Here is a 55,275-nt window from a genome sequence, read left to right on the forward strand (position 1 = left end):
TCGTAAATTCCAGTATGGTCAACATACCGTCACGCTGGAAACCGGCATGATGGCACGCCAGGCGACTGCTGCCGTTATGGTAAGCATGGATGACACCGCGGTATTCGTGACCGTTGTGGGCCAGAAAAAAGCTAAACCAGGTCAGGACTTCTTCCCGCTGACCGTTAACTACCAGGAGCGTACCTACGCTGCCGGCAAAATCCCGGGTGGCTTCTTCCGTCGTGAAGGCCGTCCAAGCGAAGGCGAAACCCTGATCGCGCGTCTGATTGACCGCCCGGTTCGTCCGCTGTTCCCGGAAGGCTTCGTTAACGAAGTGCAGGTTATTGCGACCGTTGTTTCCGTTAACCCACAGGTTAACCCGGACATCGTTGCGATGATCGGTGCCTCCGCTGCCCTGTCACTGTCTGGTATTCCATTCAATGGCCCAATCGGTGCCGCGCGCGTCGGTTACATCAACGACCAGTACGTGCTGAACCCAACTCAGGAAGAGCTGAAAGAAAGTAAGCTGGACCTGGTTGTTGCCGGTACTGAAGCGGCTGTGCTGATGGTTGAATCCGAAGCTGAACTGCTGAGCGAAGACCAGATGCTGGGCGCTGTGGTGTTCGGTCATGAGCAGCAGCAGATTGTTATCCAGAACATCAACGACCTGGTGAAAGAAGCCGGTAAGCCACGTTGGGACTGGCAGCCAGAAGCAGCAAACGACGCGCTGAACGCACGCGTTGCGGCACTGGCAGAATCTCGTCTGAGCGACGCTTACCGCATCACCGACAAACAGGAGCGTTACGCTCAGGTTGACGCGATCAAATCTGAAGTAACCGCGACCCTGGTTGCCGAAGACGAAACGCTGGACGCTAACGAAATTGGCGAAATTCTGCACGCTATCGAGAAAAACGTTGTTCGTAGCCGCGTACTGGCAGGCGAGCCGCGTATCGATGGCCGTGAAAAAGACATGATTCGTGGTCTGGACGTACGCACTGGCGTACTGCCGCGTACTCATGGTTCTGCGCTGTTCACCCGTGGTGAAACGCAGGCGCTGGTTACCGCAACCCTGGGTACCGCACGTGACGCACAGATCATCGATGAACTGATGGGCGAGCGTACTGACAACTTCCTGTTCCACTACAACTTCCCTCCGTACTCTGTGGGCGAAACCGGTATGGTTGGCTCACCGAAGCGTCGTGAAATTGGTCACGGTCGTCTGGCGAAGCGCGGCGTGCTGGCAGTGATGCCGGAAGCTGACAAATTCCCGTACACCGTTCGCGTGGTTTCTGAAATCACCGAATCCAACGGTTCTTCTTCCATGGCTTCCGTATGTGGTGCCTCTCTGGCGCTGATGGATGCGGGCGTGCCGATCAAAGCCGCCGTTGCGGGTATCGCAATGGGTCTGGTGAAAGAAGGCGACAACTTCGTTGTTCTGTCTGACATTCTGGGTGACGAAGACCACCTGGGTGATATGGACTTCAAAGTAGCGGGTTCCCGCGACGGTATCTCTGCCCTGCAGATGGATATCAAAATTGAAGGTATCACCAAAGAGATCATGCAGGTTGCTCTGAACCAGGCTAAAGGTGCGCGTCTGCACATCCTGGGCGTGATGGAACAGGCTATCAACGCGCCACGCGGTGATATCTCTGAATTCGCTCCGCGTATTCACACCATCAAGATCAATCCAGACAAGATCAAAGATGTTATCGGTAAGGGCGGTTCTGTTATCCGCGCGCTGACCGAAGAGACCGGCACCACCATCGAAATCGAAGATGACGGTACTGTGAAGATCGCAGCAACCGACGGCGAGAAAGCGAAATTCGCTATCCGTCGCATCGAAGAAATCACTGCTGAAATCGAAGTGGGCCGCGTCTACGCGGGTAAAGTGACCCGTATCGTTGACTTTGGTGCGTTCGTTGCCATCGGTGGCGGTAAAGAAGGTCTGGTTCACATCTCTCAGATCGCTGACAAGCGCGTTGAGAAAGTGACCGATTACCTGCAGATGGGTCAGGAAGTGCCGGTTAAGGTTCTGGAAGTTGACCGTCAGGGCCGTATCCGTCTGAGCATTAAAGAAGCAACCGAGCAGTCTCAACCTGCTGCGGCACCGGAAGCTCCGGCTGCTGAACAGCAAGGCGAGTAAGTTGCCATTTGCCCTCCGCTTTGCGGAGGGCCTGTTATCAGGCAGGACGCCTTGTTAAGCCGCCGGGGGACAGGACGTTCATCCAATAGTTGTCTTCGGGAGTGGGAAATGAAGCCTTTTTTGCGCTGGTGTTTCGTTGCGACAGCTTTAACGCTGGCAGGATGCAGCAACTCTGCCTGGCGTAAGAGCGAAGTCCTCGCAGTGCCATTGCAACCGACTTTGCAGCAGGAAGTGATTCTGGCACGCATGGAACAAATACTTGCCAGTCGGGCTTTAACCGATGACGAACGCGCACAGCTTTTATATGAGCGCGGAGTGTTGTATGATAGTCTCGGTCTGAGGGCATTAGCGCGAAATGATTTTTCACAAGCGCTGGCTATCCGACCTGATATGCCTGAAGTATTCAATTACTTAGGCATTTATTTAACGCAGGCAGGCAATTTTGATGCTGCCTATGAAGCGTTTGATTCTGTACTTGAGCTTGATCCAACTTACAACTACGCGCACTTGAATCGCGGTATCGCATTGTATTACGGCGGTCGTGACAAGTTAGCGCAAGATGATCTGCTGGCGTTTTATCAAGACGATCCTAATGATCCTTTCCGTAGCCTGTGGCTTTACATCGTTGAGCGGAAGCTCGATGAGAAGCAGGCAAAAGAAGCACTACAACAGCGCTTCGAGAAATCGGATAAGGAACAGTGGGGATGGAACATTGTCGAGTTCTACCTGGGCAACATTAGCGAAGCAACGCTGATGGAACGCCTCAAGGCGGACGCAACGGATAACACCTCGCTCGCTGAGCATCTCAGTGAAACCAACTTCTATTTAGGTAAGTACTACCTAAGTCTGGGGGATATGGACAGCGCTACGGCACTGTTCAAATTAGCGGTTGCTAACAACGTACATAACTTCGTTGAGCACCGTTATGCATTGTTGGAATTATCGCTCTTGGGCCAGGAGCAAGACGACCTGGCAGAATCGGACCAGCAATAGCTGACGACATAAACATCAGCCCGTAATCTTTTGATTGCCATCACCTTCACTGGTGAGGGCGTTGTTGTTCGTCAATACACCTACTTTGAGCCGGTTCACACTTTTCAATGAAAATTGCTAATCATTTTCACGATGAGCTAAGTAGACTGGCCGCCATTGACATTGAGGCACTCGTACTACATGGCTGAATTCGAAACCACTTTTGCAGATCTGGGCCTGAAGGCTCCTATCCTTGAAGCCCTTAACGATCTGGGTTACGAAAAACCATCTCCGATCCAGGCAGAATGTATCCCGCATCTGCTTTCTGGTCGTGACGTGCTGGGCATGGCCCAGACTGGTAGCGGTAAAACTGCAGCGTTCTCGCTGCCGCTGCTGAACAACATCGATCCGGACCTGCGTGCACCGCAGATCCTCGTCCTGGCTCCAACTCGTGAACTGGCTGTTCAGGTTGCTGAAGCAATGACGGAATTCTCTAAACATATGCGCGGCGTAAACGTGGTAGCCCTGTACGGCGGCCAGCGTTATGACGTGCAGTTACGCGCCCTGCGCCAGGGCCCACAGATTGTCGTCGGTACGCCGGGCCGTCTGCTGGATCACCTGAAGCGCGGTACTCTGGACCTCTCTAAACTGAGCGGCCTGGTACTGGATGAAGCAGATGAAATGCTGCGTATGGGCTTCATCGAAGACGTAGAAACCATCATGGCGCAGATCCCGGAAGGTCACCAGACCGCTCTGTTCTCTGCAACCATGCCAGAAGCGATCCGTCGCATTACCCGCCGCTTCATGAAAGAGCCGCAGGAAGTGCGTATTCAGTCCAGCGTGACCACTCGCCCGGACATCAGCCAGAGCTACTGGTCCGTGTACGGCATGCGCAAAAACGAAGCGCTGGTCCGTTTCCTGGAAGCGGAAGATTTTGATGCGGCGATTATCTTCGTGCGTACCAAAAATGCGACCCTGGAAGTGGCTGAAGCGCTGGAGCGTAACGGCTACAACAGCGCCGCGCTGAACGGCGACATGAACCAGGCCCTGCGTGAGCAGACGCTGGAGCGTCTGAAAGACGGTCGTCTGGATATCCTGATTGCAACCGACGTGGCAGCACGTGGTCTGGACGTTGAGCGTATCAGCCTGGTTGTCAACTACGACATCCCGATGGACTCCGAGTCTTACGTTCACCGTATCGGTCGTACCGGTCGTGCGGGTCGTGCTGGCCGTGCGCTGCTGTTCGTTGAGAACCGCGAGCGTCGTCTGCTGCGCAACATTGAACGCACCATGAAGCTGACCATTCCAGAAGCCGACCTGCCAAACGCAGATCTGCTGGGCAAACGCCGTCTGGAAAAATTCGCCGCGAAAGTACAGCAGCAGCTGGAAAGCAGCGATCTGGATCAGTACCGCGCACTGCTGTCGCAGATCCAGCCTGTCGCTGAAGGCGAAGAGCTGGACATGGAAACTCTGGCTGCAGCACTGCTGAAAATGGCTCAGGGCGAACGTAGCCTGATCGTGCCACCAGATGCACCGATGCGTCCTAAGCGTGAGTTCCGTGACCGTGACGATCGTTTCGAACGTCGTGGCGACCGTAACGACCGTGGTCCACGCGGCGACCGTCCAGAGCGTGGTGGTGAAGACCGTCCACGTCGTGAACGTCGTGACGCTGGCGACATGGAACTGTACCGCATTGAAGTGGGCCGTGATGATGGTGTTGAAGTTCGTCACATCGTTGGCGCGATTGCTAACGAAGGCGACATCAGCAGCCGTTACATTGGTAACATCAAGCTGTTTGCATCCCACTCTACCATCGAACTGCCAAAAGGCATGCCGGGCGAAGTACTGCAGCACTTTACTCGCACCCGCATCCTGAACAAGCCGATGAACATGCAGCTGCTGGGCGATGCACAGCCACGTCCTGACCGCGGTGGAGAACGTCGTGGCGGTGGTCGCGGTTTCGGCGGCGAGCGTCGTGAAGGCGGTCGCAGTGAAGGTCGCGGTGGTGAAGGTCGTCGTTTCTCCGGCGAGCGCCGCGAAAGCCGTGGCCCACGTCGTGAAGAAGGCACCAGCCGTCGTCGTTTCGGTGACGCGTAAGCCTTTCGCTTCTGACGTAAAGTAAAATATACAGCCCCGATACACGCTATCGGGGCTTTTTTTATTCCCTTTGTACTCTTGTACTGGTACAGTGCATCGCACTAAAATGCAGAACCGCATGATTAACTGGAGAAAAGGCTGTATGGCGACACTAACCACCACCCAAACGTCACCTTCGCTGCTTGGCGGCGTGGTGATCATCGGCGGAACCATTATAGGTGCCGGGATGTTTTCCCTGCCCGTGGTCATGTCCGGTGCGTGGTTCTTCTGGTCGCTGGCCGCGCTGGTGTTCACCTGGTTCTGCATGCTGCATTCCGGCCTGATGATCCTTGAAGCGAACCTGAACTACCGCATTGGCTCCAGCTTCGACACCATCACCAAAGATCTGCTGGGCAAAGGCTGGAACCTGGTGAACGGCCTTTCCATCGCATTTGTGCTCTACATCCTGACCTACGCGTACATCTCAGCAAGCGGCTCGATTCTGCATCACACCTTTTCGGAGATGTCGCTGAACGTTCCGGCGCGTCTGGCGGGACTCTGCTTTGCGCTGGGCGTGGCGTTTATCGTCTGGATGAGCACCAAAGCGGTGAGCCGAATGACGGCGATTGTGCTGGGCGCTAAGGTCATCACCTTCTTCCTGACCTTCGGCAGCCTGCTGGGGCACGTTACGCCCGCCACGCTGTTTAACGTTGCGGAAGTTAATACCTCCTACACGCCGTATCTGCTAATGACTCTGCCGTTCTGTCTGGCGTCGTTCGGCTACCACGGCAACGTGCCGAGCCTGATGAAGTACTACGGCAAGGATCCGCGCACCATCGTGAAGTGCCTGGTCTACGGCACGCTGCTGGCGCTTGGGCTGTACGTCATCTGGCTGCTGGGGACAATGGGCAACATCCCGCGCCCGGAGTTTATCGGCATTGCGCAAAAGGGCGGTAACATTGACGTGCTGGTGCAGGCTCTGAGCGGCGTACTGAACAGCCGCAGTCTGGATCTGCTGCTGGTGGTCTTCTCCAACTTTGCGGTGGCGAGTTCATTCCTCGGTGTGACGCTGGGCCTGTTTGACTACCTGGCAGATCTGTTTGGCTTTGACGATTCTGCGATGGGGCGTTTCAAGACGGCGCTGCTGACCTTCCTGCCGCCGATTGTCGGCGGTCTGCTGTGGCCGAACGGTTTCCTGTACGCCATCGGCTATGCAGGGCTGGCGGCCACCATCTGGGCGGCGATTGTGCCAGCGCTGCTGGCACGTAAATCACGTAAACGCTTCGGCAGCCCGAAATTCCGCGTCTGGGGCGGTAAACCGATGATTGCGCTGATCCTGGTATTTGGGGTGGGTAACGCGCTGGTTCACGTGCTGTCGAGCTTTAACCTGTTGCCTGTGTACCAGTAAACACATTGCCCGGTGGCGCTACGCTCACCGGGCCTACAGGGATCGCGTAGGCCGGATAAGGCGAAGCCGCCATCCGGCAAAAAACTACCCCACCAATTCTTCTTTCACCTGCATTGCCAGGTCAAACGAATGTAAACGCGCCTGGTGATCGAAAATCTGGCCGTTGACCATAATTTCATCCGCCTGCGTTTCACGCAGCACTGCTTCCAGCTCGTGACGCACTTTTGCCTTATCACCCACCAACGACATGCTCAACGCCTGCTGCACGCCATACTGCTCGGAGGCCGACCACAGCTGATGCATATTTTCCACCGGAGGCGGCAACTGGCCCGTCTCGCCGCGGCGCAGCTTCACAAACGCCTGCTGCATAGAGGTAAACATGAATTCCGCGTCGCGATTACTGTCAGCGGCAATGATGTTGATACACACCATCGCGTACGGCTTCTCCAGACGCTCGGACGGTTTGAAGTTCGTACGGTAGAGGTGCAGCGCCTGATGCAGCATATCCGGCGCGAAGTGGGAGGCGAACGCGAACGGCAGCCCCAGCTGCGCGGCGAGCTGCGCGCTATACAGGCTCGAGCCTAACAGCCACACCGGGATTTTCTCGCCATAGCCCGGCACCGGACGCACGTGCGGGTTCGGATCGCGCGCGTCGAACCAGTCCACCAGTTCCGCCACGTCGCGCGGGAAGTTATCGATATCGCCGCTCATATGGCGGCGCAGGGCGCGCATGGTCGGCTGGTCGCTGCCCGGCGCGCGGCCAAGCCCCAGGTCAATACGGCCCGGATAGAGGGTGTTCAGCGTCCCGAACTGCTCGGCTATCACCAGCGGGGCGTGGTTCGGCAGCATCACGCCACCGGAGCCAAGGTGCAAAGTGGTGGTATTCGCTGCCAGGTAGCCAATCAGCACCGATGTAGCGGCGCTGGCAATGCCGACCATGTTGTGATGTTCTGCCAGCCAGTAGCGGTGATAGCCACGCTTTTCGGCCAGCTGAGCCAGATCGAGAGAGTGCGTGAAGGCTTCTCTTGCCGAGGAGCCTTGTGGGATCGGCGCCAGATCCAGCACCGAAAACGGAATGGTTTTGTCAGTCATAACAGCTCACTTTGTCGACGGTCAATCTTTAATACTGCATTAAAAAATGATAACCGTTGTTAACAAAGTGAGCCTTTTTTAGGCCTGAAGTTCCAGCCCGGCCAGACGTTTCCAGTAACCGTTGCAGTCGCTGTTTGCCGCCAGCGGCAGCGGCGACGCGCCGTTTTCGTTAGCGCGGAAGGCGTCCAGCATCGCGAAAACGCTGGTATCCAGCGGCGACAGACGCACCATGTCCACCAGCCCGTCCATCGACGCCAGTTCGTTGCCGAGGTTATAGACGTAACCGCTCATGGTCTGAATGCCGTTCAGGACGAATACCTGCTGGTTCTCCTGCGACAGCATGCTACGCCCGTTCGGGTACTTGATGCAGCAGGTTTCACATTCATCTTTCGGGCGGTCTTCCGAGCGCGCGGTGAAGCAGCGGGCAGAGTAGGCCAGCGGCAGATGACCGTAGCTCAGCACTTCCACTTCGAACTGATGGCGAATGCCCAGCTCGTCGCACTGATTCAGCAGGTTTGCCAGCCAGTCACGGGAGAGCTCCACCGGCATGCACCAGCGGGTCATTCCCTGTTTGAGCAGCAGGCGCAGGGTGACGGCGTTATAGCAGTTCAGCGCATGGCCTGCGACAAACGGCAGCCTGCGTTCGGCGCACATGTTCACTACCCCCAGGTCGCTCGCCTCCAGCAGAAACTCACCGTTTTCGACGTAGCGCTTCAGCTCGCCCAGTTCGGACGAAGCCTGCACCAGCGCGAGCGTTGACAGCACCACCTGTTTGCCGCTCCCGGCCAGGTTTTTCGCCATCTCCAGCCAGTCGCCCACTTTGGTGGCGCGGCGTTTGCTGCATACTGCTTCACCGAGGTAAATCACATCGGCGCTGCTGGTGGCGGCCTGTTGGTAAAAATCTTCCAGCGTCTCTTTTGGCCAGTAGTAGAGCATCGGCCCTAATGAATATTTCATGGTTATCTCACTGCCATTTACGGTGATACGCGCCCAGCGTGGTTTGCGTGCCTTCGGACATCGATCCGAGCGTCTCCATCCACGCCGCCTGTGGGGCGTAGTTCTGCGGGTCCGCCATGCAGCGGTCGATGGCCTGACGCCACACTTTCGCCACCTGGCTCACATAGGCCGGACTGCGCTGGCGACCTTCAATTTTCACCGAGGCAATATTGGCGGCCAGCAGCTCCGGCAGCAGCTCCAGCGTGTTAAGGCTGGTGGGCTCTTCCAGCGCGTGGTAGCGCTCGCCGTCGACCAGGTAGCGGCCTTTGCACAGCGTCGGATAACCCGCGTTTTCACCGTCCTGATAGCGGTCGATCAGAACTTCATTCAGACGCGACTCCAGCCCCTGCGGGGTCTGCTGCCAGCGGACGAAGCGGGCAGGGGAGCAGGCCCCGACGGTATTCGGCGATTCACCGGTTAAGTAAGAAGAAAGATAGCAACGGCCTTCGGCCATGATGCACAGACTACCAAAGGCAAAAACCTCCAGCGGCACTGGCGTGACGCGCGCGAGTTGCTTAACCTGATGAATAGAGAGCACGCGCGGCAGCACCACGCGGGCGACGTCAAAGTGTTGATGGTAAAAACGCACCGCCTCTTCGTTGGTGGCAGATGCCTGAACAGAGACGTGGCGCTCAATATGCGGATAGCGTTCTGCCGCATACTCAAGCATGGCGAGGTCGGCCAGGATTAACGCATCGGCGCCCAGCTGTGCTGCCATGTCCACCGCGCGCTGCCAGCGGGCGTAACCGTCAGGATGGGCGAACGTGTTGATGGCAATATGCAGCTTGCGGCGGTGCTGATGAACGAAGTTAACGGCTTCCTGAAGCTTTTTCTCCGTAAAGTTAAGGCCAGCAAAATGGCGGGCGTTGGTGTCATCTTTCAGCCCGATATAGACCGCATCGGCCCCATTCTCGATGGCCGCCTTAAGCGCCGGAAGGTTTCCGGCAGGGCAGAGCAGCTCCATAAATTATCCTGATGTAGTCGATAGCAAAATTGTTAACGAGCTGGGATTTTAATTAACCCATACGCGACAATTTTTGATTTAAGGCAGCTAATGGCGTATTGATGGCACCAATAATGGGGTACGTCCGACGATGGTTTGTTGATTTACGCCGCTATGTTCTGGAACGGATGTGGCAAAATAGCGGGACTATAGCTATCAGGGAGTAAAGCTCGTGCTGGATAAACTGCGTTCACGTCTCGTACAATTCGGTCCATCAATGCTGAGCGTGCCGGTCAGGCTGGCGCCGTTCGCGCTTAAACGCCAGGTGCTGGAGCAGGTCCTGAGCTGGCAGTTCCGTCAGGCGCTGCAGGATGGCGAGCTGGAGTTTCTGGAAGGGCGCTGGTTAAGCATTGAGGTGCGTGACATCGGGCTGCGCTGGTTTACCTCCGTAGAGAACGACCAGCTGATCGTTCGTGAGTCTGCCGAGGCGGACGTGAGCTTTAGCGCCAACGCCAGCGACCTGCTGATGATTGCCGCGCGTAAGCAGGACCCGGACACACTCTTCTTCCAGCGCCGTCTGGTGATTGAGGGCGACACGGAGCTTGGCCTGTACGTTAAGAATTTAATGGATGCCATTGAGCTGGAGCAGATGCCGAAAGCGCTGCGCGTGATGTTGATGCAAATGGCAGATTTCGTTGAGGCGGGGCTGAAATCCCCGCCGGACAGTAAACACACTTCAGTAGGTGAGCCATGCTGATTCGAGTCGAAATAGGGATTGATGCACCGGGTATCGATGCGTTATTACGCCGCGCTTTTGAGAGCGATGCGGAAGCCCAACTGGTCCACGATCTCCGTGAAGACGGCCTGATCACGCTGGGGCTGGTTGCCACCGATGACGAAGGTCAGGTTGTCGGCTATGTTGCCTTCAGCCCGGTGATCGTTCAGGGTGAAGATCTCCAGTGGGTGGGCATGGCACCGCTGGCGGTAGATGAAAACTACCGCGGGCAGGGCCTGGCGCGCCAGCTGGTCTATGAAGGGCTGGACTCGCTGAATGAGTTTGGTTATGCCGCAGTGGTCACGCTGGGCGATCCGGCGTTCTATGGCCGTTTAGGCTTCGAGCAGGCCGCGCATTACGATCTTCGCTGCCGCTGGCCGGGTACCGAATCCGCCTTCCAGGTGCATCGCCTGGCGGATGATGCCCTGAACGGCGTAAATGGTCTGGTGGACTACCACGACCATTTTAATCGCTTTTAATCAGGCTCTCGCGTAGCGCCTCAAAGGAGCCGTCTCCGGTCACGAGGCGCTCCTTCTGGCGCTTCGTTAGCTGCTTAATACGGTACTCCAGCCTGAGTGCCAGCGATCTGTCCCCCACGGCGGCAGAAAAAGCCAGCTGCAGTTCGCCTTTCCCCCGCAGCGCTTTTGCCCCTTTCCCCGTTTGATGTTGTAAAAAACGCCGCGCCACATCGGTGGTGATCCCGGTGTAGAGTGCGTTATCAGCGGTTCGGACAAGATAGAGAAACCAGCACACGGTAAACAGATTCAGTATGTTAAGGTGAACGCACCATAGCATGAGAGAGAACGAAAATGGAAACACTGGCCGCCATTAACCGCTGGCTGGCAAAGCAGCACGTCGTGACCTGGTGCGTATATAGCGAGGGCGAAATGTGGTGCGCCAACGCCTTTTACTACTACGATCCTGAACGCGTCGCTTTTTACGTCATGAGTGAGGACAAAACGCGGCATGCCCAGATGACCGGCCAGCAGGCAAAAGTGGCGGGCACGGTCAACGGCCAGCCCAAAACCGTCGCGCTGATCCGCGGCGTGCAGTTCAAAGGTGAGATTCGTCGTCTGGCAGGTGAAGAAAGCGACGCACAGCGTAAACGCTACACGCGCCGCTTCCCGGTTGCTGCTGCGCTAAAAGCCCCGGTGTGGGAAATCCGGATTGATGAGCTGAAATTTACCGACAACACCCTGGGCTTTGGCAAGAAGCTTCACTGGCTACGCGCCGAGCAGGCGTAGCGCTTCGCGGTTAAACGCCGGGAGATCGTCCGGGGTCCGGCTGGTGATCAGCTGGTCGTTATCGTTGACCACCTCCTGATCGTAAAACTCGGCCCCTGCGTTTTTCAGATCGATAACGATCGGTTTCACCGCCGTAAGCTTACGCCCGCGGACCACTTCAGCGCTGATCAGCAGCTGCGGGCCGTGGCAGATGGCAAAGACCGGCTTGCCGGTGCCGACGAAGTCACGGGTAAAGGTGACGAAACGCTCGTCCCCGCGCAGGGAATCCGGTGAATGGCCGCCCGGTAACAGCAGGGCGTCGAAATCTGACGGGCTGACGTTATCGATGGACTCATCGATGGTCACGCTGGCTTCGCCCTTGTGGCCCTTCACGGTTTTACCCGCTTCTTTCTCAATGGTGATGACCTCGTGGCCTGCCTTGCGGAATGCCTCAGCTGGTGACGTAAATTCTGAATCTTCAAACTCGTCGGTAATCAAGACTGCGATTTTTTTACCCATGCTTCCTCCGTTGTTTTCGCTTCAGACTGTTTTTTTCCCGTTTGTGGTAAATACTTACCGGTAACAGACTTTTAAGTGTGGTAGAGCAGGTCCAGATCGCAAACGGACAATTCTGTAAAGGGGATAAGATGAGTCAGGTACTGATTACCGGCGCAACCGGGCTGGTGGGGGGACATCTGCTGCGGTTGCTGATCCAGGACCGGCATATCAACTATATTGCCGCCCCGACGCGCCGCCCGCTGTTGGATATCACCGGCGTCTATAACCCGCACGATCCCCAGTTCACCGACGCGCTGGCGCAGGTGCAGGATCCTATAGATATCGCCTTTTGCTGCCTGGGCACGACGCGGCGTGAGGCGGGCAGTAAAGAAGCGTTCGTCCATGCGGACTACACGCTGGTGGTGGATACCGCCCTGACGGCGAAAAAGCTGGGGGCAAAACATTTCCTGGTGGTGAGCTCGCACGGCGCCAGCACCGGCTCACCGTTTTTTTACAATCAGGTGAAGGGCAAAATGGAAGAGGCGCTGATTGCGCAGAAGTGGGAGCGCCTGACAATCGTGCGGCCTTCCATGCTGATGGGCCACCGCGACGAACGGCGTTTTAACGAATCCTTCTTCGCCCCGCTGTTTCGCATCCTGCCGGGTAACTGGAAGTCCATCGAGGCGCGGGACGTCGCGCAGGCGATGCTGAAAGAGGCGCTGGCACCGTCGCAGGAGGGCGTCAATATCATCCCTTCGGCAAAACTGCGTGAAATCGCGCAGGGCGAGGCGTAAACTTCTCCGGCTTATTAAATAACACTCTCCGGGGAATGGTATGACTGGTCAGTCTTCATCTCAGGCGGCAACACCTGTCCAATGGTGGAAGCCCGCACTCTTCTTTCTCGTGGTCATCATTGGCCTCTGGTATGTGAAATGGCAGCCGTACTACGGCAAAGCCTTCACCGCCGCCGAAACGCACAGCATCGGTAAATCTATACTCGCTCAGGCTGATGCCAGCCCGCTGAAGGCGGCATGGGATTACGCCATGGTCTACTTCCTGGCGGTGTGGAAAGCTGCCGTCTTAGGGGTAATCCTGGGATCGCTGATTCAGGTACTTATTCCGCGAAACTGGCTGGTGAAAACACTCGGGCAGCCGCGCTTTCAGGGCACGCTGCTGGGGACGATTTTCTCTCTGCCGGGCATGATGTGCTCCTGCTGTGCCGCACCGGTAGCGGCGGGTATGCGCCGCCAGCGCGTATCCATGGGCGGTGCGCTGGCATTCTGGATGGGGAACCCGCTGCTCAACCCGGCGACGCTGGTGTTTATGGGCTTTGTGCTCGGCTGGCATTTTGCCGCTATCCGTCTGGTTGCCGGGCTGCTGACGGTGCTGGTGGTGGCGACGCTGGTACAAAAACTGGTGAAGGATACTGCCGTCGAACCCGCAGCCGTTGAACTGGACGTCAGCGAACCGCAGGGCGGTTTCTTCACTCGCTGGGGTAAGGCGTTGTGGCAGCTTTTCTGGAGCACCATTCCGGTCTATATCCTGGCGGTACTGGTTCTGGGCGCGGCGCGCGTCTGGCTCTTCCCGCATGCGGTTGGCGCAATCGACAACACGCTGATGTGGGTGATTGCGATGGCCGTTGCAGGCTGCCTGTTTGTGATCCCCACGGCGGCAGAAATTCCGATTGTCCAGACCATGATGCTGGCCGGTATGGGTACCGCACCGGCGCTGGCGCTGCTTATCACCTTGCCGGCAATCAGCCTGCCGTCGCTCATCATGCTGCGTAAGTCTTTCCCGGCGAAAGCGCTGTGGCTGACGGCGGGACTGGTGGCGTTGAGCGGAGTGATGGTGGGGAGTATTGCGTTGATGTAAAAAAAGCCCGGTGGCGCTCGCGCCTACCGGGCCTTTAGTCAGACGTGGATTACTTAATGTAGGTAAACGCGGTGGTGACGTGCTTCACGCCGCTCACCCGGCTGGCGATATCCGCCGCCGCTTTCCCTTCACGATCGGTCACCAGACCCAGCAGGAACACTTCACCATTTTCGGTCGTTACTTTTACGTTTGAGGATTTCACCTGGTCTGAACCCAGCAGCTGGGAGCGGACTTTGGTGGTGATCCAGGTGTCAGACGACGCGGTGCCCAGGCTGATTGGCTGACCCTGGCGGATTTCATTGAAGACTTCCGTGGTGCCCTCAACGCCCATTGCGATCTGCTTCGCGCGGCTGGAGAGTTCGGTATTCGGTGCCTGACCCGTCAGCAGGACTTTGCCCTGATAAGCCGTCACGTTGATACGCGCTTCTTTCTTGATTTGTTCGTCTTTCGACAGCGCACTGTTGACCCGCAGCTCCAGCGTACCGTCATCCACCTGCGTTCCCACAGAGCGCGGATCGGTCGCCGCTTTGGTGCCTACTGCGGCAGTACCCACAACGGCCGCAGCAATACATCCCTGAAGCAGTAATGCAGACATAAGGACTGCGAGGGTCGATAAAGCCTTCATAAAAACTCCTTAATCATCCTGGTGAGGGAAAAGCGTGTTATCGATCAAATCGCATAAGCAGTTCACCGTGAGCATATGCATCTCCTGGATACGTGCGCTACGGTGAGACGGAATGCGGATTTCCACATCCTGCGGCCCGAGCAGACCCGCCAGCTCACCGCCGTCATAGCCGGTTAAGGCGACGATGGTCATGTCGCGGGTAACGGCGGCTTCAACGGCTTTGACGATGTCCCGGCTGTTGCCGCGCGTGGAGATCGCCAGCAGCACATCGCCGGCATGCCCCAGGGCGCGCACCTGCTTTGCGTAAATTTCGTCATGCAGACGATCGTTAGCAATCGCTGTTAAGACCACATTATCGGTATTAAGTGCAATGGCAGGTAAACTAGGGCGTTCGGTTTCAAAACGGTTAATCATGCTGGCAGCAAAATGCTGTGCGTTGGCGGCTGAGGTTCCGTTGCCACAACAGAGGATTTTGTTGCCGTTAAGCAGGGATTGCACCAGCGTCATTGCAGCGCGAGAGATCGCGTCCGGAAGGGCTTCCGCCGCGGCAATCTGAGTCTGGATGCTTTCTGTGAAGCACACTTTAATTCTTTCGAGCACGTTATCCCTTTTAAATCTTAATTATGCGTCTTCGCCAAAAGCGTTTTTAAGCCATTCGATCTCATTTCCGGTGAAGGCTATCACATCGAAACGGCAATCCACAGTATCAAAGCTCCCATTATGGCGGGCAAGCCACAAGTGGGCAGTCTGTAATAATTTATGTTGTTTGGCGAGCGTCACGCTGGCGGCAGCACCGCCAAAACGGGAAGACTGTCGAAAGCGGACTTCTACAAACACAATCACCTGACCGTCTTTCATGATCAGATCAATTTCGCCGCCGCGCCCGCGGACGTTGGCGGCGATAAAGCGCAGTCCTTTGCCTTCGAGCCAGCGACGCGCTTTTAACTCCCACGCATCGCCGGTCTCTTTACGGCTTAACTGGCCGGGACGATTTGCCCCTGCTGGTATTTGAGCCATGATAACTTCCTGTTAATCACACAGTCCTGAGTGGCGGTCAGATCGCCGGTGTTGCCGTTAAGCTCAAAGCCCGGCACCTGACGCATCTGGGTAAAGTGGTTTGCCAGCGCCCACGCATCAACACCCATCGCATACAGACGCGCCAGAGAGTAGTCGTTACGTACGGAGCTTAGCGCCTGCTGCATCAGCGCCGGGTTGCTGCCCGCCAGCATCGGGATTTCGCTGTACTGCAGGCCGTCCATTTCCAGACGGAAATCCGGGCCTGCGGTGCCCTGTGCGCTGCGGGAGCTGGCGTAGAGCGTTGCGCCGCTCTGGCTGCCGTTACGCATCGCGATCATCGGCTTGATAAAGGCGATCTCCTGTGGCGTGGCAACGATATAGGCCGCATCCACTTTACCGCCACCGCTAATCTGCGCGTCGGTAGGTGGCGCAGGGATCGTCAGGCCGCCAATCGTCACGCTCTGCTGCTGTGGCAGGCTCGCCGTAACAGGGCTGCCGTTAAGCGCGATACCTGCCCCGCCGTTGACGCCCGCGCGCAGTTCCGAGGCGGAACCGAATTTCTGCTGCAGCACCACGCCGCCGCCAAGCTTCTGCCACTCATCGGCAAAGGCATTGGCCACGCGATCGCCCAGCGTACTGCGCGGGATCAGCAGCAGCGGAGCCTGCTTACCCTGCTCGTGGATATGACGCGCCGCATCGCGGGCTTCATCTTCCGGAGAGAGTGCGAAGTAGCAAATATTGGCCCGGTTCTGAACCTGTTCCGGCTGGTTGAGCGCCAGTACGTTCAGCGTGGTATTGCTCTTCATCAGCTCTTCCACGTTGTTTTTCAGCAGCGGGCCGACAACGATGCTTGCCCCGTCCTGCTGAACCTGCGCCAGCACCTGGTCAAGCGGCTTCGAACTGGTGTCGTAGATTTTCAGCTCAGCGCCAGAGTTCGCGCTGGCGGTCGCCACGGCCTGCGGCTGTGCGGCAGGTTGTGATGCTGGCTGTGCCGGCTGCTGTTGAGGCTGTTCTGCCGTTGCCTCTGGTGCAGGCGTCGCTTGTGCCTCAGCCGGAGCCTGTGCTGCCGGTGCTGCCGTCGCTGGAGGGGTAGTCGGTGCGGTAACCGGGTTTTGCATTGTACCCTGCGCCGGGGTTTGTGCGGTGGTCAGGTCACTGGTCTCGGCGGTGGAGGGGCTGACAACATCGTTCACGTTGGCCGCCTGCGCTGCCTGCACCGGAACCGCACTGCCCGTTACCGGCGTGGTGCCGTTTTTCGCCGCTTCAAAGCCCTGTTGAATCGTACGGCCAAACACTGCCGCCTGGCCATTCAGCGGCAGAAGCAGCGCAATTTTGCTTGTCGACGCAGGCTTAAAGTTCTGCACATTCACCAGCTGGGTTGGCAGCATTTTCGCGCCCGGGTTCTGCGGGTAACGGGTCTGCCAGTCGGTAATACCGGCTTTCAGCATTTTTGGATCGCTGCGGTTGTTAAACCACATCTGCTGCAGATCAAGCCAGCCCTGAAGCACGTTTTCGTCCGCGTTAATGACCAGCGCCTTTGCCTGATCCTGGGTCATCGAGGCAAGCGCCTGCCAGGTGGCATCAATGTTTTTCTGCTTGTCGGCACCGGCGAGCAGCGGCTCCTGGGCAATCAAGGCACGCAGGAGCGTCAGGGAAGGGCGCCCCTGCTCAGCGGTAATGCCCGCCTGCCAGAAGCGCGCCTGCTGGTTTTTATCCAGCGCGCTCAGGTCGATGCTCCCCAGGATCTTTTTCGCGCCATCATAATCTTTCTGCGCGACCTTCAGCTCGGCAGAGAGCAGGCTCTGCTCAAGTTGCTGAGTATCGTTAAGCTCTTTCGGCAGTTGGCCGAACAGCTCGGCAGCCTGCTGGGTTTTGCCCTCTTTCAGCAGTGCACGAATGGCGAGTAATTGCCAGTTGATCCTGGTATCATTTGTACTCTGCGACATTTGTTGCAGATAAAAGCCAGAATCAGCCTGAGCGGAGCCCTGAAGATGGGCGGTGCTCTGGTCAGGTGCCTGGGTGCCACAGCCTGCAAAAATCAGGGCTGCGAGCAGCAGCGGCACGCTGCGCGTGGCTTTTTTTCGAAGAAACGTTAACGGTACCATACTGTATCCAGTGATTTTTTTTACGCAATGCTCAATATTAAATCGGCAATACGGACGAAACAATGAAACAACACGAAACGGCAGATAATTCTCAAGGCCAGCTTTATATTGTACCTACTCCTATCGGGAATTTGTCTGATATTACCCAACGTGCGCTGAACGTATTGCAAACTGTTGATTTAATTGCCGCTGAAGACACCCGACACACCGGTTTACTGCTGCAACATTTCGCGATTAACGCCCGTTTGTTTGCCCTGCACGATCACAATGAGCAACAAAAAGCCGAAACGCTGGTGGCGAAGCTCAAAGAGGGGCAGAACATCGCGCTGGTCTCTGACGCCGGGACGCCGCTGATTAACGATCCTGGCTACCATCTGGTGCGCACCTGTCGCGAAGCCGGGATTCGCGTTGTGCCACTGCCGGGGCCGTGCGCCGCGATTGCTGCATTGAGCGCCGCAGGTTTGCCGTCTGACCGTTTCTGCTATGAAGGCTTCCTCCCTGCCAAATCCAAAGGCCGTCGCGATGTATTAAAGGAACTGGAAGCCGAGCCGCGTACCCTGATCTTCTACGAATCCACTCACCGCCTGCTGGAAAGCCTGGAAGATATGGTCACCGTCTGGGGCGAATCCCGCTACGTGGTGCTGGCGCGTGAGCTGACCAAAACCTGGGAAACCATTCACGGCGCGCCAGTCGGTGAACTGCTGGCGTGGGTGAAGGAAGACGAAAACCGCCGCAAAGGCGAAATGGTGCTGATTGTCGAAGGGCATAGGGCGGAAGAGGATGCCCTGCCTGCTGATGCGCTGCGCACGCTGGCCTTGCTGCAGGCCGAACTGCCGCTGAAGAAAGCTGCGGCATTAGCAGCAGAGATTCACGGCGTGAAGAAAAATGCGCTGTATAAGCATGCGCTGGAGCAGCAGGGGGAGTAATTTCTGATACTGTTTTGCCGGGTGGCGGCTGCGCCTTACCCGGCCTACAGATTTATTTACTCTTTTATTTCCCAGGCATTGCCTCAAATACCAGCGTTTCCAGCGGCTGCAGCGTAATCACCACCGCGTTTTTGTACTCCTCAGGTACGGTTGAATTACTGCCGTACACCGCTTTGAGACTAAACTTCGCCGCGTCTCCCGTGGGTATTTCGAATTCTTTCGCTAAATCAAGATAGTAGCTTTGCGGCTTGTCCGAGGGGTTACGCAAGCCGAGTATGGCTTTCTCTTTACTCCACGAAGCCCAGCCGTAAACCTGCAGCGCCGTCGGGTCTCCGCCAATCCAGTGCGTATCCACCAGCACGCTGGCATTGTCACGCGACCATTTTGCGGCCTGCGCCAGTGTATCCCACTTCGCCTTGTTCAGCATTAAAGGGGTGATATACAGTTCCTGCAACTGGGTGCCGGTGGCGAAGTAGCTCCAGACCTGATCGGCAAAATCACTGTCCGTTTGCACCTTCTCCAGCCCGTAATAGGCATTCTCAGCGCTGACGATGCCGTGATACATCAGCGAGTTCAGCGGAAACAGCGGGCCTTTGCGCACAATGGAGCGGTACGTTTCGGCATCGCGGTAGGTCATCCACTGCTGCACCGGCGTGCCGGGACCGTACAGGTTGATGTCATCACCCTGACGCCAGATGGAATCCGCATAGAACAGCCAGGACGGACTGGCGTTGGTGCCGGTCGTCAGGTTGATAAACAGATTCGGGTTGGCGCTGCGCATGTTATGCAGCAGAGCGATGGAGGCGTCAAAATCCGAGGCGAACGGGCTACCCGGGATATGCGCGTTGGCATTACCCATCCCGTCCAGCTTGAACGAGGTAATGTGCTCGTTTTTGATAAGCTTAACGATCTGCTCATTGAAGTTTTTAAAGTAGTTAGGCCCTGACAGGGCCAGCTTCCCGTCGACGGTTTCGAACCCATACTCTTTTGCATGCGAGACGCGAACGTCGCGCGGTTTGTTGTAGCCTCCCCACGGTGAGAGCCACAGTCCGACCGAGCTGTGCAGGCTGTCGGCTTTTTCCCGTACCTTGCCAAAACCGTTGCCGAATGCCGGGCCAAACAGCCAGCGCCCGGTCAGGTCGTCCCAGCCATCGTCCAGCAGGAAGGCGTCCAGCGCCACGCCACGTCCGGCGATAAATTCCTTATTCCATTCATCCATCCGCCCCAGCACGTCCTGTTCGGAATAGGGGGTAAAGAAGCCAATATCCATCCAGCTGTTGTAGTGCAGGTAGGGCTTATACGGACGCGGACGCACGGCATTAATAAACTGGTTTACGCTGCGGCGCAGCTGGCTGGTTTCCGGGAAGGTGCCGAAGTAGGTGGTATAGCTGACCGGCGTTGCGGGTTGAATCGGCGTTTTTAACTCTACGTTGAGGTTGGTCGTCGCTTCATAGGCGTAGGTGTTAACGATGGGCTTATCCGGGAGAATAAAGAACGAGTCCGCGACAATCGGCGAGCTGTTGATCGCCCCGTCAACGTAAGGTGCCTGCGTCTGTTTTTTCGTCGGGAAGAAGGTGATTTTTGCCACGTTACGCGGCTGGCCTACCGCCTCGAGGGTGTAATCGATGCTGGCGTATTTATCTTTCACCAGGTTGAGCTTTACCGTCACGTTAAAATCCGGACGCGAAAAGTCGATGACAATGGCGCTGTTCTGCTTTTCGACGTGCTTGATTTTGAAATCAGAGTTGTTAATTTTGGTTTTGTTCGGCAGCGTCAGAAAGAACAGTTCCTGCGGGGTGATGGGGTGGTCAGCTTTTTTGTCAGTTACCACCACCGTTGAATTGGCGTCATCAAAGGACAGGGCAATCTTGTCGTTAGTGAGCGTGTAGTTCGCTGCCATCGCGCCATGGGAAACGCACAGGGCAAGCATTGAGAGGGTGAGCACTTTTTTCATTAAAGTAAGATCCTCTTAGTTATGCTTCTGCCGGAAGACGCAGACGGTTAGCCGAACCGCAAACGGCGATCTTGCTTCGGACCACCTCTTTCATGGCGTCCATCCCGACGCGCATGTAAAAGCGCGGATCGTTGCCCTGCGGGTTCTCGGCAAACCAGGCTTTGACCGCATCAGAGAAGGCGATTTTCAACTCGGTTGCGACATTAACTTTGCACACGCCCAGTTCAATAGTGCGGCGCACATCATCATCCGGAACATCGCTCGCACCGTGCAGCACCAGCGGAACCGCTACCACCTCGCGGATCTCAGCCAGGCGCTGGAAGTCAATTTTGGGGCGTTTGGTATAGAGGCCGTGCGCGGTGCCGATGGCAACGGCGAGGCTGTCCACGCCGGTCAGCTCAACGAAGCGTTTCGCCTCCTGCGGGTCGGTCAGGAATGCGCTTTCGGCGTCGACGCTCATGTCATCTTCAACACCCCCCAGACGGCCCAGTTCCGCCTCAACGCTACAGTCGTTGAGGTGGCAAAAATCGACCACCGATTTCACCAGCTTCACGTTTTCTTCAAAGGGATAGTGGCTACCGTCGATCATTGCGCTGCGTACGCCGGCATGTACCTTGCGACGAATGTCATCCAGCGATTCGTGATGATCGAGATGCAGCGCCAACGGCATGTCGTAGCTCAGGGAGTACGCGCTGCACAGAGCGTAGATCTCCTCCAGCGCAATGTGTTTAAAAGTACCCGGCGTCCCGGCGAGGATCACCGGCGAGCGCATTTCGCTGCACACTTCGAGGATCGCCTGGATCGTCTCGGCGTTATGGATGTTAAAGGCCGGAACGGCATAACCCTTTGTCTGCGCGTCCTGCAAAAGATATTTGGTCGAAATAATACTCATAATACGATCCTCTTAAGCCTGCCACGGATGAATAACCACGCCCTGTACCACACGGTTGACCGTTCCGCTGGCGGATGGTGTGTCCGGCGTGTTGCCAACATGCAGAGACTGGGTTAGCGCAAAGACCTGGGCGTAGATCAGAAAGCAGAACGCCTGCTCCATATCGTTGAACGGACGGGAAGGCGGCAGCAGGATATGCGGCCCCGCTTCAATGGCTGGATCGTTTTCGGCGGCGATGGCGACCACGCGCATGGCCTGACGATCGCGGCGCAGTTCGGCCAGCAGATCCAGATCGTACTGACGTGTATACGGATGGCTTGAGATAAACACCACCACCAGCGTTTCGTTATCCACCAGTGACTTAGGCCCATGACGAAAGCCCGTTGGTGAATCGTAGAACGCCGCCAGCTTGCCCGCAGTCAGCTCCAGCACCTTCAGCGCAGACTCGCGCGCCGCGCCCTGCAGACCGCCGCTTCCCAGGTAAACAATCCGTTTCCACGGTTCGTTGCCAAAGACGCCCTCGCTGAAATCCCCGAGCCAGGTGAGGATCGCCTGGCAGCGATCGGCTACGTCCCGGAAGCTTTGGCTGCCGATCGTCTCTGGTGCGAATACGGCCAGACAGCTCGCCATCATGGTGGTAATGCTGCTGGTCATCGCGAACCCGCGATCGTGCGTTTCGGCTGGCATCAGCAGGGCAAAGGCGTTATCGCTCTCGACGGCGTTCTGGTACAGGCTTCCCGCCTCGTTGCAGGTGATCGACAGGTGGTAGCACTCGGGCACGAACCGGTTCGCCAGCTCAACGGCGGCGACGCTCTCTGGACTGTTGCCGGAGCGGGCAAAAGAGACCAGCAGCAGAGGGTGTGCCGGGCTGAAGTAATCCATCGGGTTGGTGACCAGATCGGTTGTCGGTATGGCGGAGACGTTTTTACCGGTGTGGCTCGCAAGCCAGGGGGCAATTATCTCGCCAATAAACGCGGAGGTGCCCGCGCCGGTGAGGACGATCCGCAGGTCTCGCTTACGCAGCAGCGGCGTCAGGAAACCGTCAATCGAGGTGCGCAGATTATCGATGTTGTTGAGTGAGCGGATCCAGCAGGCAGGCTGCTGGCGGATCTCTTTTTCGGTCCAGGTGCCGGTTGTGGCGGCGGTGGTTTGTTGCATAACTCAGTCCTTAGTCGTGTGAATTCCACATCAGACGCTGGCAAACGTGTCGCTATCTTTCGTTTCGTTTCACTTATTCACATTAGCAGTTAAACAAAATCTATAGGAAAGAAATCGAAAGTTCAATAATGGAAAAGGAATAAAACGAAAAGTGTGATCGTGAAAGGAAAGGGTAAAACCAAGGAAAGGAAAAGAAAGGCCTTACGATCTGATGCCGTAAGGCCGACGGGACACGCAATGTAAACTACGAAGGTGAACGCTGTGAAAGTAACCGGATCATATTCCTTCCTCTACGGGGGCTTCCTCGCGACAGCGGCCAAGCTCATCCACCAGGCTGGTCAGGCCGCGGTGGCCGCACTCAAGCGCCTGCAGACGAAACGCTTCGCTACTTAATCCGTCACGTTCCAGCACCATTTCCAGCAAAAGCTGCAGGTTGGTGCCGGTAATCACTTCGCTGCCCGGTCTTTGCATGGCGAGCGTCGACGCCACGCGGAACGGCGTGCCACCGAGAAGGTCGGTCAGGAAAATAATATCCTGCTCTGGATCCAGTTCACTCACCGCCTGCGTTAGCTGAGCTGTCAGCCTGACAGTGGTGGAGGTTTCCGGAAAATCGATGGCGATAAACTGCGGCTGCTCGCCCAGGATCTGCCTCATCGCCTGTTCAAGCCCGCTGGCAAAGCCGCCGTGACCCGTCAAAATTATGCCTAACATCGCAACCTCTTTGCTTTTACAGGAAGTGACAGAATTTACCGACAACGCCCAGCAGCACGGTGATACCGATCAGCCGCAGCGGGCTCCAGCCGCGGCGCACCAGCCAGAACATGGTCAGGGTGTAGACCAGCGGCAGGAACGCGGGCATCAGCTTGTCGATCACGTCGGTTTGCAGTTTAACGACCGCATCACCCGCCTTGATTTCAAGCGTCGTATTGAGTCGGACGTAGGTCGCCACCAGCGCGCCGATCACCGTCATCCCGACAATAGAGGCCGCGTGGCCCACCTTTTTGGTGTTGGCTTTGATCAGCGGAATGGCGGCAACGCCCATTCGGTATGCGTAGTGCGCCAGGCCAAAGCGCAGGCCGAGATGCACCACGTTGAACAGCACGATAAAAACTACCGCGCCAAGAATGGAGCCTTGCAGCGCCAGGCTGGCACCAATCCCCCCGCAGATGGGTAACAGGGTCAGCCAGAACATGGCGTCACCAATGCCTCCGAGCGGGGCACCGACCGCAATTTTGGTGCTCTGGATGCTGTTCACATCCTGCTTGGAACGCTCCATTGCCAGAATAATGCCGATAACGAAGGTCACCAGAAACGGGTGGGTGTTAAAGAAGCCCATATGACCTTTCATCGCCCGCGCCAGGTCCCGCTTATTGGTGTGGATCTTTTTCAGCGCGGGCAGCAACCCGTACAGCCAGCCGGAGGCCTGCATACGTTCATAGTTAAACGAGGCCTGCAGCAGCATGGAGCGCCAGGCCACGCGGTTAATGTCATTTTTGGTCAGCTCCGCGCCAATGGTCTGGTCTTCATAGACGTTTTCATTCACGCCGCTCAGCAGCGTCTCTTTACTGACAGACGTGCCCGGCAGGGTGGTTTGATTAGATGCCATCTTCAAATTCCTCTTTCTGGGCCGCGGGCGCCATCGGTTCAGGCGATTTACGCAGCAGGTCGATCAGCGCCATCGCCAGCGCAGCTGCGGCAATCGCCAGTACCGGAAGCTTCAGCCAGGCCGCGGCGACAAAACCGATAATGAAATAAGGGATGTAAACGTTTTTCATCATGATCTTCAGCAGCACGGCGAAGCCGATCGCTGGCATGATGCCGCCCGCGACGCCGAGACCGTCAATCAGACGTTCCGGCAGGATAGCAATGGCGGTTTTCGCGTGTTCAGCGCCAAAGTAGATGGGCAGAAACGCGCACAGGAAATAAAAAATGCCGAGCGCCAGCAGCGCCAGATAGTTGACTCGCTCTATGCCGTCGGTGTCCGCGTTGGCCGCCATGCGATCGCAGCGTGACATCACGCCGGACATCACGGAGAAGAGGAAGGTGATACCCATCTGCACCGCCACGGCAAACGGCACCGCGACCCCAACGGCGACATCCGGCTTCACGCCCGTGGTGATGGCAAACGTGGTGCCGACGATGGTGCCGATAATCACGTTTGGCGGCTGCGCGCCCGCCAGCGGCGCCAGACCCATCCAGACCAGCTCTAAGGTACCGCCGGTCAGGATCCCGGTATGCAGATCGCCCAGTATCAGGCCGACCAGAGGACCAAGCACCACCGGGCGGTGCATGTGTGTTAAGCCGTTAAACATATCCAGGCCCGCGATAAAGGCAAGAAGCCCCAGCGCGAATGCCTGCAACAGACTGATTTCCATTGTGAATCCCTCAAAGCAGTTTAAAGAGATCCAAAGCGGTCTCTGTTGGGACGCCCTGAACAAAGCATTCCACCCCGGCCGCTTTCAGGCCGTTGAACGCAGCGATATCGTTCGCGTCGACAGAGACCGTTTTGGCAATTTGCTGTTTGCCACTGGCGTAGTGCATGTTTCCGACATTGATACGGGTGATGGGCACGCCGCCTTCAACCAGCTTCAGAAAATCGGCGGGTGATTTGCAGACCAGCAGGATTTTCTGGCGGTCAGCGGCGCGGTGAATATTGTCGATCGTTTTTTGCAGCGACCAGAAACGCACGGCGATCCCTTCCGCGAGCACCATTTCCATCAGGTTTTGTTGAACCGGATCGTCTGCAACCTCGTCATTTGCCACCAGCACCAGGTTTGCCCCCGCAAACCCCACCCACTGCACGCCCACCTGTCCGTGGATCAGGCGTTCATCAATGCGGCATAAGACAATGTTTGGCATAGCGTTTTCCTCTTTTTAATTATGCGTGTGGAGTCGTTACGCCTTCGCAGGCGGCATGGTACTGCTGGAGTATGTCCTGAATGTGGTCGATGATGAGTTCCCGCGGCGTTGACTTGAGAGCGCCCTCGCGAACTTTGCTGTACTGCAACGGCAAATACTGGCTGATAAGCGGCAGCGGAATGGGTTCGTCTGCCAGATTGCGCACCAGTCGTTCAAAGGCATCGTCAATCTGGCTGTCCGGCCAGTAATAGCGCACGCGGTCGGAGTAGCTGTAGCCGCGGGCCAGGCGTCGGGCGTTGCCGTCACCGTGATAGTGGCTTTGCCAGTATTCCGGGCGATCGAGCATCACGTTTTCCAGAACGTGACGCAGGCCCGAGCTGGCTTTCGCCGGGAGCAGTTCTTCTTCAATGGCGGCCAGTGAGAACAGCGCTTCACGCAGGGCAAAGGTCAGGGCAGGGCCGACTTTTAAAATAGCGAAGTGATTGTTCACCAGCTGGCGCAGCGCCTGTTGCGTCTGGTAATCGGTAGAGTGTGCTTCAAATACCAGCGTGTCATAGGCTTCAACCATCTTGCTCAGCGCGACGGCTTTATGTGGCTGATAGTCACAAACGTGCGCATGGTCGAACTCAACGCCGGGCTGAACCACCAGGCCAATAATGCGCGGCCAGATGTCGCTTAATCCTTCCTTCTCGAATGCGTGGCGGTGTGCCTCAAGCGTGGCGCGCGCCGCCTCTGGCGTCGTGACCTCAAGCTCGGTCAGCGTTTCGTGCGCGCCGCCGGGAACCGGAACTTCCGTGCCGATAACGTAGACCAGATCGGCTACACCAAATTGCTCAAGACAGGTTGTTTCGGCAATTTTTGCCAGACGCGCGGCGCGCCCGGCAACGATCGCATCGGTCAAAGGAACCGGATCGTCTTCACAGGACATGCTGCAATCGAGGTGAATTTTTTTAAATCCAGCTGCCACGTAGTGCCTGATCAGATCGTCGGCGTTCGCCATCGCCTGCAAAGCCGGCAGGTTTTGCCAGCGGTTGGGCCCTAAATGATCGCCGCCGAGGATCAGCTGCGACGTCGGGAAACCAAGCGATTGCGCCAGCTTACAGACGAACCCGTGAAAGTCGGCGGGCGTCATGCCGGTATAGCCGCCAAACTGATCCACCTGGTTTGAAGTAGCTTCAATCAGCAGCGGCGTTTGGCGTGAATGGGCGTAACGAATGGCAGCTTCAAGTACCAGTGGATGTGCGGAACAGACGGCATAAATCCCGTTTGCATTCCCCCGTTTATGTTGTTCCACCATTTCTGTCAGATATTTCACTTTCCTCTCCATTTCGGATGGTAATGATAGTTATCTTTCGTTTTGTTTCATTTAATCCTGCATCATGGTGATATAAAAATAAAACGAAAGATAATAGTTTTCCGATCTGTTTCACAAAAGAAACATAATGAAAGGTTTCAGCGCGGTGTCAGCTTGCGTATCGTCACCATGCAGGGCTTGCATTCCCGTAATGGAAAGGCGTTAATAGGCAAAACGAAATGAAACGAAAGAATATTGATTAAGGAGCTCGTATGAGCAGCACCGATTCATCCGCAGAAAAGCGCATCACCGGCACCAGTGAAAGGCGAGAGCAGATCATTCAGCGGTTGCGGGCGCAGGGAAGCGTGCAGGTTAACGATCTGTCTCATCTGTACGGCGTATCGACGGTGACGATCCGTAACGATCTGGCGTTTCTGGAAAAGCAGGGCATCGCCGTTCGTGCCTACGGCGGGGCGCTGATCTGCGAAGGGAATGCGCCTGGCATCGAGCCTTCCGTTGAGGATAAAAGCTCGCTCAATACGGCGGTGAAGCGCAGCATCGCTCAGGCCGCCGCCGCGCTGGTGAAGCCGGGGCACCGCATTATTCTGGATTCCGGCACCACGACTTTTGAGATCGCTCGTATGCTGCGCCAGCACACGGATGTCATTGCGATGACTAACGGGATGAACGTGGCGAATGCGTTGCTGGAAGCTGAAGGGGTAGAGCTGCTGATGACCGGCGGGCACTTGCGGCGTCAGTCGCAGTCCTTCTACGGCGACCAGGCGGAACAGTCCTTACAGAATTATCACTTTGATCTGCTGTTCCTGGGCGTCGACGCTATCGATCTCGATCGCGGTGTGAGCACGCACAACGAGGATGAAGCACGCCTGAACCGCAAAATGTGCGAGGTGGCAGAGCGTATTATTGTCGTGACCGACTCCAGCAAGTTTAACCGCTCAAGCCTGCATAAAATCATTGATACGCAACGGATTGATATGATTATCGTTGATGAAGGTATTCCGGCGGAGAGTCTGGAAGGATTACGGAAAAGCGGGATTGAGGTGGTGTTGGTTTAAGATTTTTTTACCCTCTCCCCTATGGGGAGAGGGAAGGCTGAGGGGCCATCACGTCACCGGCGCCGGGTTAAACACCGCCAGCTGGTTATGCAATCCCCACTGGTCCGAGAAAGTTTTCTTTCTCCCGCTCGCTACGTCCAGAATAAAATGGAACAGCTTCCAGCCCACGCCCTCAATACTCTCTTCCCCGGTGGCGATGGTGCCCGCGTTGATATCCATTAAGTCATACCAGCGGTTTGCCAGCTCGGTGCGCGTCGCCATCTTGATCACCGGGACCGCCATCAGCCCGTACGGCGTGCCGCGCCCGGTGGTAAAGACCTGCACTGTAATACCGGAGGCCACCTGCTGGGTGCCGCACACAAAATCGCTGGCAGGTGTTGCCGCATAAATAAGGCCGCGCCTGGTTGGCCGCTGGCCCGGAGAGAGCACTTCCACAATCGCGCTCTGGCCGGATTTGGCAATCGAACCGAGGGCTTTTTCCACCACGTTCGCCAGGCCGCCTTTCTTGTTGCCCGGCGAAGGGTTGGCGCTGCGGTCCGTTTTGCCCATATCAAGATAATTATCGTACCAGGCCATCTCCTCCAGCAGGCGTTTGCCCACCTCTTCGTTGACTGCGCGTGGCGTCAGCAGATGGATGGCGTCACGCACTTCGGTTACCTCGGAGAACATCACCGTGGCGCCGCAGCGAACCAGCAGATCGGACGCATAGCCCACTGCCGGGTTGGCCGTCACGCCGGAAAACGCATCGCTGCCGCCGCATTGTGTTCCCACCACCAGTTCCGACGCCGGACACGTTTCGCGCTGGCGGCGGTTGAGTTTGTCCAGATGATGCTCTGCTACCTGCAAAATATCGTCGACCATTGAACGAAAACCAACGTGACGTTCGTCCTGCAGACGCACGATGCTGGCCCCGTCAGCCGGGATGGCTTTGACATCTTCGGTGCCCTGAAGCAGGCGCTCTGGCTGCAATTTTTCACAGCCGAGGCCAATGACCATCACCTCGCCGCCAAAGTTCGGATTCAGGGCGATATTGTGGATAGTACGGATCGGCACGACCGCCGCGGGCGCATTGATCGCTACGCCGCAGCCGTACAGGTGGTTAAGACCCACCACGCCGTCGACGTTCGGGTACTTTGGCAGCAGATCGCGTTCAATGATTTTCACCACGTAATCCACCACGCCCGCCACGCAGTGCACGCTGGTGGTAATGCCGAGCAGGTTTTTGGTGCCGACGCTACCGTCCGCATTGCGGTAGCCTTCAAAGGTATAGCCCTCCAGCGGCGGCAAAGCTTCAGGAACGCGGGTCGCCAGCGGAAGCGTATTCAGCGGCGGTGCTTCTGGCAGCGCCACCAGCGACTCCTCAATCCAGCTACCCTGCGGGATAGCGCTTACCGCATAGCCGATGACTTCGCCGTAGCGTACGATTTCACCGTGGGCAGGAATATCGACCAACGCGACCTTGTGCCCCTGCGGAATATGCTCAATCAGCTCCAGCCCGTCCGGGAAGCGGGTGCCTGCTTTTAAGCCATTGTCGTTGACAATAATCGCCACGTTATCCGTATCGTGAACCTTAATATAAAACGCCGTCGGGGGTGCCTCTCTAATTGCAATATCGGTCATTATTCACTCTTCTCCGGCAAAGTTTCAGCTATGAAAAATAACTCGTTGGATAATCGTTTTCTTAACGTAGAAATAAAGCATGTCAGGAGAAGAAAAGTGAAAATGTGATCGCGATCGTTTCAGGCGGACTAATCCTTGATTCTGTGCATTAGCGCCCACTGCTTTGTGCATATGCTCAAAATAGCATTTAGATGTAACGCAATACTTGAGCATCAAAACAATGTGCTGACGTGTAGAGCCGATTATACTGAATGACGATTTTATAACGCCACCATTCAGTCAGAGAAATAAATATAAAGAATCTGTTCTGGAATAAATATTACTGGCTAAAACTGCGGAATTAAAAAAGGGTTAAGTGATGAATAACGATATCTTCCCGAATAAGTTTAAAGCTGCCCTCGCGGCGCACCAGATTCAGATTGGCTGTTGGTCCGCGCTGGCAAACCCTATCAGCACCGAAGTGTTAGGCCTGGCCGGATTCGACTGGCTGGTGCTGGACGGTGAACACGCGCCGAACGATATCAGCACCTTTATTCCGCAGCTGATGGCGCTGAAAGGTAGCCCCAGCACTCCGGTGGTGCGCGTGCCAACTAACGAGCCGGTGATTATCAAGCGTCTGCTGGATATCGGTTTCTACAATTTCCTGATCCCGTTTGTGGAAACGGAAGAACAGGCGGCGCTGGCCGTGGCTTCAACGCGCTATCCGCCGGAAGGGATCCGCGGCGTCTCGGTATCGCACCGCGCCAACATGTTTGGCACCGTGCCGGACTATTTCGCCCAGTCCAATAGCAACATCACTATTCTGGTTCAGATTGAAAGCCAGCAGGGCGTTGATAACGTCGATGCGATTGCAGCCACAGACGGCGTGGACGGTATCTTCGTCGGTCCAAGCGATCTGGCTGCGGCGTTTGGGCATCTGGGCAACGCCAGCCACCCGGACGTACAGCGCGCAATCCAGCACATCTTTGCCCGCGCCAAAGCGCACGGCAAACCGTGCGGCATTCTGGCGCCGGTTGAAGCCGATGCTCGCCGCTACCTGGAGTGGGGAGCCACGTTCGTTGCCGTCGGCAGCGACCTCGGCGTGTTCCGCTCAGCGACGCAGAAATTAGCGGACGCTTTTAAAAAATAACCATCATTGAGGAAACAGATTATGACGCTGAAAGTGGGTTTTATTGGTCTTGGGATCATGGGTAAACCAATGAGTAAGAACCTGATTAAAGCGGGTTACTCACTGGTGGTATCCGATCACAATCCACAGTCTGTGGCTGAGGTGATGGCGGCGGGCGCGGAAACATCTACTACCCCTAAAGCCATTGCTGAGCAGTGCGATGTCATCATCACCATGCTGCCAAATTCCCCTCACGTCAAAGAGGTCGCGCTTGGGGAGAACGGCATCATCGAGGGTGCGAAGCCGGGCCTGGTGCTGATTGATATGAGCTCTATCGCCCCGCTCGCGAGCCGTGAAATCAGCGAGGCGTTAAAAGCGAAGGGCGTAGAGATGCTGGATGCGCCTGTCAGCGGCGGCGAGCCGAAAGCCATCGACGGTACCCTGTCGGTGATGGTGGGCGGCGATAAGGCCGTGTTCGACAAATACTATGACCTGATGAAGGCGATGGCGGGCTCCGTAGTGCATACCGGAGACATTGGCGCGGGCAACGTTACCAAGCTCGCGAACCAGGTGATTGTGGCGCTGAACATTGCCGCCATGTCTGAAGCGCTGACGCTGGCAACGAAGGCGGGCGTCAATCCGGACCTGGTCTATCAGGCAATCCGTGGCGGTCTGGCGGGCAGTACGGTGCTGGATGCCAAAGCGCCGATGGTGATGGATCGTAATTTCAAACCCGGTTTCCGCATTGATCTGCACATCAAAGATCTGGCGAACGCGCTGGATACGTCTCACGGCGTGGGTGCACAGCTGCCGCTGACCGCTGCGGTTATGGAGATGATGCAGGCGCTGCGTGCGGATGGCCTGGGTACGGCCGATCACAGCGCGATTGCGTGCTACTACGAAAAACTGGCGAAGGTGGAAGTGGCGCGTTAATAGCATCTTGCCCGCACCTGAGGGTGACAGCGGCGCGCAAACCCTCTATACTGCGCGCCGAAGCTGACCAGACAGTCGCCGCTTCGTCGTCGTCCCTTTCGGGGGAGACGGGCGGAGGGGAGGAAAGTCCGGGCTCCATAGGGCAGGGTGCCAGGTAACGCCTGGGGGGGAAACCCACGACCAGTGCAACAGAGAGCAAACCGCCGATGGCCCGCGCAAGCGGGATCAGGTAAGGGTGAAAGGGTGCGGTAAGAGCGCACCGCGCGGCTGGTAACAGTCCGTGGCACGGTAAACTCCACCCGGAGCAAGGCCAAATAGGGGTTCACATGGTACGGCCCGTACTGAACCCGGGTAGGCTGCTTGAGCCAGTGAGCGATTGCTGGCCTAGATGAATGACTGTCCACGACAGAACCCGGCTTATCGGTCAGCTTCAACTCATTCCAAAACAATACGTTGGTGTATCTCAGGCGCTCAGAAGCAGAAATGGGATACACCAACGGTTGCAATGTCCCAAAATGCTCCGCAGCAACGATAGTTATTATGGCTACAAAGTTTATATAAACTATTATCCGCCCCCACTCGTTTCAGGCTCCTGAAAAAGCGCGCCATTGCATTATTCACACTCCTATGTCAGGAGCGAGCGAGTGGCAGATGTGAGAGCTGACAAAATTGATCAGCTTCACGTTGATGAATATATCTCAGGATCTCTTTGGTCGATAGCCCTTCGCCAGTTCTTCTGGTGACATCCTGGGCGACGTTTTGAACGCTCCGAAGGGTTATTCCAACAGTATTTACATGTTGACCTTCATTACCAGGTCGAAGAAATGTCCTTACAGTATAACCTTCGATGTATAGCTGCATGAATAAAAGGAATCAACTCATTCATTGAATATATAAAATGGATTAATGTTTCATTTTTATTAGGATAATATTACATTGAGTGAACGCTATTTATATAATAAATATCAAACGAGCATTGATGCGCTTTAGACAGAGGGAATTATGGCTAAGGGATATATCCTTCATTTGTACGACCTTACCACTTGTGGCGGTCGTGTACTGGAAGGGGCGCCAAATAGAAGAACCAATGGGACTTCAGTTGCCCGAATGGGTGACCGGGTAACATGCGGTAAAGATGGCAATATTTACCGCATCGTCGGTGGCATTGGATGGATTAAAACGGATGGTCGCCTTGTTGCTGGCAGTCTGGACAGTTTCAGCAGCTGTCCCTGTAATGCAAAAATCATCCCGCAGATAACCGTTCAAACTTATGAATCACGCAGCGAATCCAGAACGTCGGCACCGATAACGGTAACCACACCGCCGACAATTTTTTCCTCAAATTCATCACCAGCGGCTGGCCCTGCTGTACTGCGGCCTGTCCCTGTCTTCGCTAAATCCCGCGAGCGTGGTTCAGGGAATACAGATGCAGGTAAACAACAAGAACCTCATACTAATTTTGCAGAAATGGGCCTGTTCCGGGCAGCACCTGCTGTTGACGCCGTAACAGATTCAGATGCCCCACAGCATGCACAGACGGCAAAGAAAAAGCCACAAGCCCCGGAAGATGTACCTGAACCGAAGAAGCGTAGCGCCCTGTATAAGTGGTTCAACGGCAATCACGAAGAGATGCAATACCAGGCCGCAGTCGCAGCCGCTGCCAGCGCGGCCAGAGCACAGACAGCCACCGCAGGCGCTGGCGTTCTGGAACATGTCGCCGGACGATTCGCTACATATGGAACATGGGCGGTACGAGCTACGGAAATCGCCGCTGGCGGCGTAGGTGCCTCCGTTGCCGGATTCCTGGTAGGCATGATGCCCGGCAAACTCAATGAAGGAGAACAGGACTTCATCGACCGTATGCGCCTTGCACAGATGCGTGAAGCGCCTACTCGCGTGCGTTACACCTGGGAGAATGACATCAACGGAAAACCCGTACCGCGTGGATATCACACGCCACCGGGTAAAGATATGGTGCGAGTCCGTAAGATGGAATGGGACCGCCGCTATGAGGCGTACACCTTCACCACTGAGGAAGAAAACCCCGTTACCCTTATCTGGACCCCGGATCATTCCGGTATTAACGCTCCGTCAAACACAGGTAATCAGACACCTCCAAAGCTACCGGAAAGCATCCTTGTTAACCCGTTACCGGATGGAACTCAGAGTACCAGCACAACAACTCCGGCACCGGATGAAAAAAATTTCGCGGATTACATTCTGATCCTGCCCGTATCAGACATCCCGCCAATTTATATCTATATTCGCAACAATCCGGGACAAGTCACAGGCAAAGGCCAGAAGGTTACTGGCACATGGTTAGGTGATGCGAATCAGGGGAATGGCTCTCCGATCCCGTCTCAGATAGCCGATAAACTGCGTGGGCGTACCTTCTCCAGCTTTGACGACTTCAGGGAAGCATTCTGGCAGGAGGTCAGTAAAGATCCTGAACTATCAGAGAAATTTATCCCCAGCAATTTAGCCCGAATGAAATATGGTATGTCTCCACGAACAATGTTTGTAGAAACTGTTGGGAAAAGGCGTGCTTTTGAAATTCACCATATCAAGCCTGTAAGCCAAGGCGGTGATGTGTACAATGTGGATAATATGGGTATCACGACCCCCAAACGCCACATTGATATCCATAAAGGAGCATAACTTGAAAAGTGTAAGCGAATTGTCAAGAAACGAGTTCATCGAGTTAATTGCAGAAATTATTAGTGCTGAAGGGGGCGAAAGTCATCAAGACGAGCTTTTGGAACAGTTCATTGAGCTATCAGAGCATCCCTCGGGTTCTGATTTAATCTACTATCCTGAACCAGGTGAACAAGCAACACCTGAAGCTATTGCGGAAAAAGTTCAGAAATGGCGTAAAGCCAACGGCAAGCCAGGCTTTCGTGGAGAGTAAGCTCCATTCGTAAACGGTTTGTCCCAGCCTTTCATCAAGACAATTTGATCTAGGTAGTTTAGCTACCATGAAGAATGGTCGAGCGCCTTACGTCAGGAAATCGGAAAGGGTTGGGTTAAGGGGCAAGCATGAGCTTCATCATATTGAAGAAATTCAAAATGGTGGCGCTGTTTATGGTGTCGATAATTTAGGGGTAGCAACACCTAAGCGTCATATCGAAATTCACCGAGGAGCACAAAATGGGAATGGGTAAAGAGATTACTGATTTTAGCGAGGCTGATTTCCTCGCTTTTGTTGAGGGCATCTACCAAGATACCTATCCCTCTGAAAACGCTCATATGGCTGCTGTAGCTGAGTTTGAAAGGCTTTGCGAACATCCTTCTGGCTCAGATTTGTTGTACTACCCGGAGGAAGGGAAAAGCGGACCGCTAGCGATTATCCAAGAAATAAAAGAATGGCGTAAAGCCAATGGAAAACCCGGCTTTCGAGATGAATAAGTCGCAAATTTTTGAGGCCAAGATGTTATGCCCCTGTTGTGAGCAGTTCGAGTTTAGCGGAGAGAGAAGTTATGAATTATGCCCTGTCTGTAACTGGGAAAATGATTCAGTTCAGAGCGGTGATCCTGATTATGCTGGTGGAGCTAATATCATGAGCTTGAACGAAGCGCGCGAAGCATTCCGACAAGGCCGAAAGGTAGGGTAACCCTGCTTTGGAGGATTTAATCTGTGAGTTGGACGACTGGGATTTTTCCCGGCCTTTCTTTTGTCTGGTAACCAGCTTTATCTGTCACACAAAGTGAGATACAGTCTGCGCCACAAGACAACTTCAGCGCTGTAGTTGCCTGACGTACAGTCGAACGAAGCCGCCTTATCGGTCAGCTTCAACTTCTTAAAAAACCCCGCTTCGGCGGGGTTTTTTGCTTTCTGGGGGTTGTAGGCAGGGTAAGTGCATCGCCACCCGGCAACTCGCACAAACGACATCAATTCTCATATTTGCGACATTAAGCACATTTCACTGCATGACCCTTTCGGGCATCGCCATGCCTACCGCAAACGATCGTTATCACAAAATTTCACCCTAAAAAATGGTGAATTTACAGTATTGTTAATTTGTTGCGAATGTTAACTGAACGATCGCAAATATTTTCTTATTTGATATAAACATATTGAAATTAAAAACATTCAGGCTATGAATGTGTGACGTATTCCACTGTTTATAAAAAGCTGTCCAAAAATCCTCTGCAAAATTTGATAATTTGAAAGAATGTTTAAAAGGAATAACGGTTATTTATTGGCCTTTAATTGTCTGAAAGTTCATCTTTATTGATTTATTTAACGTAGAGAAATTTATCAAGGTTATCGCCATAAAATAAATTTATTACTGCTGATTTTATTGATCGATATCAGCGTAATGGTGTGCTTTTAATTTTGTATAATATTGATTGTAAAGTGTTTTTTAGGTTCTTGTTGTGCCCGTAAAATGCGCGGGGAAGCAAATTGTGAGTAACAGCACATACCCCCTGAAACATTATTGGGTAGAATCCGCTGCGTCATAGGGAAATAAGCGCAGAATATTATGAATACTATTATTCTACCGAAAACTCAGCACCTCGTGGTATTTCAGGAAGTCATTAAAAGTGGCTCCATAGGTTCTGCCGCAAGACAACTAGGCCTGACGCAACCCGCCGTCAGCAAAATCATCAGCGACATCGAATCCTACTTCGGGGTAGAAGTGATGGTGCGTAAAAACACCGGCGTAAAACTCACTGCCGCTGGTCAGGTGCTGCTGTCATACGCTGAGTCGATCACCCGCGAAATGAAAAACATGGTGAGCGAAATCAACAGCCTCAGTTTCAGTACCGTCATGGACGTCTCCTTTGGCTATCCGTCGCTGATTGGCTTCACCTTCCTGTCTGAGATGATCAAAAAATTCAGGGAAGTGTTCCCGAAAGCGCGCGTCTCCATGTATGAAGCGCAGCTCTCTTCATTCCTGCCCGCCATTCGCGACGGTCGGCTGGATTTTGCCATCGGCACGCTGAGCGACGGAATGTTGCTTCAGGATCTTCACGTTGAGCCACTGTTTGAATCCGAGTTTGTGCTGGTGGCGAGTAAATCACGAACGTGCACCGGCCCGACCAGATTGGCATCACTTACGCATGAGCAGTGGGTGATGCCGCAAACCGATATGGGCTACTACAACGAACTCCTGACCACCCTGCAAGACAACCGCATCAGCATTGAAAACATCGTCCAGACCGATTCCGTCGTCACTATCTATAACCTTGTCCTTAATGCCGATTACCTGACGGTGATCCCCCGTGACATGATTGCGCCGTTCGGTTCGGACCAGTTTATCGTCCTGCCGGTGGAAGATGAATTACCCGTGGCGCGCTATGCCGCCGTGTGGTCGAAAAATTACAGTATTAAAAAATCGGCGTCAGTATTAGTTGAACTGGCAAAACAATATTCGTCGATGGATATCGATAAACGACGATAAAAATAATTAAGTTTTAAAACACCCGGAGCGACGCTTTTTAACGCTCTGATACCCTGACTTTGCCTGAAAACAATGAATTATTATAACGAGGATATTATGCACATTACCTACGATCTCCCGGTGACCATTGAAGATATTCAGGACGCCAGAAAACGCCTGGCGGGAAAAATTTATAAAACCGGCATGCCGCGCTCAAATTATCTCAGCGAACGCTGTAAGGGTGAGATATTTCTTAAGTTTGAAAATATGCAGCGTACCGGTTCGTTTAAAATACGCGGGGCGTTTAATAAGTTAAGTTCGTTGACGGACGCAGAAAAACGCAAAGGGGTAGTGGCCTGCTCCGCAGGAAACCACGCTCAGGGGGTGTCGCTCTCCTGCGCCATGCTCGGTATCGACGGCAAAGTGGTGATGCCGATGGGCGCGCCAAAATCCAAGGTCGCCGCTACCCGCGACTATTCGGCGGAAGTGGTGCTGCACGGCGAGAACTTTAACGACACCATCGCTAAGGTGAGCGAAATCGTCGAGATGGAGGGGCGCATATTTATTCCGCCTTATGACGATGCGAAAGTCATTGCCGGGCAGGGCACCATCGGCCTCGAAATTCTCGAAGATCTTTACGACGTGGATAACGTGATTGTCCCTATCGGCGGCGGCGGCTTAATTGCCGGTATTGCGACAGCAATTAAATCCATCAACCCGACAATCAATATTATCGGCGTACAGTCTGAAAACGTTCACGGAATGGCGGCTTCCTGGCAGGCCGGAGAAATAACCAACCATCGCGTTACCGGCACATTAGCCGACGGCTGCGACGTGTCTCGTCCGGGTAAATTAACCTTCGAAATTGTTCGTGAACTGGTCGATGACATTGTGCTGGTGAGTGAAGACGATATTCGCAACAGCATGATTGCCCTTATTCAGCGAAATAAAGTGGTGACGGAAGGTGCGGGCGCGCTGGCCTGCGCGGCGTTATTAAGCGGCAAGCTTGACCACTATATTCAGGGCCGTAAAACCGTCTGCATTATTTCCGGCGGCAATATCGATCTCTCCCGTGTTTCCCAAATTACCGGCTTCGTTGACGCATAAAGGTGACCTATGAGCAACACAGAAAGCATTATCGTTGGCCAGACAAAAACGTCCTCCTGGCGTAAGTCTGACACCACATGGACGCTCGGCCTGTTTGGTACCGCCATTGGCGCAGGCGTGCTGTTCTTCCCCATTCGCGCAGGCTTTGGCGGACTGATCCCCATCCTGCTGATGCTGGTACTCGCCTTCCCGATTGCGTTTTACTGCCACCGCGCGCTGGCGCGCCTCTGTTTGTCCGGCAGCAACGTCTCCGGCAACATCACCGAGACGGTGGAAGAGCACTTCGGGAAAACCGGTGGGGTGGTGATCACCTTCCTCTACTTCTTCGCCATTTGCCCGCTGCTGTGGATTTACGGCGTCACCATTACTAACACCTTTATGACCTTCTGGGAAAACCAGCTCCAGATGCCTGCGCTGAACCGCGGCGTGGTGGCGCTGTTCCTGCTGCTGCTGATGGCCTTTGTGATCTGGTTCGGGAAAGACCTGATGGTGAAGGTGATGAGCTACCTGGTGTTCCCGTTCATTGCCAGCCTGGTGCTGATTTCCCTGTCGCTGATCCCGTACTGGAACTCGGCGGTGATCGACCAGGTCAACCTGAGCGATATCGCCTTTACCGGTCATGACGGCATTCTGGTCACGGTGTGGCTGGGGATCTCCATCATGGTCTTCTCCTTTAACTTCTCGCCCATCGTCTCCTCGTTTGTGGTCTCCAAGCGCGAAGAGTACGAGCCGGAGTTCGGGAAAGAATTCACCGAGCAGAAATGTTCCAAAATCATCGGTCGCGCCAGCCTGCTGATGGTGGCGGTGGTGATGTTCTTCGCCTTTAGCTGCCTGTTTACGCTCTCTCCGCAGAACATGGCGGATGCCAAAGCGCAGAACATTCCGGTGCTCTCTTACCTTGCGAACCACTTTGCCTCGATGTCGGGCAGTAAATCCACGTTCGCCACGGTGCTGGAATACGGCGCCTCCATCATCGCGCTGGTCGCTATCTTTAAATCCTTCTTCGGCCACTACCTGGGCACGCTGGAGGGGCTGAACGGCCTGATCCTCAAGTTCGGCTACAAGGGCGATAAGAAGAACGTCTCCGTCGGCAAGCTGAACACCATCAGCATGATTTTCATCATGGGCTCCACCTGGATTGTGGCCTACGCCAACCCGAACATTCTCGACCTTATTGAAGCCATGGGGGCGCCAATTATCGCCTCTCTGCTGTGTCTGCTGCCGATGTACGCCATTCGTAAAGCGCCCGCGCTGGCGAAATACAAAGGCCGGACCGAGAACATCTTCGTGACCGTGGTCGGCCTGCTGACCATTCTGAATATCGTTTACAAACTGTTTTAAGCCAAAGCTCAGGAAGAGCGGAGTAATACATGACTGAATTTCCGGTAGTACTGGTTATTAACTGCGGATCGTCCTCCGTTAAGTTTTCGGTGCTGGACGCAGCAGGCTGCGATGCCCTGCTGACGGGCATTGCGGACGGCATCAACACTGAAAAAGCCTGTATTTCCGTGAACGGGGGTGAGCCGGTCAGACTGGCTCACCAGGACTACGAAGGGGCGCTGGCCGCCATCGCCCTCGAGCTGGAGAAACGCGACTTGATGAGCAGCGTGGCCCTGATTGGCCACCGCATCGCTCACGGCGGCGATCTCTTCAGCGAGTCGACCCTCATCACGGAAGAGGTCATTGAGCAGATCCGCCTGGTTTCCCCGCTGGCGCCGCTGCATAACTACGCCAATCTGAGCGGCGTGGAAGCCGCAGAGCGCCTGTTCCCCGGCGTGCAGCAGGTGGCGGTATTTGACACCAGCTTCCACCAGACCATGGCGCCGCAGGCGTATCTGTACGGTCTGCCGTACCGCTATTTTGAAGAGCTGGGCGTGCGCCGCTACGGCTTCCACGGCACCTCTCACCGCTACGTGTCCGCGCAGGCACACGCGCTCCTCGGGCTGTCATACGATGACAGCGGCCTGGTGATTGCCCATCTCGGCAACGGGGCGTCCATCTGCGCGGTGCGCAACGGTAAAAGCGTCGATACCTCAATGGGGATGACGCCGCTGGAGGGGCTGGTGATGGGCACGCGCTGCGGCGACGTGGACTTCGGCGCAATGGCGTGGATTGCCCAGCAGACCGGCCAGTCGTTCGAGGATCTGGAGCGCGTGGTCAACAAAGAGTCCGGGTTGCTTGGCATCTCCGGTATCTCCTCCGATTTACGTGCGCTGGAGAAAGCCTGGCATGACGGCAATGACCGGGCACAGCTGGCGATAAAGACCTTTGTCCACCGCATAGCGCGGCATATCGCCGGTCACGTCGCGTCTCTGCACCGTCTGGATGGCGTGATCTTCACTGGCGGCATCGGTGAAAACTCCACGCTGATCCGCGCGCTGGTGGCGGAACATCTGAAGGTGTTTGGCATCGCGCTCGACGAGGCGAAAAACGCTCTGCCGGGCAGCGCGGGTGAGCGCGTCATCTCCACCGAGTCGTCCCGCGTGACCTGCGCGGTTATCCCTACCAACGAAGAAAAAATGATCGCGCTGGACGCCCTCCGTCTTGGGAAGGTCATCCCGGCCGCGGCTTACGCCTGATAAAGCGAGAATCACATGAAAGTAACAATCGATACGGGCGTCGCGCCCTACAGCGACGCATGGGCCGGGTTTCGCGGTGAAGAATGGAAAAACGCCGTTAACGTCCGCGATTTTATTCAGCATAACTACACCCCTTATGAAGGCGATGAAGCTTTCCTCGCGCAGGCGACGCCAGCAACGACGGCGCTGTGGCAGAAGGTGATGGTCGGCATTCGCCAGGAGAATGCCACCCACGCTCCGGTGGATTTCGACACCAACATTGCCACCACCATTACCGCCCACGGACCGGGCTATATCGACCAGGATCTTGAGACGATCGTCGGCCTGCAAACCGACAAGCCGCTCAAGCGCGCCCTGCATCCGTACGGCGGGATCAATATGATCCGCAGCTCGTTCGAAGCCTACGGGCGGGAAATGGATCCGCAGTTCGAATACCTGTTTACCGACCTGCGTAAAACCCACAACCAGGGCGTGTTTGACGTTTACTCCCCGGAGATGATGCGCTGCCGTAAATCTGGCGTGCTGACCGGTCTGCCGGACGGCTACGGGCGCGGGCGCATTATCGGCGATTACCGCCGTGTGGCGCTGTACGGCATCAGCTATCTGGTGCGCGAGCGTGAACTTCAGTTCGCCGATCTTCAGGGGAGGCTAGAGCGCGGCGAAGATCTGGAGGCAACGATCCGCCTGCGCGAGGAGCTGGCGGAGCACAGGCGCGCGCTGCTGCAGATCCAGCAGATGGCGGCGAACTATGGCTTTGATATTTCACGTCCTGCGATGAACGCGCAGGAAGCGGTGCAGTGGGTCTATTTTGCCTACCTTGCCGCAGTGAAATCCCAGAACGGCGGGGCGATGTCGCTGGGGCGTACGGCCTCGTTCCTTGATATCTACATTGAGCGAGACATGCAGGCGGGGCGGCTGAACGAGGTGCAGGCCCAGGAGCTGATCGACCACTTCATCATGAAGATCCGCATGGTGCGCTTCCTGCGCACGCCGGAGTTCGACACGCTCTTCTCCGGCGATCCGATCTGGGCCACGGAAGTGATCGGCGGCATGGGGCTGGATGGCCGTACGCTGGTGACCAAAAATAGCTTCCGCTACCTGCATACCCTGCATACCATGGGGCCCGCGCCGGAGCCGAACCTGACGATCCTCTGGTCTGAACAGCTGCCGATCGCGTTTAAGAAATACGCCGCGCAGGTGTCGATCGTCACCTCGTCGCTGCAGTATGAGAACGACGATCTTATGCGCGCCGACTTCAACAGCGACGACTACGCCATTGCCTGCTGCGTCAGCCCAATGGTGATCGGCAAGCAGATGCAGTTCTTCGGCGCTCGCGCCAACCTCGCCAAAACGCTGCTGTACGCGATCAACGGCGGGGTGGACGAGAAGCTGAAGATCCAGGTCGGCCCGAAAACCGAGCCGCTGCTGGACGACGTGCTGGATTACGACACCGTGATGGCGAGCCTCGACCACTTTATGGACTGGCTGGCGGTGCAGTACATCAGCGCGCTGAATCTCATTCACTACATGCATGATAAGTACAGTTACGAAGCCTCGCTGATGGCGTTGCACGATCGTGACGTCTATCGCACCATGGCCTGCGGCATTGCCGGGCTGTCGGTGGCGGCGGATTCCCTGTCGGCGATTAAGTACGCCACGGTGAAACCAGTGCGCGACCACAGCGGCCTGGCGGTGGACTTCGTCATCGAAGGGGACTATCCGCAGTACGGCAATAATGACGATCGCGTGGACAGCATCGCCTGCGACCTGGTGGAGCGATTTATGAAGAAGATCCAGGCGCTGCCGACGTATCGCAACGCGGTGCCGACTCAGTCGATCCTGACTATCACCTCCAACGTGGTCTACGGCCAGAAAACGGGCAACACGCCGGACGGACGCCGCGGCGGCACGCCGTTTGCGCCTGGTGCCAACCCGATGCACGGTCGCGACAGGAAAGGGGCGGTGGCTTCGCTAACGTCGGTCGCCAAGCTGCCGTTTACCTACGCGAAAGACGGGATCTCCTATACCTTCTCCATTGTGCCGCAGGCGCTGGGCAAGGATGAACTGGTGCGCAAAACCAACCTGGTGGGGCTGCTGGATGGGTACTTCCATCACGAAGCGTCTATTGAGGGCGGGCAGCACCTGAACGTCAACGTCATGAACCGGGAGATGCTGCTGGATGCCATTGCCCATCCGGAGAACTACCCGAACCTGACAATTCGCGTATCCGGCTATGCGGTACGGTTTAACGCTCTGACGCGCGAGCAGCAGCAGGACGTGATTTCGAGGACGTTTACGCAGGCGATGTGACGCAGGCCAAATAATCCGCCCCCTTCAGATAAGGGGGCTTTTTTGTCTGCTAAAAATCATGCAGATGTTCGTTCATTCCATGCATCAGAAAATTGAATATTGCCATCGCAGTAAGTCCAGATTGCTTTTTCGTATCTCAACTGAATGGATTCAAGATGGCCCGTACCGGGACAGTTACGTGTATCGTTAACAATAGGGGAGATTGATACGACCTTTACACCTTCCAGTTCAGTTCTGAAGTATTCAACTTCCCTTCCCGCATCGTTAATTCGATAATATCTTATCTCAACTTTTTTTAGGTTTTGCCCTGTAGCCACAGCCTTATAAAGATACGGAGATGAACTATCTATCTCCTTCTCGAACAAGAAAGGGGCATGTTTGCGCGTTCCGGTTAATCTCCCGGAAAGAGGATCTGTTGGAATACTTAAATTATGGGTTAACCCTCTAATTTCAACACTCCCTTCCCGATCCTGTACATCACTTGAACCCTTAATAAGTGAGCCGCCATCGTCAAAAAACCAAATATGAACCGGTACAGCCATAAATCATGCTCCTTTCGAAAATCAGTGGTGGATCCATGTGCCTGCTTTTACCGCCTCAGCAAACATTCTTACGGTTAATGGCTTCGATATTTGTTTAACGGGTTCTTGCGTAAACCATTTTCTGAAAAACCAAGTTTGAGTCCAGGGGAAATAGTTTTGCGTGGGCACATTGATAAGATACTTTTTCTCAAACTTCTCAATGACATAAACGATATCATCCAGATCGGTGTAATCCTGTAAAACATCGTCTAACTCGAGCGGGATCCTCTTGCCCGTAAATGTTCCCTGTTCTGGTAAATTTTCCCTGAAGAACTTCAAAACATCATTTTCACTATTCATATTCACCAAATCCGATCTTTAGGGTGAGCAATCGTATTATATCGTGAGAGTGTTTTGTAACTTATCGTTGCAAGATCAGCAGCAAGTATGGTTATCCCCAATGCAGGGATCCATCGACCAATGAATGCACCTAAGTTTTTGGTATACATTGGTTTTCGGTATTTAAAGCTTGCGAGGGTAATCGTAGGTAATCGGTGTGGTAGCTGTACATTCAGAAGATCACGAAGATACTTAGAAGCCACGGAAGTACCTATAGTAGCCGTTTCTGGCTTTGTTCTGGTCTCAAGTATAGGTAAACCAAGGATCATAGTAGCCATCATTACTGCATCTTTTAATCCACCGAACTGTTCATCGGTAGTATCAAGGAAAATCCAAAAAAATAACTCAGACGCCGAGATATTACATACACCTTTATAGAAGTATGTTCCATTGAGCTCTTCAACGGTATCCATATCATAGCCATAATAATAGAGTGGTTTCAGTGATGCTATCGTATAAAAATTTGAAGGCATAAAGTAGAACAATCCTCTTTATAAATTCCTAAAAAAGATCCATTTCTTAAATATATTGATTCTGTGAAATTCGTCACTTTTAGAATTTTTTACCAAACATCATTAAAAATGAGGCGTTTTTTTCTCTAAATTTAGGAAGTCCGCATAAAGATTGTGACTTTTTTCTCCCGCGCTACGGATATGATCTTCCCATACCAACAACACACACCTGCACTCTCTGACTCGCAATCGCTGGCGATCGGAACCTAATAAAAACAATTGTTTACCCTACAAAATAAGCGAGTGCCCAATGAATATGGCAACAAACAGCAGTGTGATTGTGAGTGATTCCCCTGCGGCAAGGCGGGCGGGAATGAGCGAAAGCGAATGGCGAGAGGCGATCAAATTCGACAGCACCGACACGGGCTGGGTCATCATGAGTATCGGGATGGCTATCGGCGCGGGAATCGTTTTTCTTCCGGTGCAGGTTGGATTAATGGGGCTGTGGGTCTTTTTGCTCTCATCGATAATTGGCTATCCGGCCATGTACCTCTTCCAGCGATTATTTATTAATACGCTGGCGGAATCCCCGGAATGTAAAGACTACCCGAGCGTGATTAGCGGTTATTTAGGTAAAAACTGGGGCATCTTATTAGGTGCACTTTATTTCGTGATGCTGGTCATCTGGATGTTTGTCTATTCCACGGCTATCACCAACGACAGCGCATCCTATTTGCACACTTTCGGTGTCACCGAGGGGTTGCTGTCGGAAAATCCCTTCTACGGCTTATTCCTGATCTGTATTCTGGTCGCCATCTCTTCGCGCGGTGAAAAGCTGCTGTTTAAAGTCTCCAGTCTGATGGTACTGACCAAATTATTTGTGGTGGCGGCGCTGGGGCTTTCGATGATCGGCCTCTGGCATTTAGCCAACGTGGGCATGCTGCCGCCAATGGGGTTGCTGATAAAAAATGCCATTATTACGCTGCCCTTTACCTTAACCTCCATTCTGTTTATCCAGACATTAAGCCCGATGGTGATTTCCTATCGTTCACGGGAAAAATCCGTTGAGGTGGCGCGTCATAAGGCGCTGCGGGCGATGAATATCGCCTTTGGCATACTGTTTGTCACGGTCTTCTTCTACGCCGTCTCTTTCACCCTGGCGATGGGACACGACGAAGCGGTGAAAGCCTACGAGCAGAACATTTCCGCCCTGGCGATTGCGGCGCAGTTTATCAGCGGCGACGGCGCGGGCTGGGTCAAAATCGTCAGCGTGATCCTCAATATTTTTGCCGTGATGACCGCCTTCTTCGGTGTCTATCTCGGCTTCCGCGAAGCCACGCAGGGGATCGTGATGAATATCCTGCGCCGTAAAATGCCGGCTGAACGTATTAATGAAAGCATCGTCCAGCGCGGGATCATGCTGTTCGCTATCCTGCTGGCCTGGAGCGCGATCGTGTTAAACGCGCCGGTACTGAGCTTCACCTCTATCTGTAGCCCCATCTTCGGCATGGTGGGCTGCCTGATCCCTGCATGGCTGGTCTACAAGGTACCGGCGCTGCATAAATATAAGGGCGTATCGCTGGTGATTATTGTTATCACCGGGCTGCTGCTTTGTGTTTCTCCTTTCCTCGCATTTTCCTGAGGGCAAATAAGGTCGTAACGATGTCTGAGCAAACTCATCCTTTATGGAATCAATTTATTCGCGTAGTGCAGGAAGAAGTTAAGCCTGCGCTGGGGTGCACCGAGCCCGTTTCTCTGGCTCTTGCCTGTGCGATTGCCGCAGAGCAACTGCCCGGCGACGTCACGAAGATTGAGGCGTGGGTATCGCCGAATCTGATGAAGAACGGGCTTGGCGTAACGGTGCCGGGCACCGGCATGGTCGGGCTGCCCATTGCGGCGGCGCTGGGTGCCATCGGTGGCAATGCGCAGGCGGGGCTGGAGGTGCTGAAAGATGTCACCGCCGATGCGCTGGCGCGGGCCAAAGCAATGCTTAACGCCGGTCTGGTGCAGGTGAAATTGCAGGAGCCGTGCGATGAGATCCTCTATTCACGTGCCTGCGTCTACGCCGGTGAGGCCTCGGCCATGGTGACCATTGCGGGCGGACATACCCGCGTGGTGGAGGTGGTTTGTCACGGCGAAACGCGCTTCAGTCTTGACAAGCGGCAGGCCGAGGTAAGTAACGATCCGCTGGCGGTACTGTCAAACACCACGCTCTCGCAGATCCTGGAGTTTGTCGAACAGGTACCGTTCGAGGCGATCCGCTTTATCCTGGATGCAGGGCAACTGAACGACGCGCTCTCTCGTGAAGGGCTTAGCGGGAAGTGGGGGCTACACATTGGCGCCACCCTCAATAAGCAGCGCGCACGCGGATGGATGGCGCAGGATCTGGGTTCAGACATCGTTATCCGCACCAGCGCGGCCTCGGATGCCCGCATGGGCGGCGCGACGCTGCCGGCGATGAGCAACTCGGGCTCCGGGAACCAGGGGATTACAGCCACCATGCCGGTTGTCGTGGTCGCTGAACATATTCAGGCCGATGACGAATGGCTGGCGCGGGCGCTGATGCTCTCGCATCTGTCGGCTATCTACATCCATTACCAGCTTCCGCGTTTGTCCGCGCTGTGTGCGGCGACAACGGCCGGTATGGGGGCCGCCGCAGGGATGGCGTGGCTGATGGGCGGAAGCTATCAGACGATTGCAATGGCCATCGGCAGTATGATCGGTGACGTCAGCGGGATGATCTGCGACGGGGCGTCTAACAGCTGCGCCATGAAAGTCTCGACCAGCGTCACCAGCGCCTGGAAAGCCGTGATGATGGCGCTGGATGAGTCGGGCGTGACGGGCAACGAGGGGATTGTGGCCCACGACGTGGAACAGTCTATCTCTAACCTGTGCGCCCTGGCGTGCCGCTCAATGCAGGCAACGGACCGGCAGATTATTGAGATTATGGCGAGTAAGGTGTAGCGATTGGCATTCGTCCCTCTTCCCAAAGGGGAGAGGGACCGATCGAGCAACTCTTACACCGGCAAATCAATCAGCAGCGCGCGCAGCGGCGTATCCGCCACCAGGGTGATATTCGCTTCGTCACGAATAAACGCCCCGTCGCCGCAGGTGAGCGCTTCTTTCTCTTCCGCGTGCGTTACCGCATGCACCGTACCGTGAATGGACTGCAAATAGGCGCGCGGGCCGTGCAGCTGGAAGCTTGCCTGTTCACCTTTTTTCAGTTCGATATGGTGTAGCCATACCTGCTGTCGCAGCTGCAAGCTGCCCTTGCTGCCGTCAGGCGAGGCAATCAGCTGCTGTTTATCGCCCTTCAGATCTATTTTCTGCACCAGCGGGTTTTCTCGCTCAGGGCAGGCGTCGAGCCACAGCTGCATGCGCGTCAGCGTTTTGTCTTTGCTGAGGTTATGCTCGCTGTAGCTGATGCCCGGCTGCGTGGAAATTAACAACGCTTCGCCAGCCTTTGCCTGGACATGATTGCCCTCGCTATCGCGGTATTCTGCCTCGCCTTCCAGGATCAGGTTCAGGATATCGACTTTCGGATACGTACGTGGCTGGAAGGAGGCGCCCGGGGCGAGCACTTCCTGGTTCAACACGCGCAGTGAAGCGTAACCGAGGAGTTTAGGGTCAAAGTAGTGTCCAAAGGAAAAGGTGTAGCGGGCCTGCAGCCAACCGAAATCGGCTTGTCCGCACTGTTTCGCTGTTCTTGTCGTAATCATAAACTTGACCTCTCTTTACACTAAAACAATGGTAAAGGTATGGACGCTGCATTGTTAGCCAGATATTCTGCCTGGTATGTTCAAATTTCCTGAATGAGAACGAGATGGCTAAAGAGAGAGCATTGACGCTTGAGGCGCTTCGCGTCATGGACGCGATTGACCGGCGCGGCAGCTTTGCCGCGGCGGCAGATGAACTGGGGCGCGTTCCGTCTGCGCTAAGCTACACCATGCAAAAACTGGAGGAAGAGCTGGACGTCGTGCTCTTCGATCGCTCCGGTCATCGAACAAAATTCACCAACGTGGGGCGGATGCTGCTGGAGCGAGGTCGCGTGCTGCTGGAAGCGGCGGACAAGCTCACCACGGACGCCGAAGCGCTGGCGCGAGGTTGGGAAACCCACCTGACGTTAGTCACCGAAGCGCTGGTGCCGACCGAAGCGCTGTTCCCGCTGGTAGACCGCCTGGCGGCGAAGGCCAATACGCAGCTGTCGATCATCACCGAGGTGCTGGCCGGGGCGTGGGAGCGTCTGGAGACGGGCAGGGCGGATATCGTCATTGCGCCTGACATGCATTTCCGCTCATCGTCAGAAATCAACTCGCGCAAGCTCTACAGCGTCATGAACGTCTACGTCGCCGCGCCGGATCACCCGATTCACCAGGAGCCGGAGCCGCTCTCTGAAGTGACGCGCGTGAAGTACCGCGGCGTGGCGGTGGCGGATACCGCGCGTGAGCGTCCGGTGCTGACGGTTCAGCTGCTGGATAAACAGCCGCGTCTGACGGTCACGTCACTGGAAGACAAGCGGCAGGCGCTGCTGGCCGGTTTGGGCGTGGCGACGATGCCTTACCCGTTTGTGGAAAAAGATATTGCGGAAGGGCGACTAAGGGTGGTGAGCCCGGAGTACACCAGCGAAGTGGACATTATTATGGCGTGGCGCCGCGACAGCATGGGCGAAGCCAAATCGTGGTGCCTGCGCGAAATTCCAAAGCTCTTTGCGCATCACAACAAATAAGCGAGCAGGCCCGGTAAGCGTAAGCGCCACCGGGCTGTAATTTACGCGCCGATCTTAGGATCCGGACCAAAGCGGTTTTCGCCCGGCGTCCCGCTCTGGCAGTTGAAAATTAAAATCACGATCCAGCCGACAAGCGGGATCAACAGCAACAGCAGCCACCACGCCGAACGATCGGTGTCGTGGAGACGACGAAACAGCACGGCCCATGAAGGCAGCAAAACCAGCAAGCCATAAATCGTAGTGAGTACGCCTTCACCGCCGGCGCGCTCCCAGCCAAGGATTTTATCCACGATGCCCAGCACCATAATCAGGACGAAGTTCACCAGAACGAACATCCAGTACTCTTTGCGGCGGGCGCGGCCACCAAATCCAACGTAGTTGCGCAGTACTTTTAAATACCAGTCCATTTTCCTTGCCTCTTAATCAGTCAATCACTTGTTTTCTAAGCGATCGAGGTAAGGATAGATGTATGCTGTGAATTAAAAAAGGGAATCAATTGATTCCCTAAATAATTATCCGAAACGCACGTCGCGCCCGTGCGGTTCATCCAGATCCTGCCACGGGCCAATGGAGATGATGCCCGTCGGGTTGATGGTCTTGTGGCTGCGGAAATAGTGGGTGCGAATATGGTCAAAATCGACCGTCTCCGCGATCCCCGGCATCTGGTAGATGTCTCGCAGGAAACCATACAGGTTCAGGTAGTCGCTGATGCGGTGTTTATCGCACTTAAAGTGGGTGACATAGACCGGGTCAAAGCGAACCAGCGTGGTCCACAGGCGAATGTCCGCTTCCGTCAGGCGATCGCCCGTCAGGTAGCGATGCTGGCCCAGGATCTGCTCCAGGCGCTCCAGCGATTCAAACACCTTTCCGACCGCTTCGTCATAGGCTTCCTGGCTGGTGGCGAAACCGGCCTTATAGACGCCGTTGTTGACGTTGTCGTAAATCCAGCTGTTCAGCTCGTCAATTTTCTCGCGTAGCTCGACCGGGTAGTAATCCCCGGCGCGGGCGCCGTGCGCATCAAACGCGGTATTGAACATGCGGATGATTTCCGCGGACTCATTGCTGACGATCGTCTGGTTTTTCTTGTCCCACAGCACCGGCACGGTCACGCGTCCGGTGTAGTGCGGATCGGCGCGCAGATAGAGCTGGTACAGGAAATCGTGGTGATAAAGATCGTCGCCGGTTGCCGCAGGGAAATCACTGTCAAACGTCCAGCCGTTTTCCAGCATCAACGGGTTGACGACTGAAACCGGAATGAAGGATTCGAGGCCTTTTAGCTTGCGCACGATCAGCGTGCGGTGCGCCCACGGGCAGGCGAGGGAAACGTACAGATGATAACGATCTTTCTCCGCCGCGAAGCCCCCTTCGCCACTCGGGCCGGGGGCGCCGTCGGCGGTCAGCCAGTTACGGAAGGCCGAAACAGAGCGCTTAAAGCGTCCACCGGTGGATTTGGTGTCATACCAGACATCCTGCCAGACGCCGTCTACGAGTTGTCCCATTTTTTACTCCTCCGTCAGATAGCAAAAGCGAGGAGATGTCTCCTCGCTTTGTGTTTATTCAGTATAGCGTGCTTACCATTTCTTATTCAGAACGCGGTCGATGCTGTATGCGCCTGGGCCGGTGATCGCCAGCAGCAGGAAGCCACCCGCGATGGTCAGGTTTTTCATAAACATCAGTGAGTTCACGCCTTCCGCAAAGTTGCTGTGGAAGATGAACGCGGTCAGCAGGGTGAAGCCTGCGGTAAACAGCGCGGTGGTGCGGGTCAGAAAGCCGAACAGAACCGCCAGGCCGCCGCCAAACTCAAGCAGAATGGTCAGCGGCAGCAGGAACCCCGGAACGCCCATGGCTTCCATATACTGCTGGGTACCCGCATATCCGGTGATTTTGCCCCAGCCTGCCACGATAAACAGAATTGGCATCAGAATACGCGCGACCAGTACACCAACATCTTCTAATTTTTTCATTTTACTCTCCAGGAAACCACATAAGCGGCTGAACATTATTTGTCTGCAATTCCGGGTAGATACCGCGGCTCTGCTGTCGATGGAGAGGAGTGTAAACGGGGCGGGTAGCAATTGTTAGCAAGGAAAACTGTCAATCTTCTTCAAAGATATTGAGTAAGGGCAGGTGCGCGCTTGTGCCCTCAGCCCACGGGGAGAAGGGCAAAAACAAAAACGGTAACCTGAGTTACCGTTTTGCGTTTATCACCGCAGCTGTTGTTGCCGCAACGTTGCTTTGACCAGACGCCAGGCGCTCCAGGCACCAAAACCGCGTCGGGCCCAGCGGATGAGCATATTCGGATGACGAACCGTCCAGATAGCCATCACGCTGCTGCCGACCAGCGCCCACGAACGCAGGCTCAGGAAGGTGTTCCAGCCACGGTCAAACCGTCGCGTCGCGTCGATCCAGTCACGGCGGCTGGCAGACAGATCCAGCCGCTGCTGCTGGATCTGACTTAACAGGTACGCTTTTCGCTTCTGACGTTCCGCTTTATCGCTCACGGCTTGTCATCCTCCAGCAGGGTGCGATCGTTAGCCAGTTCCTGGCGCGTGTGGCGCAGGAAAGTGGACCTGCGCGCTTTACGCATCGTCCATATGCCGCCAATCAGCGCCGCGACCAGCAGAACGACGGTCGTGGCAATCATCGCGTTAAGTCGATACTGCGGGTCAATGGCCCAGATGATTAACACCATCAGGCTCATCAGACCAAACGCGGCGAAGAGCATGGTCAGCCCGAGCATCAGCAGCATCTGGAAGAGGTTCGCTTTCTCCTCTTCCAGTTCGACCACTGCCAGCCGGACGCGCGTTTCGGCAATCCCAACCAGCGTCGTTAAAATACGCTGGCCGATGCCGAGGACGTTATTAGCAGGCCCTTGTGCGTGACGAGGATCTTCCATATCAACGACGCGTCAGCAGGACACCCAGTACCACACCCACTGCGGCACCAATACCAACTCCCGTCCATGGATTGTCGCGCACATATTCATCTGCGCGCGCAGCCGCTTCACGGGTCTGTTTCGCCAGTGCATCACCGGTTTCACCCAGGCGGTAGCGGCTCTCTTTCAGCGCCTGCTCCGCTTTGCTGCGCAGCTTGCTTACTTCTTCTTTCGACTTATCGGCAGAGGAGTTCAGCACCTCTTCAAGGGTATCGGCCAGGGATTTCAGTTCAGCGCGCAGATGTTCAGACGTCGTATCTTTTGACATGATTCTCTCCTGTTGAGATTTCCGTTAACTCAATAATCGCGAGCTTCCAGCGCTTTCAGGTCGTCCTGCGCCTCTTTCAACTTCTTCTCGCGCTTAGCAATTTTTTCCGCATCCCCTTTCTCTTTCGCTTCCTGCAGGTCTTGACGGCGCTCGGCTATCTCGTCCTTCTGTTCAGCGATTTTCTTTTGGTGATCGGCACGCAGCTTGCTGTCTGAACAGTTCGCTTTCACTTCGCTCAGCGCTTTTTTGAGACCATCAACACGGTGCTGATTGTTATGCTTTTCGGCATAACCGATCTCACGCTGAATATCCTGTTCTTTCTCCTGACAGAGAGAGTTTGCGAAGGTCGTTGTGCTTAAAGAAAAAAGGGCCAGAGCCAGGGTCATGCGGAATTTCATTATCGAAACCTTCCATTGTGCTGCGGGGTTAGCCGCTATCCAAAATGATGCGGAGTACATTCGAGGGGTGCTCCGCGTACTTAAGCATAGTAAGTAAACGGGGGATTCACCAAAGTGAGTGAAAAGATTCGGAATCCAGGAAGTTATCCAAACCGATGCGACGTATCGCGAATCAATGATAACCACGCGGCTGGCGGGTTGTCATCTTCCTGCTGGGCAATGATATAGCCGTGCGGCAGCGTACGGTCAAGAACCGCTTTCGCGGCAGCGCTCTGCGCACGGGAATCAAACTTAATCAGTAAAACATCGTCCTGCGGGGTGATGCTTTTAAAGCGGATGCCGTTTGCATCCAGATGATGCCAGACAGAAAAACCGTCAGGCACACCGCCCCCCTGGTTTACCGGGCGAATGGCCAGCGTAGCGTCCTGATGTGAAAGCGTGTTCCAGGCCAGCAGTACGGCGCTGAGCATCACCAGTGCAATAAAGGCACAGGCAAAGCGGCGCATGACGAGCGGTGAGATAACCATCGTTAACCTCGCGCTCCGTATTTTTTCTTCCACAGGACAACCAGCGAGCCGATCAGGCCGAAGACCAGCAGAACAACAGGCAGCAGCATCAGGCAGGACATCAGCTGATCTTCATATTTCATGAAGACCGGCGTCTTACCCAGCGCATAGCCCAGCGTCGTCAGGATCAGAACCCATAACAGGCCGCTCATCCAGTTGAAGAACTGGAAGCGTGCGCTGCTCAACCCGGACAGCCCGGCAATGGTGGGCAGCAGGGTACGCACAAAGGCGATAAAGCGGCCAATCAGCAGCGCGGAAAGCCCATGCTTATGGAACAGGTGGTGTGCCCGCTGGTGATAGTGCGCAGGCAGATGGGAAAGCCAGTTCTGTACTATTCGGGTATTGCCCAGCCATCTTCCCTGGATATAGCTCACCCAGCAGCCAAGGCTGGCCGCGACGGTCAGTAATAAAATGGTTTGCGGGAACGCCATTGCGCCTTTAGCACACAGCACGCCGACAAGCACCAGCAAACTGTCACCCGGCAAGAAGGCTGCAGGCAGCAAACCATTCTCAAGGAACAGAATCATAAACAAGACAAAATAGAGCATGCCAATCATGGAAGGGTTGGCCAGCGTTTCAAAATCCTGCGCCCAAAGGGCATGCAGCAGTTGGGTCAAAAGTTCCATTCAGTGTTCCTGGAAATCGGTTAACGTCTCGCCTGTTATCCGGGACAAACAGCACGGCGACATTGTTGTGATTTCATTATGGTCGCTCGCGGACACATTGCGGTGTGGCCAACACTGTTCCCTGTTAATTGGCTGGTTAGCAAGCACTAACTTTCAAAATAACGAAGTGAATCCAATTGTAACAAAGCCCAACGTTCTGCGTCACAGAATTTGCAGGGTGAGGTGATTTTGGCGTAAGCCCTGAAAGTGAGCGAGGGATTTTACAAAGGCTGACACTATATATGTTTTGCTTACCCATTCAGCCGGGGAGGCGCAGCGAAGCGCCTGCCGGTAGAAAGGTCGCCTATTTTGCGCCGCTCGGGGCCGTATCGAGATGAACGACAGGATTATCGGCAAAAAGATAACGGTCAGCGTTAAATTCGAAGTCGTCGCTGGTTTCATTGAAGAGCATCTGCTTGGTGTTCTCCAGGTGCTGCCACATGGCGAGCTTCGCGGCGTGGGGATCTTTACGAATCAGCGCCTTAAGAATTTGATCGTGGTCGTCACACCAGTTGTCCACGGTACGCGAATCAATATGATCGTGCAGTTTTTTCCAGTACGGGTTGTGAACGCGCTGAGTCCACATTTTCTCAACGATTGCCGCCAGCGCCGTATTCTGGGTTGCCAGGGCGACCTGAACGTGAAACTGTAGGTCCCACTCGGAATCACGGAAACATTTTTCCTTGCGAGCGTTCTCCTGAATCTCCATCAGCTTCATGATGTCCTGCTTGGTCACCTGCGTGGCGGCAAATTCGGCAATATTGCTTTCGATCAGCTGGCGAGCCTGGAGCAGCTCAAACGGACCGTAGCTGGCGAATTCAAGACTTTCATCCGCCACCGGAGAGTGTTTAGGCTGATTAGAAATAACGTGAATGCCGGAACCTTTGCGTACCTCAACGTAGCCTTCCACTTCCAGCATGATAATCGCTTCGCGCACCACGGTTCGGCTTACGCTTTTTTCATCCGCGATAAAGCGCTCGGCGGGAAGTTTATCACCGACAAGATAGACCCCTTGCTCGATGCGATCTTTCAGCTCGGCAGCAAGTTGTTGATATAAACGACGTGGTTCGGTGATTTCCATATGCGCTCCAGGCAGGGTACGGCAGATGATTTGTTATACCACTTTCACGGAATACTCTCCAGATTTTGCCATTAAAAAAGCCGCCCGGGGGCGGCTTCGGTGAAACGCATTTTCGCTAACTCTGCGTAGCCGGTCGCCCGAGAGACTCTTTCGCCAGCTCCTCTGCGGATTTGCTTTTCAGCACCGTCCAGATCACCACCGCGCCCAGCAGGTCGAAAATAGCCAGCACGGCGAACAGCGGGCTGAAGCCGATGGTATCCGCCAGCGCGCCGACAACCAGCGCAAACATCGTACTCGCGGTCCAGGCGGCCATCCCGGTCAGGCCGTTGGCGGTGGCCACT

Annotated in this window: 59 protein-coding genes, 1 other RNA gene and 1 pseudogene (2 of these 61 only partly in view); 28 read left to right on the plus strand and 33 right to left on the minus strand. The window is 55.2% G+C overall.

The window, feature by feature from the left end; genetic code table 11:
• The 5 genes from pnp to mtr form a co-directional block, all read left to right on the plus strand.
• Positions 1-2,122, plus strand: the 3' portion of a protein-coding gene (gene pnp, locus IM313_RS03255) for a polyribonucleotide nucleotidyltransferase (protein ID WP_028014547.1). The gene continues 17 nt to the left of window position 1, outside the view; the window shows 2,122 of its 2,139 coding nt (coding positions 18-2,139); its start codon lies off the left edge, out of view; its stop codon occupies positions 2,120-2,122.
• 108 nt (positions 2,123-2,230) lie between these two features.
• Positions 2,231-3,115 (plus strand): lipoprotein NlpI, encoded by an 885-nt coding sequence (nlpI, locus tag IM313_RS03260; RefSeq protein ID WP_028014546.1) that lies wholly within the window; start codon positions 2,231-2,233, stop codon positions 3,113-3,115.
• Positions 3,116-3,222: 107 nt separating this feature from the next.
• On the plus strand, positions 3,223-3,303 hold the full coding sequence (gene yrbN, locus IM313_RS22740; RefSeq protein WP_100122156.1) for a protein YrbN: 81 nt from the start codon (positions 3,223-3,225) through the stop codon (positions 3,301-3,303).
• Positions 3,296-5,191, plus strand: a complete 1,896-nt coding sequence (locus IM313_RS03270) for a DEAD/DEAH family ATP-dependent RNA helicase (protein WP_041907893.1) — start codon at positions 3,296-3,298, stop codon at positions 5,189-5,191. The genes yrbN and IM313_RS03270 overlap by 8 nt, the downstream gene beginning before the upstream one ends.
• Before the next feature lie 142 nt (positions 5,192-5,333).
• A complete protein-coding gene (gene mtr / locus IM313_RS03275; RefSeq protein ID WP_028014544.1) occupies positions 5,334-6,578 on the plus strand; it encodes a tryptophan permease in 1,245 nt (414 codons plus the stop codon).
• 84 nt (positions 6,579-6,662) lie between these two features.
• Here the strand turns inward: mtr and IM313_RS03280 are convergent, their stop codons facing one another.
• The 3 genes from IM313_RS03280 to IM313_RS03290 form a co-directional block, all read right to left on the minus strand.
• Entirely contained in the window at positions 6,663-7,670 is a 1,008-nt protein-coding gene (locus IM313_RS03280) for a luciferase-like monooxygenase (protein ID WP_192971986.1), read from the minus strand.
• A 78-nt stretch (positions 7,671-7,748) separates the two neighbouring features.
• Positions 7,749-8,627, minus strand: a complete 879-nt coding sequence (locus tag IM313_RS03285; RefSeq protein WP_192971987.1) for a U32 family peptidase — start codon at positions 8,625-8,627, stop codon at positions 7,749-7,751.
• A 7-nt stretch (positions 8,628-8,634) separates the two neighbouring features.
• The gene (locus tag IM313_RS03290) at positions 8,635-9,630 is read right to left on the minus strand and encodes a peptidase U32 family protein (protein WP_014885366.1); all 996 of its coding nucleotides are present in this window, start codon (positions 9,628-9,630) and stop codon (positions 8,635-8,637) included.
• A 211-nt stretch (positions 9,631-9,841) separates the two neighbouring features.
• Between IM313_RS03290 and IM313_RS03295 the strand changes: the two genes are divergently transcribed.
• Both IM313_RS03295 and IM313_RS03300 read left to right on the plus strand, forming a co-directional pair.
• Complete coding sequence (locus tag IM313_RS03295) at positions 9,842-10,366, plus strand: SCP2 domain-containing protein (RefSeq protein WP_028014541.1); 525 nt, start codon at positions 9,842-9,844, stop codon at positions 10,364-10,366.
• Positions 10,360-10,863 (plus strand): GNAT family N-acetyltransferase, encoded by a 504-nt coding sequence (locus IM313_RS03300; RefSeq protein ID WP_028014540.1) that lies wholly within the window; start codon positions 10,360-10,362, stop codon positions 10,861-10,863. Before IM313_RS03295 ends, IM313_RS03300 begins: the two co-directional genes overlap by 7 nt.
• On the opposite strand, the gene IM313_RS03305 is transcribed toward IM313_RS03300, so the two are convergent.
• Positions 10,850-11,179: a GIY-YIG nuclease family protein gene (locus tag IM313_RS03305; protein ID WP_045260079.1), complete on the minus strand. Its 330-nt coding sequence runs from the start codon at positions 11,177-11,179 to the stop codon at positions 10,850-10,852. The two genes, IM313_RS03300 and IM313_RS03305, sit on opposite strands and share 14 nt — an antisense overlap.
• A 14-nt stretch (positions 11,180-11,193) precedes the next feature.
• Here IM313_RS03305 and IM313_RS03310 point away from each other — a divergent pair, with 14 nt between their 5' ends.
• Complete coding sequence (locus IM313_RS03310; RefSeq protein ID WP_192971988.1) at positions 11,194-11,628, plus strand: YhbP family protein; 435 nt, start codon at positions 11,194-11,196, stop codon at positions 11,626-11,628.
• On the opposite strand, the gene IM313_RS03315 is transcribed toward IM313_RS03310, so the two are convergent.
• Positions 11,608-12,126 (minus strand): type 1 glutamine amidotransferase domain-containing protein, encoded by a 519-nt coding sequence (locus tag IM313_RS03315; protein ID WP_028014537.1) that lies wholly within the window; start codon positions 12,124-12,126, stop codon positions 11,608-11,610. The genes IM313_RS03310 and IM313_RS03315 overlap by 21 nt on opposite strands.
• A gap of 128 nt (positions 12,127-12,254) precedes the next feature.
• Here IM313_RS03315 and IM313_RS03320 point away from each other — a divergent pair, with 128 nt between their 5' ends.
• Positions 12,255-12,899, plus strand: coding sequence for an NAD(P)H-binding protein (locus IM313_RS03320; protein ID WP_192971989.1), 645 nt, complete (start codon positions 12,255-12,257; stop codon positions 12,897-12,899).
• Positions 12,900-12,939: 40 nt separating this feature from the next.
• The gene (locus IM313_RS03325; RefSeq protein ID WP_192971990.1) at positions 12,940-13,977 is read left to right on the plus strand and encodes a permease; all 1,038 of its coding nucleotides are present in this window, start codon (positions 12,940-12,942) and stop codon (positions 13,975-13,977) included.
• 49 nt (positions 13,978-14,026) lie between these two features.
• On the opposite strand, the gene dolP is transcribed toward IM313_RS03325, so the two are convergent.
• Genes dolP through IM313_RS03345 form a run of 4 tightly spaced genes read right to left on the minus strand, consistent with a single transcriptional unit; the run spans position 14,027 to position 17,724 of the window.
• On the minus strand, positions 14,027-14,602 hold the full coding sequence (gene dolP, locus IM313_RS03330) for a division/outer membrane stress-associated lipid-binding lipoprotein (protein ID WP_028014534.1): 576 nt from the start codon (positions 14,600-14,602) through the stop codon (positions 14,027-14,029).
• A gap of 9 nt (positions 14,603-14,611) precedes the next feature.
• The gene (diaA, locus tag IM313_RS03335; RefSeq protein WP_003861754.1) at positions 14,612-15,202 is read right to left on the minus strand and encodes a DnaA initiator-associating protein DiaA; all 591 of its coding nucleotides are present in this window, start codon (positions 15,200-15,202) and stop codon (positions 14,612-14,614) included.
• A gap of 21 nt (positions 15,203-15,223) precedes the next feature.
• On the minus strand, positions 15,224-15,619 hold the full coding sequence (locus tag IM313_RS03340) for a YraN family protein (protein ID WP_028014533.1): 396 nt from the start codon (positions 15,617-15,619) through the stop codon (positions 15,224-15,226).
• Positions 15,577-17,724, minus strand: coding sequence for a penicillin-binding protein activator (locus tag IM313_RS03345; protein ID WP_192971991.1), 2,148 nt, complete (start codon positions 17,722-17,724; stop codon positions 15,577-15,579). The genes IM313_RS03340 and IM313_RS03345 overlap by 43 nt, the downstream gene beginning before the upstream one ends.
• A gap of 62 nt (positions 17,725-17,786) precedes the next feature.
• Here IM313_RS03345 and rsmI point away from each other — a divergent pair, with 62 nt between their 5' ends.
• On the plus strand, positions 17,787-18,650 hold the full coding sequence (gene rsmI, locus IM313_RS03350; protein ID WP_192971992.1) for a 16S rRNA (cytidine(1402)-2'-O)-methyltransferase: 864 nt from the start codon (positions 17,787-17,789) through the stop codon (positions 18,648-18,650).
• A gap of 64 nt (positions 18,651-18,714) precedes the next feature.
• Here the strand turns inward: rsmI and IM313_RS03355 are convergent, their stop codons facing one another.
• The 8 genes from IM313_RS03355 to kbaZ form a co-directional block, all read right to left on the minus strand.
• Positions 18,715-20,604 carry an enterotoxin gene (locus IM313_RS03355; protein WP_193056084.1) on the minus strand — a complete coding sequence of 630 codons (1,890 nt, stop codon included), beginning with the start codon at positions 20,602-20,604 and terminating at the stop codon, positions 18,715-18,717.
• Between the two features lie 19 nt (positions 20,605-20,623).
• Complete coding sequence (kbaY, locus tag IM313_RS03360) at positions 20,624-21,496, minus strand: tagatose-bisphosphate aldolase subunit KbaY (protein WP_063155282.1); 873 nt, start codon at positions 21,494-21,496, stop codon at positions 20,624-20,626.
• A 12-nt stretch (positions 21,497-21,508) separates the two neighbouring features.
• On the minus strand, positions 21,509-22,654 hold the full coding sequence (locus tag IM313_RS03365) for an SIS domain-containing protein (RefSeq protein WP_192971994.1): 1,146 nt from the start codon (positions 22,652-22,654) through the stop codon (positions 21,509-21,511).
• Positions 22,655-22,930: 276 nt separating this feature from the next.
• On the minus strand, positions 22,931-23,365 hold the full coding sequence (gene agaF / locus IM313_RS03370) for a PTS galactosamine/N-acetylgalactosamine transporter subunit IIA (RefSeq protein ID WP_028014527.1): 435 nt from the start codon (positions 23,363-23,365) through the stop codon (positions 22,931-22,933).
• Between the two features lie 16 nt (positions 23,366-23,381).
• A complete protein-coding gene (gene agaE / locus IM313_RS03375; RefSeq protein WP_192971995.1) occupies positions 23,382-24,260 on the minus strand; it encodes a PTS N-acetylgalactosamine transporter subunit IID in 879 nt (292 codons plus the stop codon).
• Positions 24,250-25,029, minus strand: coding sequence for a PTS N-acetylgalactosamine transporter subunit IIC (gene agaW, locus IM313_RS03380; protein ID WP_192971996.1), 780 nt, complete (start codon positions 25,027-25,029; stop codon positions 24,250-24,252). Before agaW ends, agaE begins: the two co-directional genes overlap by 11 nt.
• A 10-nt stretch (positions 25,030-25,039) precedes the next feature.
• The gene (agaV, locus tag IM313_RS03385) at positions 25,040-25,513 is read right to left on the minus strand and encodes a PTS N-acetylgalactosamine transporter subunit IIB (protein WP_061096976.1); all 474 of its coding nucleotides are present in this window, start codon (positions 25,511-25,513) and stop codon (positions 25,040-25,042) included.
• A 19-nt stretch (positions 25,514-25,532) separates the two neighbouring features.
• Positions 25,533-26,840, minus strand: coding sequence for a tagatose-bisphosphate aldolase subunit KbaZ (gene kbaZ / locus IM313_RS03390; RefSeq protein ID WP_192971997.1), 1,308 nt, complete (start codon positions 26,838-26,840; stop codon positions 25,533-25,535).
• A gap of 239 nt (positions 26,841-27,079) precedes the next feature.
• Between kbaZ and IM313_RS03395 the strand changes: the two genes are divergently transcribed.
• Positions 27,080-27,883, plus strand: coding sequence for a DeoR family transcriptional regulator (locus IM313_RS03395; RefSeq protein WP_045630709.1), 804 nt, complete (start codon positions 27,080-27,082; stop codon positions 27,881-27,883).
• A 48-nt stretch (positions 27,884-27,931) separates the two neighbouring features.
• Here IM313_RS03395 and garD read toward each other — a convergent pair whose 3' ends face one another.
• Positions 27,932-29,503 carry a galactarate dehydratase gene (gene garD / locus IM313_RS03400; RefSeq protein WP_192971998.1) on the minus strand — a complete coding sequence of 524 codons (1,572 nt, stop codon included), beginning with the start codon at positions 29,501-29,503 and terminating at the stop codon, positions 27,932-27,934.
• Positions 29,504-29,861: 358 nt separating this feature from the next.
• On the opposite strand from garD, the gene garL reads away from it, so the two are divergent.
• The 13 genes and pseudogenes from garL (at position 29,862) to pflB (ending at position 42,923) form a co-directional block, all read left to right on the plus strand.
• Positions 29,862-30,632, plus strand: a complete 771-nt coding sequence (garL, locus tag IM313_RS03405; protein ID WP_028014520.1) for a 2-dehydro-3-deoxyglucarate aldolase — start codon at positions 29,862-29,864, stop codon at positions 30,630-30,632.
• Positions 30,633-30,653: 21 nt separating this feature from the next.
• Entirely contained in the window at positions 30,654-31,544 is an 891-nt protein-coding gene (gene garR / locus IM313_RS03410; protein ID WP_192971999.1) for a 2-hydroxy-3-oxopropionate reductase, read from the plus strand.
• A 59-nt stretch (positions 31,545-31,603) separates the two neighbouring features.
• Positions 31,604-31,980: RNase P RNA component class A (gene rnpB / locus IM313_RS03415), an RNA gene on the plus strand.
• 566 nt (positions 31,981-32,546) lie between these two features.
• A complete protein-coding gene (locus IM313_RS03420; protein WP_193056085.1) occupies positions 32,547-34,202 on the plus strand; it encodes an S-type pyocin domain-containing protein in 1,656 nt (551 codons plus the stop codon).
• Between the two features lies 1 nt (position 34,203).
• Positions 34,204-34,452, plus strand: a complete 249-nt coding sequence (locus tag IM313_RS03425; RefSeq protein WP_226837554.1) for a bacteriocin immunity protein — start codon at positions 34,204-34,206, stop codon at positions 34,450-34,452.
• Between the two features lie 46 nt (positions 34,453-34,498).
• Positions 34,499-34,705 (plus strand): annotated as a pseudogene (locus tag IM313_RS22745) (HNH endonuclease); the annotation flags it as partial.
• Positions 34,692-34,949, plus strand: a complete 258-nt coding sequence (locus tag IM313_RS03430; RefSeq protein WP_226837552.1) for a bacteriocin immunity protein — start codon at positions 34,692-34,694, stop codon at positions 34,947-34,949. The pseudogene IM313_RS22745 and the gene IM313_RS03430, both read left to right, overlap by 14 nt.
• Positions 34,950-34,971: 22 nt before the next feature.
• Entirely contained in the window at positions 34,972-35,154 is a 183-nt protein-coding gene (locus IM313_RS03435; protein ID WP_192971926.1) for a CPCC family cysteine-rich protein, read from the plus strand.
• 873 nt (positions 35,155-36,027) lie between these two features.
• A complete protein-coding gene (tdcA, locus tag IM313_RS03440) occupies positions 36,028-36,948 on the plus strand; it encodes a transcriptional regulator TdcA (protein WP_045260099.1) in 921 nt (306 codons plus the stop codon).
• A gap of 96 nt (positions 36,949-37,044) precedes the next feature.
• A complete protein-coding gene (tdcB, locus tag IM313_RS03445) occupies positions 37,045-38,034 on the plus strand; it encodes a bifunctional threonine ammonia-lyase/L-serine ammonia-lyase TdcB (RefSeq protein WP_023326154.1) in 990 nt (329 codons plus the stop codon).
• A 9-nt stretch (positions 38,035-38,043) separates the two neighbouring features.
• Positions 38,044-39,375: a threonine/serine transporter TdcC gene (tdcC, locus tag IM313_RS03450; protein WP_028014517.1), complete on the plus strand. Its 1,332-nt coding sequence runs from the start codon at positions 38,044-38,046 to the stop codon at positions 39,373-39,375.
• A gap of 29 nt (positions 39,376-39,404) precedes the next feature.
• Positions 39,405-40,613, plus strand: a complete 1,209-nt coding sequence (tdcD, locus tag IM313_RS03455; RefSeq protein ID WP_192971921.1) for a propionate kinase — start codon at positions 39,405-39,407, stop codon at positions 40,611-40,613.
• Positions 40,614-40,628: 15 nt separating this feature from the next.
• Positions 40,629-42,923 (plus strand): formate C-acetyltransferase, encoded by a 2,295-nt coding sequence (gene pflB, locus IM313_RS03460; RefSeq protein ID WP_192971920.1) that lies wholly within the window; start codon positions 40,629-40,631, stop codon positions 42,921-42,923.
• Positions 42,924-42,979: 56 nt separating this feature from the next.
• On the opposite strand, the gene IM313_RS03465 is transcribed toward pflB, so the two are convergent.
• The 3 genes from IM313_RS03465 to IM313_RS03475 are packed head-to-tail and all read right to left on the minus strand — an operon-like array spanning position 42,980 to position 44,256.
• Complete coding sequence (locus IM313_RS03465) at positions 42,980-43,465, minus strand: type VI secretion system tube protein TssD (RefSeq protein ID WP_048338835.1); 486 nt, start codon at positions 43,463-43,465, stop codon at positions 42,980-42,982.
• A gap of 21 nt (positions 43,466-43,486) precedes the next feature.
• Positions 43,487-43,804: a DUF1493 family protein gene (locus IM313_RS03470; RefSeq protein WP_045260103.1), complete on the minus strand. Its 318-nt coding sequence runs from the start codon at positions 43,802-43,804 to the stop codon at positions 43,487-43,489.
• A gap of 2 nt (positions 43,805-43,806) precedes the next feature.
• Positions 43,807-44,256 (minus strand): STM2901 family protein, encoded by a 450-nt coding sequence (locus IM313_RS03475; RefSeq protein WP_045260104.1) that lies wholly within the window; start codon positions 44,254-44,256, stop codon positions 43,807-43,809.
• 349 nt (positions 44,257-44,605) lie between these two features.
• Between IM313_RS03475 and IM313_RS03480 the strand changes: the two genes are divergently transcribed.
• Both IM313_RS03480 and IM313_RS03485 read left to right on the plus strand, forming a co-directional pair.
• A complete protein-coding gene (locus IM313_RS03480) occupies positions 44,606-45,937 on the plus strand; it encodes an amino acid permease (protein ID WP_041907950.1) in 1,332 nt (443 codons plus the stop codon).
• Between the two features lie 20 nt (positions 45,938-45,957).
• Positions 45,958-47,259, plus strand: a complete 1,302-nt coding sequence (locus IM313_RS03485) for a serine dehydratase subunit alpha family protein (protein WP_192971919.1) — start codon at positions 45,958-45,960, stop codon at positions 47,257-47,259.
• 53 nt (positions 47,260-47,312) lie between these two features.
• Here IM313_RS03485 and IM313_RS03490 read toward each other — a convergent pair whose 3' ends face one another.
• Positions 47,313-48,014 (minus strand): pirin family protein, encoded by a 702-nt coding sequence (locus IM313_RS03490; RefSeq protein WP_022649481.1) that lies wholly within the window; start codon positions 48,012-48,014, stop codon positions 47,313-47,315.
• Between the two features lie 104 nt (positions 48,015-48,118).
• On the opposite strand from IM313_RS03490, the gene yhaJ reads away from it, so the two are divergent.
• Entirely contained in the window at positions 48,119-49,021 is a 903-nt protein-coding gene (yhaJ, locus tag IM313_RS03495) for a DNA-binding transcriptional regulator YhaJ (protein ID WP_003862655.1), read from the plus strand.
• A 41-nt stretch (positions 49,022-49,062) separates the two neighbouring features.
• Here the strand turns inward: yhaJ and IM313_RS03500 are convergent, their stop codons facing one another.
• The 11 genes from IM313_RS03500 to IM313_RS03550 form a co-directional block, all read right to left on the minus strand.
• Positions 49,063-49,428 carry a DUF805 domain-containing protein gene (locus IM313_RS03500; RefSeq protein ID WP_028014511.1) on the minus strand — a complete coding sequence of 122 codons (366 nt, stop codon included), beginning with the start codon at positions 49,426-49,428 and terminating at the stop codon, positions 49,063-49,065.
• Between the two features lie 105 nt (positions 49,429-49,533).
• The gene (locus IM313_RS03505; protein ID WP_028014510.1) at positions 49,534-50,520 is read right to left on the minus strand and encodes a glutathione S-transferase family protein; all 987 of its coding nucleotides are present in this window, start codon (positions 50,518-50,520) and stop codon (positions 49,534-49,536) included.
• 72 nt (positions 50,521-50,592) lie between these two features.
• Positions 50,593-50,985, minus strand: a complete 393-nt coding sequence (locus IM313_RS03510) for a DoxX family protein (RefSeq protein ID WP_014833394.1) — start codon at positions 50,983-50,985, stop codon at positions 50,593-50,595.
• A gap of 240 nt (positions 50,986-51,225) precedes the next feature.
• On the minus strand, positions 51,226-51,522 hold the full coding sequence (locus tag IM313_RS03515; RefSeq protein WP_014885330.1) for a YqjK-like family protein: 297 nt from the start codon (positions 51,520-51,522) through the stop codon (positions 51,226-51,228).
• Entirely contained in the window at positions 51,519-51,917 is a 399-nt protein-coding gene (locus IM313_RS03520; RefSeq protein WP_192971918.1) for a phage holin family protein, read from the minus strand. Before IM313_RS03520 ends, IM313_RS03515 begins: the two co-directional genes overlap by 4 nt.
• Position 51,918: 1 nt before the next feature.
• Positions 51,919-52,224 carry a YqjD family protein gene (locus IM313_RS03525; RefSeq protein ID WP_008503141.1) on the minus strand — a complete coding sequence of 102 codons (306 nt, stop codon included), beginning with the start codon at positions 52,222-52,224 and terminating at the stop codon, positions 51,919-51,921.
• 29 nt (positions 52,225-52,253) lie between these two features.
• Positions 52,254-52,622: a DUF1090 domain-containing protein gene (locus IM313_RS03530; RefSeq protein WP_028014508.1), complete on the minus strand. Its 369-nt coding sequence runs from the start codon at positions 52,620-52,622 to the stop codon at positions 52,254-52,256.
• Positions 52,623-52,765: 143 nt separating this feature from the next.
• Complete coding sequence (gene mzrA / locus IM313_RS03535) at positions 52,766-53,149, minus strand: EnvZ/OmpR regulon moderator MzrA (protein ID WP_192971917.1); 384 nt, start codon at positions 53,147-53,149, stop codon at positions 52,766-52,768.
• 2 nt (positions 53,150-53,151) lie between these two features.
• On the minus strand, positions 53,152-53,814 hold the full coding sequence (gene yqjA / locus IM313_RS03540) for a DedA family general envelope maintenance protein YqjA (protein WP_008503144.1): 663 nt from the start codon (positions 53,812-53,814) through the stop codon (positions 53,152-53,154).
• 343 nt (positions 53,815-54,157) lie between these two features.
• Positions 54,158-54,934: a transcriptional regulator ExuR gene (gene exuR, locus IM313_RS03545; protein WP_028014506.1), complete on the minus strand. Its 777-nt coding sequence runs from the start codon at positions 54,932-54,934 to the stop codon at positions 54,158-54,160.
• A 115-nt stretch (positions 54,935-55,049) separates the two neighbouring features.
• On the minus strand, positions 55,050-55,275 hold the final stretch of the coding sequence (locus tag IM313_RS03550; RefSeq protein ID WP_059357219.1) for an MFS transporter. 1,073 nt of this gene lie beyond the right edge of the window; only the last 226 of its 1,299 coding nucleotides appear in the window; its start codon lies beyond the right edge, outside the window; it ends in the stop codon at positions 55,050-55,052.

Origin of the sequence: Enterobacter cloacae complex sp. P2B (genome assembly GCF_014895985.1) — a bacterium.
GTDB lineage: Bacteria > Pseudomonadota > Gammaproteobacteria > Enterobacterales > Enterobacteriaceae > Enterobacter > Enterobacter bugandensis.

What these genes read in the sequence shown, in the direction of transcription:
- IM313_RS03305 (WP_045260079.1), bottom strand. Translation starts at nt 11,179, where the DNA reads ATGCTATGGTGCGTTCACCTTAACATACTGAATCTGTTTACCGTGTGC.
- IM313_RS03480 (WP_041907950.1), top strand. Translation starts at nt 44,606, where the DNA reads ATGAATATGGCAACAAACAGCAGTGTGATTGTGAGTGATTCCCCTGCG.
- IM313_RS03465 (WP_048338835.1), bottom strand. Translation starts at nt 43,465, where the DNA reads ATGGCTGTACCGGTTCATATTTGGTTTTTTGACGATGGCGGCTCACTT.
- rsmI (WP_192971992.1), top strand. Translation starts at nt 17,787, where the DNA reads ATGAAACAACACGAAACGGCAGATAATTCTCAAGGCCAGCTTTATATT.
- kbaY (WP_063155282.1), bottom strand. Translation starts at nt 21,496, where the DNA reads ATGAGTATTATTTCGACCAAATATCTTTTGCAGGACGCGCAGACAAAG.
- garL (WP_028014520.1), top strand. Translation starts at nt 29,862, where the DNA reads ATGAATAACGATATCTTCCCGAATAAGTTTAAAGCTGCCCTCGCGGCG.
- IM313_RS03475 (WP_045260104.1), bottom strand. Translation starts at nt 44,256, where the DNA reads ATGGATACCGTTGAAGAGCTCAATGGAACATACTTCTATAAAGGTGTA.
- garD (WP_192971998.1), bottom strand. Translation starts at nt 29,503, where the DNA reads ATGACCGATATTGCAATTAGAGAGGCACCCCCGACGGCGTTTTATATT.
- yqjA (WP_008503144.1), bottom strand. Translation starts at nt 53,814, where the DNA reads ATGGAACTTTTGACCCAACTGCTGCATGCCCTTTGGGCGCAGGATTTT.
- agaE (WP_192971995.1), bottom strand. Translation starts at nt 24,260, where the DNA reads ATGGCATCTAATCAAACCACCCTGCCGGGCACGTCTGTCAGTAAAGAG.
- IM313_RS03310 (WP_192971988.1), top strand. Translation starts at nt 11,194, where the DNA reads ATGGAAACACTGGCCGCCATTAACCGCTGGCTGGCAAAGCAGCACGTC.
- IM313_RS03530 (WP_028014508.1), bottom strand. Translation starts at nt 52,622, where the DNA reads ATGAAATTCCGCATGACCCTGGCTCTGGCCCTTTTTTCTTTAAGCACA.
- IM313_RS03490 (WP_022649481.1), bottom strand. Translation starts at nt 48,014, where the DNA reads ATGATTACGACAAGAACAGCGAAACAGTGCGGACAAGCCGATTTCGGT.
- IM313_RS03470 (WP_045260103.1), bottom strand. Translation starts at nt 43,804, where the DNA reads ATGAATAGTGAAAATGATGTTTTGAAGTTCTTCAGGGAAAATTTACCA.
- IM313_RS03500 (WP_028014511.1), bottom strand. Translation starts at nt 49,428, where the DNA reads ATGGACTGGTATTTAAAAGTACTGCGCAACTACGTTGGATTTGGTGGC.
- IM313_RS03290 (WP_014885366.1), bottom strand. Translation starts at nt 9,630, where the DNA reads ATGGAGCTGCTCTGCCCTGCCGGAAACCTTCCGGCGCTTAAGGCGGCC.
- IM313_RS03320 (WP_192971989.1), top strand. Translation starts at nt 12,255, where the DNA reads ATGAGTCAGGTACTGATTACCGGCGCAACCGGGCTGGTGGGGGGACAT.
- IM313_RS03485 (WP_192971919.1), top strand. Translation starts at nt 45,958, where the DNA reads ATGTCTGAGCAAACTCATCCTTTATGGAATCAATTTATTCGCGTAGTG.
- agaF (WP_028014527.1), bottom strand. Translation starts at nt 23,365, where the DNA reads ATGTTAGGCATAATTTTGACGGGTCACGGCGGCTTTGCCAGCGGGCTT.
- IM313_RS03435 (WP_192971926.1), top strand. Translation starts at nt 34,972, where the DNA reads ATGTTATGCCCCTGTTGTGAGCAGTTCGAGTTTAGCGGAGAGAGAAGT.
- IM313_RS03365 (WP_192971994.1), bottom strand. Translation starts at nt 22,654, where the DNA reads ATGCAACAAACCACCGCCGCCACAACCGGCACCTGGACCGAAAAAGAG.
- agaW (WP_192971996.1), bottom strand. Translation starts at nt 25,029, where the DNA reads ATGGAAATCAGTCTGTTGCAGGCATTCGCGCTGGGGCTTCTTGCCTTT.
- IM313_RS03520 (WP_192971918.1), bottom strand. Translation starts at nt 51,917, where the DNA reads ATGGAAGATCCTCGTCACGCACAAGGGCCTGCTAATAACGTCCTCGGC.
- IM313_RS03340 (WP_028014533.1), bottom strand. Translation starts at nt 15,619, where the DNA reads ATGGCTCAAATACCAGCAGGGGCAAATCGTCCCGGCCAGTTAAGCCGT.
- tdcB (WP_023326154.1), top strand. Translation starts at nt 37,045, where the DNA reads ATGCACATTACCTACGATCTCCCGGTGACCATTGAAGATATTCAGGAC.
- IM313_RS03300 (WP_028014540.1), top strand. Translation starts at nt 10,360, where the DNA reads ATGCTGATTCGAGTCGAAATAGGGATTGATGCACCGGGTATCGATGCG.
- yhaJ (WP_003862655.1), top strand. Translation starts at nt 48,119, where the DNA reads ATGGCTAAAGAGAGAGCATTGACGCTTGAGGCGCTTCGCGTCATGGAC.
- IM313_RS03395 (WP_045630709.1), top strand. Translation starts at nt 27,080, where the DNA reads ATGAGCAGCACCGATTCATCCGCAGAAAAGCGCATCACCGGCACCAGT.
- IM313_RS03280 (WP_192971986.1), bottom strand. Translation starts at nt 7,670, where the DNA reads ATGACTGACAAAACCATTCCGTTTTCGGTGCTGGATCTGGCGCCGATC.
- tdcD (WP_192971921.1), top strand. Translation starts at nt 39,405, where the DNA reads ATGACTGAATTTCCGGTAGTACTGGTTATTAACTGCGGATCGTCCTCC.
- dolP (WP_028014534.1), bottom strand. Translation starts at nt 14,602, where the DNA reads ATGAAGGCTTTATCGACCCTCGCAGTCCTTATGTCTGCATTACTGCTT.
- IM313_RS03505 (WP_028014510.1), bottom strand. Translation starts at nt 50,520, where the DNA reads ATGGGACAACTCGTAGACGGCGTCTGGCAGGATGTCTGGTATGACACC.
- IM313_RS03315 (WP_028014537.1), bottom strand. Translation starts at nt 12,126, where the DNA reads ATGGGTAAAAAAATCGCAGTCTTGATTACCGACGAGTTTGAAGATTCA.
- IM313_RS03420 (WP_193056085.1), top strand. Translation starts at nt 32,547, where the DNA reads ATGGCTAAGGGATATATCCTTCATTTGTACGACCTTACCACTTGTGGC.
- tdcA (WP_045260099.1), top strand. Translation starts at nt 36,028, where the DNA reads ATGAATACTATTATTCTACCGAAAACTCAGCACCTCGTGGTATTTCAG.
- nlpI (WP_028014546.1), top strand. Translation starts at nt 2,231, where the DNA reads ATGAAGCCTTTTTTGCGCTGGTGTTTCGTTGCGACAGCTTTAACGCTG.
- IM313_RS03430 (WP_226837552.1), top strand. Translation starts at nt 34,692, where the DNA reads ATGGGAATGGGTAAAGAGATTACTGATTTTAGCGAGGCTGATTTCCTC.
- IM313_RS03325 (WP_192971990.1), top strand. Translation starts at nt 12,940, where the DNA reads ATGACTGGTCAGTCTTCATCTCAGGCGGCAACACCTGTCCAATGGTGG.
- mzrA (WP_192971917.1), bottom strand. Translation starts at nt 53,149, where the DNA reads ATGGTTATCTCACCGCTCGTCATGCGCCGCTTTGCCTGTGCCTTTATT.
- tdcC (WP_028014517.1), top strand. Translation starts at nt 38,044, where the DNA reads ATGAGCAACACAGAAAGCATTATCGTTGGCCAGACAAAAACGTCCTCC.
- mtr (WP_028014544.1), top strand. Translation starts at nt 5,334, where the DNA reads ATGGCGACACTAACCACCACCCAAACGTCACCTTCGCTGCTTGGCGGC.
- kbaZ (WP_192971997.1), bottom strand. Translation starts at nt 26,840, where the DNA reads ATGGAGAGGAAAGTGAAATATCTGACAGAAATGGTGGAACAACATAAA.
- agaV (WP_061096976.1), bottom strand. Translation starts at nt 25,513, where the DNA reads ATGCCAAACATTGTCTTATGCCGCATTGATGAACGCCTGATCCACGGA.
- IM313_RS03525 (WP_008503141.1), bottom strand. Translation starts at nt 52,224, where the DNA reads ATGTCAAAAGATACGACGTCTGAACATCTGCGCGCTGAACTGAAATCC.
- yrbN (WP_100122156.1), top strand. Translation starts at nt 3,223, where the DNA reads ATGAAAATTGCTAATCATTTTCACGATGAGCTAAGTAGACTGGCCGCC.
- IM313_RS03270 (WP_041907893.1), top strand. Translation starts at nt 3,296, where the DNA reads ATGGCTGAATTCGAAACCACTTTTGCAGATCTGGGCCTGAAGGCTCCT.
- IM313_RS03510 (WP_014833394.1), bottom strand. Translation starts at nt 50,985, where the DNA reads ATGAAAAAATTAGAAGATGTTGGTGTACTGGTCGCGCGTATTCTGATG.
- IM313_RS03355 (WP_193056084.1), bottom strand. Translation starts at nt 20,604, where the DNA reads ATGAAAAAAGTGCTCACCCTCTCAATGCTTGCCCTGTGCGTTTCCCAT.
- pflB (WP_192971920.1), top strand. Translation starts at nt 40,629, where the DNA reads ATGAAAGTAACAATCGATACGGGCGTCGCGCCCTACAGCGACGCATGG.
- exuR (WP_028014506.1), bottom strand. Translation starts at nt 54,934, where the DNA reads ATGGAAATCACCGAACCACGTCGTTTATATCAACAACTTGCTGCCGAG.
- garR (WP_192971999.1), top strand. Translation starts at nt 30,654, where the DNA reads ATGACGCTGAAAGTGGGTTTTATTGGTCTTGGGATCATGGGTAAACCA.
- IM313_RS03345 (WP_192971991.1), bottom strand. Translation starts at nt 17,724, where the DNA reads ATGGTACCGTTAACGTTTCTTCGAAAAAAAGCCACGCGCAGCGTGCCG.
- IM313_RS03285 (WP_192971987.1), bottom strand. Translation starts at nt 8,627, where the DNA reads ATGAAATATTCATTAGGGCCGATGCTCTACTACTGGCCAAAAGAGACG.